Source organism: Blautia sp. HA9023 (assembly GCF_056504095.1).
This window is the reverse complement of sequence record NZ_JBWLUR010000009.1, coordinates 287,131-344,801: the sequence shown is the minus strand read 5'-3', so window position 1 is coordinate 344,801 and position 57,671 is coordinate 287,131. Positions and strand designations below refer to the sequence as shown.

63 protein-coding genes and 3 pseudogenes (2 of these 66 only partly in view) are annotated in these 57,671 nt (G+C 39.7%); all 66 read right to left on the bottom strand.

Annotated elements, in window-relative coordinates:
• Nucleotides 1-1,086, bottom strand: partial view of a SpaA isopeptide-forming pilin-related protein gene (locus tag AC04Q6_RS15420; RefSeq protein WP_119248194.1) — the 5' portion only. Its footprint begins 5,646 nt before the window's first position; only the first 1,086 of its 6,732 coding nucleotides appear in the window; the start codon lies at nt 1,084-1,086; its stop codon lies beyond the left edge, outside the window.
• A complete protein-coding gene (locus AC04Q6_RS15415; protein ID WP_118071414.1) occupies nt 1,076-3,178 on the bottom strand; it encodes a DNA topoisomerase 3 in 2,103 nt (700 codons plus the stop codon). The genes AC04Q6_RS15420 and AC04Q6_RS15415 overlap by 11 nt, the downstream gene beginning before the upstream one ends.
• Nucleotides 3,179-3,226: 48 nt before the next feature.
• The gene (locus tag AC04Q6_RS15410) at nt 3,227-4,726 is read right to left on the bottom strand and encodes a CD1107 family mobile element protein (RefSeq protein WP_118071415.1); all 1,500 of its coding nucleotides are present in this window, start codon (nt 4,724-4,726) and stop codon (nt 3,227-3,229) included.
• Entirely contained in the window at nt 4,710-4,958 is a 249-nt protein-coding gene (locus AC04Q6_RS15405; protein WP_021652602.1) for a DUF4315 family protein, read from the bottom strand. The genes AC04Q6_RS15410 and AC04Q6_RS15405 overlap by 17 nt, the downstream gene beginning before the upstream one ends.
• A 12-nt stretch (nt 4,959-4,970) precedes the next feature.
• The gene (locus tag AC04Q6_RS15400; RefSeq protein ID WP_118071416.1) at nt 4,971-7,811 is read right to left on the bottom strand and encodes a CD1108 family mobile element protein; all 2,841 of its coding nucleotides are present in this window, start codon (nt 7,809-7,811) and stop codon (nt 4,971-4,973) included.
• Nucleotides 7,812-7,838: 27 nt separating this feature from the next.
• Nucleotides 7,839-10,220: a VirB4-like conjugal transfer ATPase, CD1110 family gene (locus AC04Q6_RS15395; protein WP_119248215.1), complete on the bottom strand. Its 2,382-nt coding sequence runs from the start codon at nt 10,218-10,220 to the stop codon at nt 7,839-7,841.
• Between the two features lie 55 nt (nt 10,221-10,275).
• Entirely contained in the window at nt 10,276-10,704 is a 429-nt protein-coding gene (locus tag AC04Q6_RS15390) for a PrgI family protein (RefSeq protein ID WP_005426563.1), read from the bottom strand.
• A gap of 14 nt (nt 10,705-10,718) precedes the next feature.
• Nucleotides 10,719-11,591 (bottom strand): VirB6/TrbL-like conjugal transfer protein, CD1112 family, encoded by an 873-nt coding sequence (locus tag AC04Q6_RS15385; RefSeq protein WP_005426566.1) that lies wholly within the window; start codon nt 11,589-11,591, stop codon nt 10,719-10,721.
• Between the two features lie 4 nt (nt 11,592-11,595).
• Nucleotides 11,596-11,727, bottom strand: a complete 132-nt coding sequence (locus AC04Q6_RS15380) for a Maff2 family mobile element protein (protein ID WP_373153066.1) — start codon at nt 11,725-11,727, stop codon at nt 11,596-11,598.
• A gap of 24 nt (nt 11,728-11,751) precedes the next feature.
• Nucleotides 11,752-13,449 (bottom strand): recombinase family protein, encoded by a 1,698-nt coding sequence (locus AC04Q6_RS15375; RefSeq protein ID WP_015521926.1) that lies wholly within the window; start codon nt 13,447-13,449, stop codon nt 11,752-11,754.
• Nucleotides 13,450-13,475: 26 nt separating this feature from the next.
• A complete protein-coding gene (locus AC04Q6_RS15370) occupies nt 13,476-13,658 on the bottom strand; it encodes a hypothetical protein (protein ID WP_015521925.1) in 183 nt (60 codons plus the stop codon).
• A gap of 303 nt (nt 13,659-13,961) precedes the next feature.
• On the bottom strand, nt 13,962-14,078 hold the full coding sequence (locus AC04Q6_RS15365) for a putative holin-like toxin (RefSeq protein WP_015543458.1): 117 nt from the start codon (nt 14,076-14,078) through the stop codon (nt 13,962-13,964).
• Between the two features lie 265 nt (nt 14,079-14,343).
• Complete coding sequence (locus AC04Q6_RS15360; RefSeq protein ID WP_023843669.1) at nt 14,344-16,251, bottom strand: AAA family ATPase; 1,908 nt, start codon at nt 16,249-16,251, stop codon at nt 14,344-14,346.
• Nucleotides 16,252-16,289: 38 nt separating this feature from the next.
• Nucleotides 16,290-18,017 (bottom strand): MobQ family relaxase, encoded by a 1,728-nt coding sequence (gene mobQ, locus AC04Q6_RS15355; protein ID WP_003864580.1) that lies wholly within the window; start codon nt 18,015-18,017, stop codon nt 16,290-16,292.
• Nucleotides 18,017-18,382 (bottom strand): DUF3847 domain-containing protein, encoded by a 366-nt coding sequence (locus AC04Q6_RS15350; RefSeq protein WP_015543456.1) that lies wholly within the window; start codon nt 18,380-18,382, stop codon nt 18,017-18,019. Before AC04Q6_RS15350 ends, mobQ begins: the two co-directional genes overlap by 1 nt.
• Before the next feature lie 200 nt (nt 18,383-18,582).
• A complete protein-coding gene (locus AC04Q6_RS15345) occupies nt 18,583-18,813 on the bottom strand; it encodes a hypothetical protein (protein WP_003864582.1) in 231 nt (76 codons plus the stop codon).
• A complete protein-coding gene (locus AC04Q6_RS15340) occupies nt 18,801-19,367 on the bottom strand; it encodes a DUF3990 domain-containing protein (RefSeq protein WP_020944841.1) in 567 nt (188 codons plus the stop codon). Before AC04Q6_RS15340 ends, AC04Q6_RS15345 begins: the two co-directional genes overlap by 13 nt.
• Entirely contained in the window at nt 19,360-19,584 is a 225-nt protein-coding gene (locus AC04Q6_RS15335) for a DUF3791 domain-containing protein (protein WP_003864584.1), read from the bottom strand. The genes AC04Q6_RS15340 and AC04Q6_RS15335 overlap by 8 nt, the downstream gene beginning before the upstream one ends.
• A 322-nt stretch (nt 19,585-19,906) precedes the next feature.
• Nucleotides 19,907-21,418, bottom strand: coding sequence for a hypothetical protein (locus AC04Q6_RS15330; protein ID WP_003864585.1), 1,512 nt, complete (start codon nt 21,416-21,418; stop codon nt 19,907-19,909).
• Nucleotides 21,419-21,530: 112 nt separating this feature from the next.
• Nucleotides 21,531-21,713 (bottom strand): DUF6440 family protein, encoded by a 183-nt coding sequence (locus AC04Q6_RS15325; RefSeq protein WP_003864586.1) that lies wholly within the window; start codon nt 21,711-21,713, stop codon nt 21,531-21,533.
• 180 nt (nt 21,714-21,893) lie between these two features.
• Nucleotides 21,894-22,061, bottom strand: a complete 168-nt coding sequence (locus AC04Q6_RS15320) for a hypothetical protein (RefSeq protein ID WP_173741029.1) — start codon at nt 22,059-22,061, stop codon at nt 21,894-21,896.
• A 94-nt stretch (nt 22,062-22,155) separates the two neighbouring features.
• Nucleotides 22,156-22,581 (bottom strand): N-acetyltransferase, encoded by a 426-nt coding sequence (locus tag AC04Q6_RS15315; RefSeq protein WP_003864588.1) that lies wholly within the window; start codon nt 22,579-22,581, stop codon nt 22,156-22,158.
• Between the two features lie 57 nt (nt 22,582-22,638).
• Entirely contained in the window at nt 22,639-23,160 is a 522-nt protein-coding gene (locus AC04Q6_RS15310) for a GNAT family N-acetyltransferase (RefSeq protein WP_003864592.1), read from the bottom strand.
• A gap of 346 nt (nt 23,161-23,506) precedes the next feature.
• Entirely contained in the window at nt 23,507-23,713 is a 207-nt protein-coding gene (locus AC04Q6_RS15305; protein ID WP_003864593.1) for a helix-turn-helix domain-containing protein, read from the bottom strand.
• Nucleotides 23,714-23,859: 146 nt separating this feature from the next.
• On the bottom strand, nt 23,860-24,270 hold the full coding sequence (locus tag AC04Q6_RS15300; RefSeq protein WP_003864594.1) for a single-stranded DNA-binding protein: 411 nt from the start codon (nt 24,268-24,270) through the stop codon (nt 23,860-23,862).
• Between the two features lie 23 nt (nt 24,271-24,293).
• Nucleotides 24,294-24,593 carry a hypothetical protein gene (locus AC04Q6_RS15295; protein WP_015543455.1) on the bottom strand — a complete coding sequence of 100 codons (300 nt, stop codon included), beginning with the start codon at nt 24,591-24,593 and terminating at the stop codon, nt 24,294-24,296.
• A gap of 696 nt (nt 24,594-25,289) precedes the next feature.
• Nucleotides 25,290-26,144 carry a substrate-binding domain-containing protein gene (locus AC04Q6_RS15290; protein ID WP_015543454.1) on the bottom strand — a complete coding sequence of 285 codons (855 nt, stop codon included), beginning with the start codon at nt 26,142-26,144 and terminating at the stop codon, nt 25,290-25,292.
• 1 nt (nt 26,145) lies between these two features.
• Nucleotides 26,146-27,864, bottom strand: coding sequence for a Na/Pi cotransporter family protein (locus tag AC04Q6_RS15285; protein ID WP_020944839.1), 1,719 nt, complete (start codon nt 27,862-27,864; stop codon nt 26,146-26,148).
• A gap of 172 nt (nt 27,865-28,036) precedes the next feature.
• Nucleotides 28,037-28,819, bottom strand: coding sequence for an EAL domain-containing protein (locus AC04Q6_RS15280; RefSeq protein WP_003864600.1), 783 nt, complete (start codon nt 28,817-28,819; stop codon nt 28,037-28,039).
• A gap of 258 nt (nt 28,820-29,077) precedes the next feature.
• Nucleotides 29,078-29,359, bottom strand: a complete 282-nt coding sequence (locus AC04Q6_RS15275) for a hypothetical protein (protein ID WP_003864601.1) — start codon at nt 29,357-29,359, stop codon at nt 29,078-29,080.
• 14 nt (nt 29,360-29,373) lie between these two features.
• Entirely contained in the window at nt 29,374-29,721 is a 348-nt protein-coding gene (locus tag AC04Q6_RS15270) for a TnpV protein (RefSeq protein WP_015543451.1), read from the bottom strand.
• A 73-nt stretch (nt 29,722-29,794) separates the two neighbouring features.
• Nucleotides 29,795-29,956, bottom strand: coding sequence for a Maff2 family mobile element protein (locus tag AC04Q6_RS15265; RefSeq protein WP_055066063.1), 162 nt, complete (start codon nt 29,954-29,956; stop codon nt 29,795-29,797).
• Nucleotides 29,957-30,196: 240 nt separating this feature from the next.
• Nucleotides 30,197-30,781 (bottom strand): annotated as a pseudogene (locus AC04Q6_RS15260) (type IV secretory system conjugative DNA transfer family protein); the annotation flags it as partial.
• An 88-nt stretch (nt 30,782-30,869) separates the two neighbouring features.
• Nucleotides 30,870-31,646 carry an IS21-like element helper ATPase IstB gene (gene istB, locus AC04Q6_RS15255; RefSeq protein ID WP_118071980.1) on the bottom strand — a complete coding sequence of 259 codons (777 nt, stop codon included), beginning with the start codon at nt 31,644-31,646 and terminating at the stop codon, nt 30,870-30,872.
• Between the two features lie 6 nt (nt 31,647-31,652).
• A complete protein-coding gene (istA, locus tag AC04Q6_RS15250) occupies nt 31,653-33,191 on the bottom strand; it encodes an IS21 family transposase (protein ID WP_118071979.1) in 1,539 nt (512 codons plus the stop codon).
• A gap of 165 nt (nt 33,192-33,356) precedes the next feature.
• Nucleotides 33,357-33,575 (bottom strand): annotated as a pseudogene (locus tag AC04Q6_RS15245) (VirD4-like conjugal transfer protein, CD1115 family); the annotation flags it as partial.
• Nucleotides 33,576-33,685: 110 nt separating this feature from the next.
• Entirely contained in the window at nt 33,686-33,877 is a 192-nt protein-coding gene (locus tag AC04Q6_RS15240; RefSeq protein ID WP_117739489.1) for a transposon-encoded TnpW family protein, read from the bottom strand.
• A gap of 380 nt (nt 33,878-34,257) precedes the next feature.
• On the bottom strand, nt 34,258-35,517 hold the full coding sequence (locus AC04Q6_RS15235; protein WP_235904608.1) for a virulence-associated E family protein: 1,260 nt from the start codon (nt 35,515-35,517) through the stop codon (nt 34,258-34,260).
• Nucleotides 35,468-36,220 (bottom strand): CHC2 zinc finger domain-containing protein, encoded by a 753-nt coding sequence (locus AC04Q6_RS15230; RefSeq protein WP_117739487.1) that lies wholly within the window; start codon nt 36,218-36,220, stop codon nt 35,468-35,470. The genes AC04Q6_RS15235 and AC04Q6_RS15230 overlap by 50 nt, the downstream gene beginning before the upstream one ends.
• Nucleotides 36,221-36,322: 102 nt before the next feature.
• Nucleotides 36,323-37,567, bottom strand: a complete 1,245-nt coding sequence (locus AC04Q6_RS15225; RefSeq protein ID WP_117739498.1) for a serine/arginine repetitive matrix protein 2 — start codon at nt 37,565-37,567, stop codon at nt 36,323-36,325.
• 191 nt (nt 37,568-37,758) lie between these two features.
• On the bottom strand, nt 37,759-38,031 hold the full coding sequence (locus AC04Q6_RS15220) for a hypothetical protein (protein ID WP_117739486.1): 273 nt from the start codon (nt 38,029-38,031) through the stop codon (nt 37,759-37,761).
• 136 nt (nt 38,032-38,167) lie between these two features.
• Nucleotides 38,168-38,665 (bottom strand): nucleotidyltransferase domain-containing protein, encoded by a 498-nt coding sequence (locus tag AC04Q6_RS15215; RefSeq protein WP_009247521.1) that lies wholly within the window; start codon nt 38,663-38,665, stop codon nt 38,168-38,170.
• Between the two features lie 84 nt (nt 38,666-38,749).
• On the bottom strand, nt 38,750-40,294 hold the full coding sequence (locus AC04Q6_RS15210) for an ATP-binding cassette domain-containing protein (RefSeq protein WP_009247522.1): 1,545 nt from the start codon (nt 40,292-40,294) through the stop codon (nt 38,750-38,752).
• Nucleotides 40,295-40,785: 491 nt separating this feature from the next.
• Nucleotides 40,786-41,079 carry a hypothetical protein gene (locus tag AC04Q6_RS15205; RefSeq protein ID WP_117739485.1) on the bottom strand — a complete coding sequence of 98 codons (294 nt, stop codon included), beginning with the start codon at nt 41,077-41,079 and terminating at the stop codon, nt 40,786-40,788.
• Between the two features lie 2 nt (nt 41,080-41,081).
• Nucleotides 41,082-41,363, bottom strand: a complete 282-nt coding sequence (locus AC04Q6_RS15200; protein WP_117739484.1) for a hypothetical protein — start codon at nt 41,361-41,363, stop codon at nt 41,082-41,084.
• A gap of 25 nt (nt 41,364-41,388) precedes the next feature.
• Nucleotides 41,389-41,682, bottom strand: coding sequence for a hypothetical protein (locus tag AC04Q6_RS15195; RefSeq protein WP_117739483.1), 294 nt, complete (start codon nt 41,680-41,682; stop codon nt 41,389-41,391).
• Nucleotides 41,683-41,696: 14 nt separating this feature from the next.
• A complete protein-coding gene (locus AC04Q6_RS15190; RefSeq protein WP_117739482.1) occupies nt 41,697-41,885 on the bottom strand; it encodes a hypothetical protein in 189 nt (62 codons plus the stop codon).
• Nucleotides 41,886-41,895: 10 nt separating this feature from the next.
• Entirely contained in the window at nt 41,896-42,279 is a 384-nt protein-coding gene (locus AC04Q6_RS15185; RefSeq protein ID WP_117739481.1) for a TnpV protein, read from the bottom strand.
• On the bottom strand, nt 42,276-44,150 hold the full coding sequence (locus AC04Q6_RS15180; RefSeq protein WP_117739480.1) for a DUF4368 domain-containing protein: 1,875 nt from the start codon (nt 44,148-44,150) through the stop codon (nt 42,276-42,278). The genes AC04Q6_RS15185 and AC04Q6_RS15180 overlap by 4 nt, the downstream gene beginning before the upstream one ends.
• Before the next feature lie 451 nt (nt 44,151-44,601).
• Nucleotides 44,602-45,666 (bottom strand): annotated as a pseudogene (locus AC04Q6_RS15175) (type IV secretory system conjugative DNA transfer family protein); the annotation flags it as partial.
• 119 nt (nt 45,667-45,785) lie between these two features.
• Nucleotides 45,786-46,268, bottom strand: a complete 483-nt coding sequence (locus AC04Q6_RS15170) for a PcfB family protein (protein WP_117457903.1) — start codon at nt 46,266-46,268, stop codon at nt 45,786-45,788.
• Nucleotides 46,269-46,450: 182 nt separating this feature from the next.
• Nucleotides 46,451-47,554, bottom strand: a complete 1,104-nt coding sequence (locus AC04Q6_RS15165; RefSeq protein WP_118071608.1) for a hypothetical protein — start codon at nt 47,552-47,554, stop codon at nt 46,451-46,453.
• A gap of 13 nt (nt 47,555-47,567) precedes the next feature.
• The gene (locus tag AC04Q6_RS15160) at nt 47,568-48,560 is read right to left on the bottom strand and encodes a hypothetical protein (RefSeq protein WP_147343509.1); all 993 of its coding nucleotides are present in this window, start codon (nt 48,558-48,560) and stop codon (nt 47,568-47,570) included.
• Between the two features lie 107 nt (nt 48,561-48,667).
• On the bottom strand, nt 48,668-49,459 hold the full coding sequence (locus AC04Q6_RS15155) for a hypothetical protein (protein WP_119248303.1): 792 nt from the start codon (nt 49,457-49,459) through the stop codon (nt 48,668-48,670).
• Entirely contained in the window at nt 49,456-49,761 is a 306-nt protein-coding gene (locus AC04Q6_RS15150; protein ID WP_227094345.1) for a helix-turn-helix domain-containing protein, read from the bottom strand. Before AC04Q6_RS15150 ends, AC04Q6_RS15155 begins: the two co-directional genes overlap by 4 nt.
• Complete coding sequence (locus tag AC04Q6_RS15145) at nt 49,739-49,933, bottom strand: hypothetical protein (protein ID WP_005426607.1); 195 nt, start codon at nt 49,931-49,933, stop codon at nt 49,739-49,741. Before AC04Q6_RS15145 ends, AC04Q6_RS15150 begins: the two co-directional genes overlap by 23 nt.
• Nucleotides 49,934-49,992: 59 nt before the next feature.
• Entirely contained in the window at nt 49,993-50,280 is a 288-nt protein-coding gene (locus AC04Q6_RS15140; RefSeq protein WP_119248302.1) for a DUF6809 family protein, read from the bottom strand.
• Nucleotides 50,246-50,632 carry a DUF6050 family protein gene (locus tag AC04Q6_RS15135; RefSeq protein WP_021926220.1) on the bottom strand — a complete coding sequence of 129 codons (387 nt, stop codon included), beginning with the start codon at nt 50,630-50,632 and terminating at the stop codon, nt 50,246-50,248. The genes AC04Q6_RS15140 and AC04Q6_RS15135 overlap by 35 nt, the downstream gene beginning before the upstream one ends.
• Nucleotides 50,629-51,708: a DUF6017 domain-containing protein gene (locus tag AC04Q6_RS15130; protein WP_021926221.1), complete on the bottom strand. Its 1,080-nt coding sequence runs from the start codon at nt 51,706-51,708 to the stop codon at nt 50,629-50,631. Before AC04Q6_RS15130 ends, AC04Q6_RS15135 begins: the two co-directional genes overlap by 4 nt.
• 22 nt (nt 51,709-51,730) lie before the next feature.
• Nucleotides 51,731-52,618, bottom strand: a complete 888-nt coding sequence (locus AC04Q6_RS15125; protein ID WP_015541253.1) for a ParB/RepB/Spo0J family partition protein — start codon at nt 52,616-52,618, stop codon at nt 51,731-51,733.
• Nucleotides 52,611-53,387, bottom strand: coding sequence for a ParA family protein (locus AC04Q6_RS15120; RefSeq protein WP_015541252.1), 777 nt, complete (start codon nt 53,385-53,387; stop codon nt 52,611-52,613). The genes AC04Q6_RS15125 and AC04Q6_RS15120 overlap by 8 nt, the downstream gene beginning before the upstream one ends.
• Before the next feature lie 23 nt (nt 53,388-53,410).
• Nucleotides 53,411-53,587, bottom strand: coding sequence for a hypothetical protein (locus tag AC04Q6_RS15115; RefSeq protein WP_178087517.1), 177 nt, complete (start codon nt 53,585-53,587; stop codon nt 53,411-53,413).
• On the bottom strand, nt 53,587-54,045 hold the full coding sequence (locus AC04Q6_RS15110) for a DUF6075 family protein (RefSeq protein WP_055066383.1): 459 nt from the start codon (nt 54,043-54,045) through the stop codon (nt 53,587-53,589). The genes AC04Q6_RS15115 and AC04Q6_RS15110 overlap by 1 nt, the downstream gene beginning before the upstream one ends.
• Nucleotides 54,046-54,292: 247 nt before the next feature.
• Nucleotides 54,293-54,613 (bottom strand): nucleotide pyrophosphohydrolase, encoded by a 321-nt coding sequence (locus AC04Q6_RS15105; protein WP_021976872.1) that lies wholly within the window; start codon nt 54,611-54,613, stop codon nt 54,293-54,295.
• A 16-nt stretch (nt 54,614-54,629) separates the two neighbouring features.
• Nucleotides 54,630-56,381, bottom strand: coding sequence for a DUF2075 domain-containing protein (locus AC04Q6_RS15100; RefSeq protein WP_021976871.1), 1,752 nt, complete (start codon nt 56,379-56,381; stop codon nt 54,630-54,632).
• Between the two features lie 525 nt (nt 56,382-56,906).
• Nucleotides 56,907-57,671 carry the 3' portion of a DGQHR domain-containing protein gene (locus AC04Q6_RS15095; protein WP_178087516.1) on the bottom strand. It continues 582 nt past the right edge of the window, so the window shows 765 of its 1,347 coding nt (coding positions 583-1,347); its start codon lies off the right edge, out of view; it ends in the stop codon at nt 56,907-56,909.

Genomic DNA, 57,671 nt, shown 5'->3' with positions numbered 1-57,671 from the left:
TGCAAGTAACATGATACCGTTTTCTGCCTGATCCATGGAAACACTTAGGTCAATGTCATCTGCTGGCATTTCAAAACTGAATTTATCCGATTCTTCGTGATAAGTCACCTCTGAATACAATAAATCTTCTGTATTCTCTGTCTGGTTTGCCTGTACTTTTGTTGTTCCTACTGCAATTAAGCTGCCTTGCGGCATATCTCCGGAAAATACAACGGTTTCTCCTGGCTGATACTGTCCATCTTCATGGTTCAGCTCAATATGAAATTCCTCTCCACGAACAATATTTACCTGATAATTTCCATCTGCATCTTCTGTTTTCTCTGTTCCATCTGTAAAAGAGTCGTCTGTCGCCTCTGGCATTTCTTCCGGATCTGTATCTGTAATTTCTTCAAATGTGCTGTCTGTATCCGGATTATCATCTATGGCAGGTTCTTCTGTTGAAACTTCCTCAGACGGGTTTTCCGGGATTGGTGTATCTATTGGCTCTTCCTCAACCGGAATTTCTGTCGGAGTTACTTCTTCATAGATTTCATCCTCTGACGGAATTTCTACATTTACCTCATCCTGCACAGGTTCTTCACTCTCTGCAGTGCCTATGGCTGGTTCCTCGCCTTCTGCTTCATTCTCATCTTCCTGGTTGCTTACAGATTCCTGATTCTCAGATTCAGCAACCTGCACCACCGCTTCCTTTACAATCAGCTTACGATTGATCTGATAAATTGGGTGGCCACTTACTGGCTCTACATAATAAACAGCTTTGTATGTATCTTCGTAATCTGTTGTAAAGTCCTGCTTTTCCTCATTTTTTGCCTCATGGAAAGTGATCTTCACCTTTTTTTCATCTGGTATTTCCAGTCCGGTAAAATCTTTCTCCACTTCAAAAATACTGCCTGTTTCCAGTTCCAGATCTTTTGCTTTTACCACCTCATCTGCATCAAGTTCATTTTTTACCTTTTCGTATAACGGTGGCTCTTCTGGCACTACATCTGCCGCATAGGACAGTATTGGAGATAGAATTGTAGATAACACTGTAAGCATTGCCAAGAATCCCGACAAAAATCTTCTCATATTTTTTTTATTCTTCATTCTTTTTTCCTTTCTTCCGTTCCGGGAAAATCAACTGAAACTTTGGATTTCCGGTTTCTGAAACCTCCATCTTTATAGTTGCTTCATACTTCCTTTTTGTTTTCTCTGATACCAGATCTTTGAAATGCACCTGCTTCTCACTCAGCAGCTTCCTGACAGTTGCTTCATCAAGTATTTTTCCCTGACTCTCAAAAAATCGGTTATTTTTCCATAAAGTAAAACTGCAATCACTTCCTGAACAATAATAATTTCTCTTTCCCACATAAACCTTATTGCCACATCTTGGGCATTTTCCAATTTCTTTCCGACCATCTGAAAATAGTTTCTGGTATTCTTCCACTGGCTGTCCATTATCACTTACCAATTTGGTAACCATTTTTTCAATTTCGAAGAGAAATTCTTCTACATTTTTCTGGCCTCTGGAAATCAGTGTCAGATCATTTTCCCATTCTGCTGTAAGTTTTGGTGATTTGATCATTTCCGGAAGAATCCTGATCAGATTTCTTCCATCTGCTGTAGGTAATATCTGCTTCTTTTTACGCTCAATAAAGCCTTTCTCAATCAGTTTTTCAATAATCGCTGCCCTGGTAGCCGGAGTTCCAAGCCCTTTTCTCTCTGCGTCTTCTATCGTATCCGAACTTCCAGCGTGTTCCATGGCACTAAGGAGCGTATCCTCCGTATAATGTTTCGGCGGTGCTGCAAAATGTTCACTAAATTTTACAACAACACATTCAAATACCTGTCCTATTTTTATATCTGGAAAATCACTTTCCTCCTCTTCTGGCTTTTCTGCATTTTTCCCATATGATTTAAAGAACCGTTCTTCCACTTCTTTCCATCCATATTGGAGAACATTCTTTCCAGATGCAGTAAACAGTTCTCCATGACAGGAAATTTCAGTCTTAATACTCTCATATATGTATTCCTGTTCCGATGCACATAATAACTTTGATGCAATCAGCATAAGAATTTCTTTTTCTCCACCCGGAAGTGCTTTTAAATCCGTGTTTGCAATTTCTACCGTTGGTATAATTGCATGATGATCTGATACCTTTTTGCTGTTTAAAAGTCTTTTTATCTCTGGTTCCGAACCCTTCATTGATATTTCTGGAAATACTCTATTTACCGCATCAATAACCAAAAACGCATTTTCTTCCATATCATCTGTAAGATATTGGCTATCCGTCCTTGGATACGTCACCAGTTTCTTCTCATAAAGGCTTTGGGTATAGTCCAAGGTTTGCTGTGCCGTAAATCCAAGAAGACGATTTGCTTCCCTCTGTAATGTGGTCAGATCATATAATTTCGGCGGCTGTACCTTTTTCTTCTCTTTCTTTACTGAAAGAATCTGTGCAGTTTCATCCTTCATATCCTCCATCATCTGAACGGCAGCACTTTTCTCTTTTATCCGGTTACTTACAGCATCCAATCCATCCATCAGAAGATGAACCAGATAATACTTCTCTTTCTGGAAGTTCTCGATGCTCTTTTCCCGTTCCACCAGCATTGCAAGTGTAGGTGTCTGCACCCGACCTACAATCAACCGATGGTGATACAGCACCGTAAACAGTCTGGTGGCATTAATTCCCACCAGCCAGTCTGCTTCACTTCTCGCCACCGCAGAATAATAAAGATTATCATATTCATGTCCATCTTTCATCTGCTGAAATCCTTCCAGAATTGCTTTTTCCTCCATGGAAGAAATCCACAGTCTTTTAAAGGGAAGTTTACATTCTGCCTGGTTATATACCAGACGGAAAATCAACTCCCCTTCTCTTCCTGCATCTGTTGCACATATAATTTCTGTGACATCTGCTCTGTGAAGCAGTTCCTTTAAAACCCGAAACTGCCCTTTGGTACTTTCTTTAATCTGATATTTCCAATTCTCCGGGATCATGGGAAGTGTTTCATATTTCCATGCTTTCCAGTCATACCGGTACTGATCTGCACTGGCCAGTTCAATCAAATGCCCAATACACCAGGAAACCAGATACTCTTTTCCTTCCAGATAGCCATCTTTTACGTTTGTGGCATGAAGCACCTTCGCAATGTTTCTGGCTACGCTGGGTTTTTCCGCAATTACAAGCTGCAATTTTCTATCTCCTTTCTGCACCTGTCGCTGTAATTAAGTGAAACAAAGTTATTCCTCTGATTCTTCGTCTTCTACTTCACCTTCCATTTCATATTCTTCTAATTCTTCATCATCCTCACGAATTGTATCTTCTTCCTCCTCATCGTCGTCCTCGTCCTCTTCATAATCAAAAGAAGTATTTCTTCCTTTCATAAATTTCCAATAATAGTAAGCACCACAAACTCCTGCCAGAACCAGCAGCATTAATAAAATCGTGCCGGAATTATTGCTTTTCTTCTCAGGTTCTTCCTTTTCTTCCGGTATGATCGTAACTTCTGGTTCCGGTGTCTCTGTGATCTTCTCTGTTTCAAGTGGCAGTGCGGATTCTGCAATAGCCTGGTTCTGTGGAAGTGTGACCATGTTGGTATCCGTAAAGTTCAAAAGATCATTTTCGCCTACCTCTGTAAGAAGATAAACATTTTCATCCGTTTTATCCTTATCTACAATCAGATAAAAAACCTTATCACTTTTTGTCTTGATCGTATAAAATTCCTTTCCCCCTTTGTCCTGAACTGTTCCTGTTGTCATGCCGGAAGCAGAACTTTCTCCCTGCACCCGTCCGGTATCTGCTTCTGTATCCGTTTCATTTCCTGTGTTTTCTGGTTCTGTTGGTGCAGTAGCAGTCTCGTTCGTTGTCTGATGTTCCGTTACGGTTGCCGTAGCACTGGTGGGCTTACTTGCAGTTCCATCGGCTGGCAAAGAAGCTGCATTCTGCTCCGTTCCGGAAACCTCTGTATTCTCTTTTACTGCATCTGGATTTTCATAATAAGGGTTTCCTACTTTATAGATCTCTGACATATTTCCTGCTTTGTCTTTTGCCTGCAGGGTAAAGTATTCATAGGAAGTATCCGCTTTTTGCAAACGGACATTTAATGTATTATTCGTCAGTTCTGTGAATTCATTTCCATTGACATACAAAGCAGCAATTCCCGATTCCGCATCAACTCCCTGCACGATCAGTATCCCATTCTTCGCAGCCGCAATAATAGTTGGTTTGGTTTTATCAAAACACTCTATGTAACGATTCTGCTCATAAGTATTTCCATTCTGATCAGTAACTCTCACATAAACACTACAATTAGAAGAGATGGATACTTCCATATTTCCGGTTATGTCTGACCATCCTCCATTTTCTGAAAGTCTTGCTTCTACTTTTGCAATAGAAAAAGTTCCTGTATTCTTTGTATCTTCCACTTGAATTTTTACGGTTGCCGTATCTGTCTGCCAGCCTTCGGGTTCTGTAAAGGTAATCCCTACTTCCGGTGTTTCCGTCACATCATTTCCTGCATCTTCCTGTGCCTGTTCCACCGGATCTGCAAGAATTTCAGCTTCTGATCCATCTGAAAAATCAACATCTTCCGGGCTGCTTTCTTCTGATGATTCCACTTCTACATTATCTGCCCATACAATCAGACTTCCGGGCGAACTATAAAAGAAAGCTCCTGCCGGAAGTCCTGCTAACGTAGCTGCGGTTAAAAATACAGCTGCTCTTTTATGAAATTTCTTCATTTTCTGTCTGCTCCTTTTCTCTGGTTTCCAATATCTTTTTTTGTTCCTCCTTGCTGATATCAATCATCAACTGAAGTTCCTCTGCGGAAACTCCATTGCTTCGGATAATTTTCAGATACTCCATATCCTCTGCCTGTTTCTTCTGTTCTTCCAAATCCCTTGCTTTTTTCTGTAGCTTTTCAATCTTAACGTAGGTTCTTGCAAGTTCTTCTTTTATTCGTTCAATGTTCAAATACGCCCCTCCTTATGGCCTGCCAAAAGCATAAAAATGAGACTGCCAGTATGCAGAATTAATGGACGTATACTGAATTGGATTTCCACAATGGATCATCTGTCCATCTCCGGCATAAATTCCTACGTGGGTAACCGGCTCTCCCGCATCATACGTCCCAGTGAAAAAGATAATATCTCCTGGCCTTGCTTCTTCTGGTGATACAAGCATACAAATGTCATAAATTCCCTGTGCAGTAAGTCTTCCCATATTGCAGACCCCCGAATTGGTAAACACATAGCTTACAAAACCAGAACAGTCAAAAGAAGTCTCCGGGCTGGAACCGCCCCATACATACGGCATACCAAGATATTTGTCTGCTTCCGCAAATAATCTCCGCACAGTCTCATCATCATAACTGCCGCCTCCACCATACAGCCCGCTATCTCCGGTACTGATATAAAAAACAGGATTATAATATTCCCCATCTTTGACCAGTTCCAAATATAACTGGCTTCCGGTTGCACTTCCTGTACTTCCCGTTGTACCAATTACAGTATCTGTTGTTACTTCCTGACCATTTGCTACCGAAATGCTCTGCAGATAAGCGTATTTAATCTGCACACCTTTTTTATCCTGCGTAACTACATAATTTCCAAAAGTTCCGCTATATCCTACATCTACAACAAAACCATTCATCGCTGACTTCACTTCTGTTCCCTGTCGTACATTAACCGTCACACCTCTGTGAAGTTGTGTCTGCCCGGTTCCATTGTTTACAGAATACCCATAATAGGTACTGATATAGGCATACCAGTTTAACTCAACCGGAGTTTTATATGTCTGCAAATTTCCTCTGTTGGAATAGACCTCTTCATAAATTTCCTGCTCATCCTCTTCCATTCTGGACAGAATAACACTTCTAAGCGGTTTTGCCTGAACAGAAACATTCAGTACATCTGCAGTTACTGTACGGGTAACTTCCACAGAGTTCTGATTGCCCTCTGCCAGAAAACATTCCCAGGTCTGATGACCATGTGCCTCAGCTACTGCGTGATTATCATAATAAACATCAAACTGGACACCATATTGGGCAAAGTTTCCAGTATCTTCTACGGTGTACTCAATCCCATTCATCACTACTTTCGTCCCTATTGGAAGAAATGGGTTTGCAGCATCAACCGCAAGCGTATGATTAGCCTGTGGCATTGCCCCTGAAGCAGTTGGTCCTCCACTCCACACGCCACAGCAGATAGGACAGTTACAGTATCCACTGGTCACAACATTTCCCAATGACTGCCCTACCTGTATTGTAGATGTTTCCTGCCGGGTTTCACTTTTTTCCTCTACGGTGATTCCGTACTGTAAAGAAAAAATTGTTTCCAGTTCTCCTTTTATCTCATCAAACTTAAAATCCCCATACCTGGCAGTCAGATAACTGATCAATGTATGGGGATCATGGCCGATTTCACCAATGTTATATCTGTATTCATCTTTTCCTGGATACCGGGCTTCCATCTGGTTTATTTTCTGTTGAAGACTGGCTTCCAACTGCGTATAATACAACTCTGCTTTTTCAATTTCGTCCGGATCCGCAATGTAACTGGAAGCGATTACCGTAGAAATTCCATTAGAAAACATAGCCGAACAGGAAGCAAATCCTGTCATTACGGAAAGAAGCAAAATCAATAACAACCCCATTGAGATCAGAGTAGTTACATTTCTTACAAATACTTCCTGTGCCTTTCTTGCAATTTTAGTAGCAAGATTTACTGACCGGATTGAGGTGTCTTTTGTTTCTTTTGCAATCTTCCCAGCCCGGTATGCCATCTGATACTCTCGCTTAATCCTCTGCTTCTGTATTAATTTTCTAATCAGCTTTTTCTGCATCTCTGGATGTTCTTCCAGATATTTCTGATATTGATACCTGGATGCACTCTTCCAGGCTCTTTGCTCTAAACGGTTTTCTTTATGTATCTGACTGCGGTTCTTCCGGATATTTCTACTGCTATGTTCCTGTAATATCCACTCACCTGAACGCACCAGCTTATGTGCTGCATCTACAGCACTGTTTTCCTCTTCGTCTTCGCCTGCTTTCTGATATACTGCATTTTTTAATGCTTTCTTTGGAACAGAAGACAAGGTTTTCTTTTTACCATCCGTTTTCCCTGTTTTTTTGTCGAAATATAAATGGTACTTTACCTTTGCTTTCTGTTCCTCATTTGTTTTCTTGGTATAAACAGAATCTTTCGGAATTTTGTTCTGCCTCTCAGCTTCCTGTTTTCTTGCAGCCTTATCCACTTCCTGATAAGTTTTTATTGTTTTTCGGCTATATTTCTGCGTTCTTTTTTTTCGATTTGTAGAAACATCATTCTTCTCTGCCTGAAAATGTCCTCCATCTGTTTCAGACGAAGTTTTCTTTTCTTTCTTCAGACTTCCATCTGTCTCCATTTTTCCAAACTGCAGTCTCTGCTGTTTCTTTTTCTGTCGCTGATACTGGCTCCTGTGTTTTTCTTTGCGCTCACGTATTTCTACCGCTGAATCCACAGATACACCTGCAGGCTTGTCCCGGTATCTGTACCGTCCCTGTGTTTTTCGTTTTCCCGGAGGACTGTTTGCAGCCTCTTCTTTTTTCGCAGGATTTCCCTCCTGAACTTTTTCAGAAAATTGTTTCTTTTCAGCTTTTTTATGAGAGTTTTTCTTCTTTTCAGAAGTAATAAATGCCTGTTCTACATCCTTCTGTTTATAAGACAACTCCTGATTGCTGTTTGTAACTTTTCTAGTCTCCTTTGTTGCAAGATTTTCCTCAACCAGACCATTTCTGGTCATACGGCTGACTTTCTTCTCTTTCGCCGTATATTTTTGTTTTCCCAATGTACCTCACCTCTGCTTTTTTGTCCGTTAAGTCTGAATCTCATCCGGTTTAGTACTCATCAAAGCATAGGTTCTGGTATCCTGCGGATATCTGTCTGCAAAAGGTATGATTACATTTCCGTAAAAAAGCAGCCCTTCTCCTGCATTACTGTTATTTACAAAAGAAATCTGATGCTTGGAAATATTCAATTTCTCCGCAAGGATCTTCTGATCCCCGCTGTGCTGATTTAACATCAGGATAAAATCACTGTTTCCCACAATACTTTCTACTGCCAGAGAGCCAAGAAAATCTGTTACATTCTGACTGATTCCTGTAATGATTCCACCCCACTTACGAAATCTCTTCCACATTTCAATAGAATAATTAGCAGTCTGTGTCTGGTTCAGCAAAAGGTGAAATTCATCCACATAATAACGGGTTGATTTCCTGCGGCTGCGGTTCTGTGATACTCTTGTCCAAACCATATGCTGGACAATCAACATCCCTGCTTTTCGTAGTGTGGTTCCAAGTTCCCGGATATCAAAGCATACCACTCTGTTCTGCGTATCGACATTACTTCGATGGTTAAATACATTCTGCGATCCTGTTACATACAACTGCAGACTGTTGGCAATGTTCTGTGCTGCTGGTTTATCTGGTGCATAAAAGTTCAGACGTTCATAGAAATCCTGCAAAGTCGGCATATTTTCCGGTTTTGGATCATTGTAAAGATATTTTTTATAAATGTCTTTTACACACAGGTCAATCATGGAAACCTCATCACCATTTAATTCTGCATTTTGAGGTTTCTTCATAATGACCTCGCAGAAAGATGTGATAAACTCTGCTTTATCAGCAATAATGGTATCAATATCCTCCACATCGCCATTAATCCTGTATTTCTCCGGATGATAAATAACATCCAGGTTCACTTCCATAGGATTGATGTAATCATTACTTTTTGCACTAATTTTAATAACTTCACCATTTAAGGCATTTACCAGCGGAAAATATTCTCCCTCCGGGTCACAGATAATAATGTCATCGTCTGTAATCAAGAAAACATTGAGAATTTCTCTTTTCGTTGCAAAACTCTTACCGGAACCAGGAGTACCCAAAATCAGGCCGTTAGGTGTTTTCAATCGTTTCCGATCCACCATAATGAGATTGTTTGACAGTGCATTTAAGCCATAGTAAAGAGCTTCACCGCCTTGGAAAAGTTCCTGTGTGGTAAACGGAACAAAGATTGCTGTAGAAGTCGTAGTCATAATTCTCTGTATTCCAGTCTGGTTCATTCCCAGTGGCAGTGATGCCACAAGTCCCTGTTCCTGCTGATATTGAAGTCTCCGTATATTGCAATTATATTTCTGGGCGATTCCTGCAGTCTGATACACAATATTGTCCAGTTTTCTCTTATTGTCCGCTGTATTCATCAGCAAAAAAGTAAGTTCAAAAAGTTTCTCATTCCTGGACTGGATTTCATTGAGCAATCCCTCCACATCCTCTCCGTATGTAGAAATATCCGTTGGAATAATATCCATATCATATCCGCTTCTGACCGCTTTCTTCTGTTCTTCAATTTTCATTTTCTGAATATTTGACAGCGTACTTTTCAGGCTTTTAATAGCTGCCTTGGGATCAATTGGACGCAGGTGCATATTGATGATAAGATTCTCTTCCAGATCCAGCAGATCTGCCAGCAGTTTATCCGTAAGTTCTGGTGATGTAATCTGTAAATATGACACGCATCCAAAAGTCTGTCCCATCCTAAAATAGCTGTCATTGCGAAAATCAAATCCGGTAGGTGCAATAAAGTCTTTTGTCTGCAGACCTGTTTTTGCAACCATCCCATAATGGAAATGGAAAGATTCTTTTGTGTCCATATTCATCACATCATGCAGAATTTTCAGACGTTCTACCCCATTTAAAGGCTCTGCCATGGCTCCCATCACCTTAAAATTATTTAATACACTGGCTTCAATTCTCTCCAGCCTGGATTTTGCATTTCGCAGATTATCCGCCTTAATGGAAAATGTAATATATTTTGTTTTTACAAGCCCATTATTTCCTTTGGAAAGCTGCATTTTCAACATATCCGAATATTCTTTCCGAATATCATTGAAACAGTCATCCTGCTCTGGAATATCAATATTTTTTGCATACTCATCAAAATTCACCTGTTGATTAAGAAATGTAATTTGTACCTCAACAGAGCTGTCAAATGAATTCAGGAACTCACAATAGTTCTCAAAAATAGCCGCTTTATCATCATTCTGCGCTAACTGGTAATTTATATCGTAAAACTGCACCATTTTTGAATAATAGTTATCATTCGTCCTGCAGATACCATCCTTATATATTTCCTTATATGGAATCGTATCCTGCGCTGTAAAAGGTTTCCTCTTCTTCTGATTCTCCGCTTTTATCATCCGAAGTTCTTTCAGACGCTTTTTTTCTTCTTTCGTAAGTCCGGTTTTCTGTTTCTTATTTTTTTCGGTCTGCTTTTTTAAGGAAATGGAACGGATTTCTCGCTTCCCTGGCTTCTTTTGCCTTTTTCTCAAGCCATGCACCCTCTTTCTCTAATTTATCGTACTCTATAATCCGGTCATATAAGTTTTGGGAACGATAGACCCTGATTCCAGGTCTTAAAAATTTCTGCCGGATAATGTGAAGCAATATTTTCTCTGCTGGAAATCCATCCTTTTCATACATTGCAAAAAAGAAAAATGGCAGCATCACTATGATCATAAGCGTTGCTGCCACATCTGTTCCCAGTCCTGCTTTTGTCAGCAAATAGACCGGAACACCACAAATTCCTGCCAGAGAAAAACATATAATTTGTCTTTTAGTTAAATTCAGTGCTAATTTTGTCTTTATTTTTGAAAAATCTTTCGGCACTGGAACATATGCCATATTCTTGTTTCCTCCTAATGTGCATTAAAGATTGATTTTGCCAGGGAACTGGTCTTAAACAGGCTGAAACATAAAATAACTGTATATGCTGCAACTGACCAGATAGCTGTATGAAGATTATCCGCAACTGTAATAGCATTTACCAGAACTGCATAAATCGCAACACATACCATCATAAAAAATCCCTGGAATCCCAACGCTAATAATGCCTTCACGTAATTATTTCCAATACTTCCCCATTCCCTGTTCGTAAATGTTGAAAACGGAATAGGTGCCACAGAGACATAAAGATATATTTCTATCATTCGTCCATATAAAATGACGGTAATCAGGACTGATATGATTTTTAGACATAAACTGACCAGCATCGTTTCCAGACCAAGCCCCAGTAATTCTCCGATTCCCATATCTTCAATCTGCGTTTCAAGAAGCGTTTTCAATGCTTCTGTAACATCAATAGATGCGGAACCGGTTATCATACCGCCAGCATTGGATACCACATGATTCGCTACATCAAAAATTGCCATCGCAATATCAAAAGTATGAGTAACAAGATATACCGCTACCCACATCTTGAAAATGTATTTGAAAAACATAAACGTATCCGTATCGTGCATATTGTTTTTTTCCATAATCATGGAAATCAGCTCATAACACAGTACAAATGTAATAATCATCCCCGCAATGGGGACAATGACATTATCCGACAGATTTTTTATCATGGAAAAAATGCCACTGTTCCAATTTTGGGGTGTTTTCCCAACCTCTGTAGCAATCGTTTCTACTTTGGTATTTACATCGGTGAACATGGTATCCAGGTTTGATGTGATCCAGCCTGTTAGCAGATCCTTTATGAACTCTGTTATTTTTTCGGTTATTCCACCCATTTATTTATCCAAACAAAGTTGCAAGCTGTGGAATCAGGTTTATTCCAATCAGTACGATGCCACCGCCCGCCATCAACTGTTTTATGTCTTTTATGAGAAAATATTTGCTCGAAATGAGCCTTGAAAAGATTAAAATAGATTAAATTTTGATAGATTTTTCTTATTTATGGGAGCCGGAACCTCTTTCGATGGTTCCAAGCTCCGGTATTGGTTTTAAGTTGAAATGAATTTCCATTGTGACCGTTTCAGGAGTACGGCAGTAATTTTCTGTTCCGTCTTTCTCCTGCGGTTCTGAGATAACGATTTTACTGATCAGCCGGTTCAGAAGATTGGCATCCAGTTCTTTGATGTCCGCATACTCGCTAATATCGTCAATCCACTGCTGGGACTGTGCATCCAGTTTTTCTTCCGTATTCAGCACACTCTCATTCTGGAAAAGTTCCTTTTTGATATCTGTCTGCTCCTTCTGTGTCTTCTCCAGCATCTTATCAAAAACAGATTCTGTAATCTTGTCATTGATAAGGTCATCATACAGTTTTGCAATCAGCCGGTCTAACGTTTCCAGGCGGTCTTTCTGCTTTGATACCAGCTTCTCCAGACTTTCCCTGTGTCCCTGTGTATCTTCCTCGCATAACTCCTTTACCCGGTTTTCCAGTTCTGTTCCGTCTCCGGTAACTGCTTTTGCACATTCCTGGATTCTGGTAAGGACTGCATCATACAGGTCATCAGCGTCCACCCGGTGCTGGGTACAATGTGCTTTCCCCTTATGGATATAAGTGGAACAGGTATAAACTTCATGCTGGTCTTTGGTGTGCGTCTTCTTCAACGTCAACGCACCGCCACACTCTGCACAGCGGAGTAATCCGGCAAACATGCTGTATTCTCCCTGTTCTGTCTGGCGTTTCCTGCCTTTCATCTTTGCCTGTACCAGATCAAATACATCCTGCGGAATGATTGCTTCGTGGGTATCCCTGACTGTGATCCAGTCCTCCGGAGCTTTATCTCCCTGATTGCCAATCTTGAAACGGTAGTACCTTTTCTGGGAAGCCATGTCACCACAGTAAACGGGATTCATCAGCAGGGATTTCAGATAGGATTCATCCCATACATATTTCCCATTTTCCGGGTCTTTCTTTTCCCATTTTGTGTAATAGGTGCGGAGTCCCCGTTTCCGGTGCCACCATGACGGGCAGGGAATCTGCTGGCGTTCCAGTTCTCTGGATATAAAGTTAATCCCATGACCGTCCACCGCCCACTGGAAAATTTTCCGGACAATCGGTGCTGTCTCGTCGTCAATCAGGAGATGTCCCTTTTCCTCCGGGTCTTTCTGATATCCCAGTGGTGGAACAACACCTGTAAACTTTCCCTTGGTTGCCTGCAGGTGATAGGACGCATGGACTTTCTTGGAAATATCTCTGGAATACATCTCGTTCAGCACGTTCTTAAATGGGGCAATCTCATTGTCTCCGGCAAAGGTATCCACATTATCATATAATGCGATATACCTTACTCCATGCTTTGGGAAAAACTCCTCCATCAGAAATCCTGTCTGTACATGGTTTCGTCCCAGTCGGCTCTGGTCTTTGGTAATTACAAGATTCACCAGTCCTTTTTCACAGGCTTTGAGAAGTCTCTGCAAATCAGGTCGGTCTGTGTTCAATCCTGTATAACCATCGTCCTGAAACACATCCACCACCTGCCAGCCCTGTGACTGACAGTAATTCACCAGTATGTCTCTCTGGTTGGAGATGCTGGCACTCTCTCCGGTCAATTCGTCATCTTTGGAAAGTCGGCAGTATACACCAACTCTCCAGGTTGCATTTCTTTCTATATTGTTACTCATATATCTGTTGTTCATCTGATACCTCCGTTACTTTGCACATCCTACGCAGATTTCAGATTACTGAACTCATAATCATTATACTGCTTATCTTTCATTATTGCAAGTTTATCTTTTGTTTTCGTGTCACGTATTTTCTGTGCGATCACCTCTGCAAACACTTCTTTTGCGTCCTGATCACCGTCAAAATATACTCTGATGTTGATAATTTTCTTCTTCACTGCCATTGTAAAACCTCCATTTTTTGCAAAAAAAGAGCAGCTAATCCATTTTTACAGATTAACTGCCCAGACTGTTGGTTACATATATTAAAATTTTTGTATTAACATTTCAGAAATTGGGGATATAATAAAGACAGGGATAAATCCCTGTCAGATGAACTGCATATTTTAATTTTCCCATTGAAAACAAGAGGAATGTGTGGTACATTTGTTATAGGAAAAGCACCCACTCCAAAGTGGATGCCGCCTGAGTTGACTAAATGGTCTTACGACCACCGCCTATCCTGTTGGCAGACAGGATAGGCATTTTTATTTCCTCTTGTTCTTCCGATCAAGAAAGGCAATAATCGCAATTAACAGGCTACCAAAAGCGATCAGTAAACTGAGTACGCCTAAGAATATTGAGATAATCTCATAAGCTGTCATATCACGCACCTCCTTTTCTTTCATCTCAGAACCCCGAAAGGCTCCGGTCTGTAAATATCAGGAGGCAGCCACACCCTGTCACAGGTGCTTCCCCGTAACATTGCTGTTACCGGATAATCATACCATTATATTCGCCATATTACAATTCATTTTTGTTCCAGATTCACAGCAATCCTTATTCTGTATGGATACCTGCTATTTCCGTTTGATTGCCTTGCACCGGCAGACGGCAGACGGCAGATAGGGTATCTATAAAGCCTGCCGTTCACTCCAAAATTCTGCCGTCACCCATTCTCCCTTGTTTTTTTAATCGAATGGTATTTTCCTGCTTTTCATTCATCCGATAATCCAGTTCTTCTTTCATCCGGCTTCTGGCTTCTCGCATGGTTCTCTGGGAGATTCCCTGTGCTTTTGCCTTTTCATCCAGTTCCCGGATTGTGACTGCATTTCCGTCTGCAAGCAGTTCATAGATCAGTTTCGTTCCCCGTTGCAGTTTTGTTTCTGTCGGCTTTCCTTCCTTTCCGTCCAGAAGATCATCTGCGGAAATCTCATAAGCTCCCACCCAGCGGAATCCTTCTTCATCTCCAAGTTTAAATGCCATCGTCTCACCTGGAGGTGCAAGAGAACTTTTCTCATGGATCAGTACTCTTGTTGTCGGGTCTTTCTTTACTTTCCCGATAAAAAGCAGGCTTCTCACCGCCGCCATGATATCAATAGAACCAAGTCCCCGGTAAGTACTCTGTGTCCCTGAAGATTTATTCAGATGTCCGATCAGCACAATCGCACAACCGGTCTTTTCAGCGATCATTCCCAGTTTCCGGAATACCGGACGGACTTCATTTGCCCGGTTCATATCCACATCGGCACCGATAAAAGCCTGTACCGGATCAATGATTAAAAGTCTGACCTGATTCTGACGGATTGCTTTTTCAATACGGTCATCGGATAACGTCAATGCTTCCTCTGTATCATCAATGACCATCACCCGACTCAGGTCTGCTCCTGCTTCCACCAGCCTCGGCTTAATCGTATCTCCCATACCGTCTTCTGCAGTCTGATAGATCACATTAAAAGGTTCAATCTCTTCCATGTTCGGGAAAGTCTTACGGTTCGTGCAGGCTGCGGTCAGCATCATGGCAAAATAAGTTTTTCCCTCTCCTGGATTGCCCTGAATAATCGTCAGTTTTCCAAATGGCAGATAGGGAAACCACAGCCATTCTACACTGGTCTGTTCAATGTCTTCATAACACAACATCGGCACCAGTTCTTCCTTCTCCGGTACTTTCATTGTAACTGTTTCAATGATTGATTTCTTCCTGTCTGCATTTTTATCACAGAGGATTTCATTCCAGTCCTTTCGGGACGGTTTCAGACGGATGACACTGTATCCGTCCGGGATTTCTATTGCCAATTTCTCACTGGCTTCATTCCCTGCATGGTCATTATCCAGGCACAGGAAAACCGAAGTAATCTGAGGGCGTTCAGAAAGAAAAGCCATCAGTGCCGCACTGGAAATGCCACCCAGACTCAGGTAGCTCCGCTTTTTCCAGTCTTTGGGAAATAATTGGATAAAAGAAAGCAGATCAATGGCTGCTTCAAACACAAACAACTGATTATCCGTCCCTCTGTGACAGAATCCGTAAGATTTATCAGATTCAGCCACATCTCCCCGGTATTTTGTTTCACCAGTTCCCCTGCAATGGGCATATCTTGGAATACCGTCTGCATCTCTGCCAACAAACACCACATTATGGTGCTTCTTTTCTTCATAAATATCCCCACTGCCGATCCATTCCTCCACCATATTCTTTTCAATCCCTCTGTTTTCTGTCAGATATCTGATGATTCTATCATTATTTTCCTCTTTCTCTGGTAATCGGAAGTCAGGGGACGGGGCGGGGCAGGTACTGTTCCTGCCTTCGCCTTCCTCCCCGGTTAGCATCTTGACAGCTTCCGGAAATGTGGCATTGTAAAATTCCATCACAAAATCCACCGGATAGCCACCCCTCCCCTGACTGTGCCTGTACCACCGGTTTCCGGATACCGTTACACTGTCATGCTTTTTCCAACGGTATTCCTTTCCGCTTTTCCCTAGTTGTTCTCCCTGTGCGCTCAGAAAAGAAACAAGATCTGTCTGATTTGCTCTTATAATTTGTTCTTCTGTATACTGCATTTTGCTCATCCTTTCCCGTCTGTCCTGCTGACAGACTGTTATAAACTCATGTCATAGTTTCGCTTTTTCTTCACTGCCTGTTGTTTTGCATCACGCTCTGCACACTCTTTCTTTTTTTCATCCAGTTTTCTCAGAAGAGAGGTCTTCTTTTCTGGATTCTGCTCCGACTGGTTCAACGGCTGTTGCTCTGCTTTCCCGTTTTCTTCAAGAATCTCTTTCGCCTGAACTGTGTAAAATGTCGGGAACTTCACCTGCTTCTCCCTTTTTTCTTCTGAACGCCCGGAAGTATCTGCTTCTGCCATTTCCCGGTCACGTCTGGCAATATCCGCACAGCTCTGTACCTTTTTCACAAAAGTTAGTTCCTCCTGGTACGGCTGATTATCTGCTTTCAGCTCTTCGATCCCCGCCTGAAGTTCTTCTTTCTCCCGTTTCCATCTGGCAGTTGGCACTTTTCCATTTTTATCCAGATGTTGTTTCAGTTCCCGTTCACATTTGCGGTAATAATTGATTTCTTTTTTATGCTGCTGATAATATCTCTCCCGTCTTTTCTGAAAATAGAAATGGTTATACTCATCAATCAATGGCTGATTTGTTTTTATTACCTCTGCCATCTTTTCCAGATTCTCAAGTTCCTTTAACTGTTTCCGCTTTTCAGAAATTTCTTTTTTACTGACAGAAACAACACCGTTCAGTTCCTCAATCCGTTCCTGCAAGTCATCCATCGTTTCTATCTGATGTGTCTGAAGATAACTGATGGATTTTGCAAACTCCTGTAAATTGGAGAGATTCTTACCTCTCTGTTTCATCTCCGCATAAAAATTGGGAAGTGGTGGTCTGCCCTGTGTCTTTTTATCATAATAATCCTGCAGGCTTTCCAGCAGTGTCGGGTTCTGCCTGCGATCCAGCTCTGCTTTCATTTCCTCATAAGCTGTCTTCATCCACTGAATGGATTCTTTCAGAGAAATAAACATCTGGTTAAACTGCCGGATTGCCCGGTTCAATTCTCCGATCACCGTTTTGATTCCCTTTTTCTCCATTGCCCGGACTTCATATCCCTCATGGATGGTCGGGATCAGGTCAATCCCCTGTTCTTTGTAGGAACGGTGGTCGATTCTGGATGCCATGTGGCACTCCCTGAATTTCCCATTTACTTTCTCTGTCCATGCCCGCCGCCATTCTTTTAAAAGCTCCGGATCATTCCATCCGGTAGTAGAAACAGCATTGAACATATCTTTTCCTTTGGCATCCTTCACCCGGTTTCCATCCTCATCAAGAATATATTCCCTTCTCTGCTTATTGCCCCAGATTCCTTCCTCTGTAAAAGGACGGATTGGGACAAGCACATGGAAATGGGGATTATCCGGTTCTTCTTCATTTTCCGCTTTTCCCTCATGGACTGCCAGATCCACGATCATGCCACGTGCCACAAACTGCTCCTGGCAGAACTCTTTTGCCAGTCTGATATTTTCCTCAAGTGTCAATTCATTCTGCAGTGCAATGTCAAACGAATAGGCAAGCTGTGCCTTGTTGTTCCGTTCCACATGCTCCACCTCGTTCCAGAGTGTTTCCCTGTCAGTCAGACGCTCTGGCACATACTCCGGTGTCAGGATTTCTGTAAATATCACACCTGACTTGCTCGTATAATCGTGTATCTTGTTGTAATAACTGTCAAAAATCCTCTGCCCGGAAATATAGGCTGCGGAAGCGACCACCATCTGCCCTTTCCCTCTGGATACATTCCTTACTGAAAAATGATACAGTGCCATTAACTGTCATCTCCCTTCTCTGTCTTTTTTACTGCTTCTGCAATCTGCTGTTGATCTTTGTGTAAGGCGGCTATATGAGCCTGCCGCACAATACTCTTGTTGTAACTGCTGTTCTGCAGTTGATTCATCATGTCCTGGACGTCTTCCTGTTCCAGATCTCTGGACAGCGGAAATACTTTCTCAAACTCTGCCCCTTTGACAATCAGCCGGTGGGAACGTTCCCTGCGTTCTACCAGCTTCTTCCGCTGCTCCAGAATGTTTTTGTGGTGAATTGCTGCCTCCAGTTCCTGTCTGCTCTTTTCCATGTTGGCCTTCAGTTCCTCCAATGACATGGATTCATACTTTGGATTTTTTGCTCTGCTCATTTTCTTGTACTCCTTCTTTTTTCTGTAAACAAAAAGAACCGGCTTATTCATGAATGCCGATTCCTGGGTATAAAAAACTGAGGTCGTTGTCCTGTGATTAGGAAATGCTGACCTCAGCGTTTTTGAAATATTTAATTGTTGCTCCTTGGAATGAAAGTCTTTGTCACCATTGTCGTATAAATTTAAACTCACATCCCATATCAGGATTTCTTTAATTCTTCCATATACAGTTCAGCTATATATGCCGGACCAGTGCACCACAGCTTTGTCTTCTCATCATACAGTGCTTTTCCTGTCTTTGAACACAAAAAATCTGTCAATACCTCGTTTCTGTCCTTGCCTGTCTCTTCTGCGATTTCATCTGTCACCATAGTGATCAGAAGGTCGATTGTATAATTCATTTTTTCCTTTGGAATTGTTACTTCAGCCATATCTTCTCACCTTTCACAAATTTCAGACACTCAATAGCTGCCTCAGTTTTAAAGCAGTATTGATCTTTCAATTTATTCGGCAGCAACTGTCTGATACAGAAATCGTCTGCTACTTTATCACCTGCAGTCCCAAAAGCACCCGCAAGATAAGCGGTAAGAGTAGCGTTTGTTGCATCATCCGCAATCTTTCCTGCAATGATATCATATTTTGCCATTTCACGTTCAACCTCAATAAACATTTTTTTCTTTCGGTGAGCGGCGATACAATGTAACCAGTCCACATCTGCATTTTCAAAAATATGCGTTTCAAGATTTTCTGAAAGTTTGAATTCAAAAGTTGAAATATATCCAAACTTCTGCCCCTCTTCAATTGTTCCGGTTGCGATGGCTTTGGCTATTGAGGTTCTCAGAAAACTTTCTGCCTGTTCCTTTGATGTGGTTAAATAAAATCCCTGTCCAAAATCTTTTCTCTTTGCACATTTGGCAAGATCTGGCTCTTTTACTTCACAATAACTTCCATGATAGAGAACAAATCCATCTTTTAACTCAAGCACTAATCTCTATCCCCTTTCTTTGCAAAAATTCAGTAATATCTTCAAGCACAGCTTCATCGCCTTCACAATGAAAAATCCCATAGCATTTTTCTATATATCCAAGAACATCGGCTTCTTTAAACAAGTGGATAATCTGTTCAACAGGTAAATGCCACTCTTCTGAAGCAAGCCGGATTAGTCTTGTTTGCATAAAAGTAATCTCTGTTTTCTCACTCATTATGAATCCTCCTCATTTTCTTAGTCAGTAAAACCGGAATTGTTGATTACCAAGGCATATTTCCAAATCGACTAATAAAAGTTACTGTTAGTCCGGTTTTATCAATCATTGCAAGTTTTACGATTGCGCCTGTACTGTTTGCTTTCCTCCGTCGACATTCAAATCTGTTGCCGTGGCACCTGGATCAGCGCAGTTCACCTCTTATGTCTTGGAGTCCTTTTGCATACTTCCAAAAGAACCCAGTCCGCTTGAAACATTTACGATAATAGTTTTATTTTTTCTCTCATTGTCATACAATGCACCTACTTCCCCAGAATTTATTTTACCACGTATTCTTCTGTTCGTCTGTCACCTGCATCGTATCTGCATTTACCAGATAAAAATCTACCAATTCGGTCTCGTAATTGCCATCCGGATATACTTTTTCTAACACCAGTTCTTCGCAGGAATTACCATCTGCATCTGTCTTGGAACCATTATCGTACAGACAGTATCTCACATTTACCGTATTACCGTTCTTTGTTTCCTGCGTTTCGCTGACGACAGCATAGACTTCTCCCTTTGCATTCGCCGTGTAACTGAACGCCATATTTTGAAGTGTATTCTGCTCCTGAAGGTAATTATAAACTGCCAGCATTGCATTTTGAATTGTCAGACCATCATGCTGCCCTTCTGTCTCGTAATCTTCTATGGTATTTCCACTCTGAATATCCTCTGAATCTGTTGAATTCTCTGTATCCAAATCCGGTAATTCTGTAGTATCCTCTTCTTGATTATCTTCTTCATCTATTGTATCCGAAGACCACCACAGACCATCCATACTCTGCATAACAAATGGATTATTGGTTCTGTATCTCCGTTCACCACCATAATCTTCCTGCACAGTTATATACGTATATTTGCTGTCACAACCAGTCACCGTTTCTGTTCCATCCATTCCGAACACTACACTCAGACCACTCATTCCAATAATCAAAAGTGCAAATATCGCAGCAGCTCCATAGACAATTATCAATGCCACTTTGTTTTTACCGAATTGTATGGATAATGCCTGGCAATTGTGTCTGTATAAACTCACGATCCCCCAGATCAAAAGAACCGCCAGACTGATTGTAATAACAGTAATCGATATTTCTGCGAAACGATATCTCACTTCATATCCCATATCACGTTTTATACCATACCACAATCCATAGAAGAAGGTACTATACGCAAGAACCAAAGTAATGATACTGATCCGTATCGGATGCTCTTTTTTATCCGGCACTGCCTTCTTCAGTGCCTCTGCCATCTGCGCTGCCGCTCTCTGCTCTATCCACATAGCAAGCTCTGCTTTTGACGGATATGTGCATTTAGTATCCGGAATCCCTGCGTAACACATCTGGCTCTCTTGAATCCCTGTCGCATCTCCTGCTGCCATTGCTGTAACCACTTTCAGGTAATAATACAACTTCAACTGTGCTGGATTGAATTTATCTATACGAATATCTGCCAGCTCCTGTGCAGCCCGTTCATAATTGTTAAGGAGTACACTCATCCGTGCCATAACCAAAAGCATCTGATTCGCTACAGCAGGGTAACGGTGATATTGCTTCTCATATAAATACCGTGCATACTCATGTCGTTCTTCCGGTGTTAACCGATAGGACTTCTTTCTATTCTGTGCCAGCATCGCAATTCGCAGACCATAAGCCAATTCCAAAATTGCAATCAGCTGGCAGATAAATGCACCAAATCCCCAGATATCCGTTGTATACCGCACATAGGTCACCAACACAATGCCTAGCATTGCCGGAATCACGATCAACCATTTTGTCCAACCTGATCTTCTCATAAAAATCTCCTGAATTGTTTTTCTGAATATAGTATATTACCGCACACACCAATCGACCATATACATATTGTGACGATGCTGTTACTTACCATAACAGTTGCTGTTTCTAAGGTCATCTATTTATAGCCTGAGAAATAACTGGTTTCCCATCTCTGTCCAACAATGGAGTCAGTCCACCTGAATACCCACATGCATGATATAAATAATTCACACCAGTTTCCTTATCCACCCATATCTCAGTAGTAGTTAATGCTCCCTGAGAATATATTTTTTCAAATCTCTCTTCTTTCGCCATTTTCAATTTCCTCCCATAATCAATTTTTCGGTTTTATAAAAAATGTTTCTCTGTTACTTTCTCGATTGTATCATGACATACAGTTCCATCTTCGGCAATCGTCGATTTTCTGATAAATCTCGAATGATGCTTTAATACTCCATAAGCATACCAGTCATGGTTGCAAAATACTTTGCAGAACTATGCATAGCCATGTTCCTTACAGGTATCGAAATACAGACACCTGCTGATTTCATAAGTAAATCCACTATCATCATCCTGCAAAATTTCTGTCTCCCAACATACCTTTTTTTCGCCCTCCAGATCATCTACCAGAGACTGTCTCACAATCTTATAGCCATTCGGCAATAAATCGACATGCTTTTTTCTCTTTTTCCGTTACCATATTTTCTCCCAACTTGCACACTAAGTCATAATTTTCCAAACACTAAAACTTGAATTTCTATTTCTGCTGCCATGCCATTACATAGTCTTTTTCTCCAGTAGCTTCATCCAAACCGCTATACTGAATCTCAAATCCTTCTCTTTGATAAAAGGATATTGCCCGTGTATTTTTTTGATATACATTTAAGATTAATTTGTTTCTTTTTCCCTTTACATAGTTTAGCAAAATTTTACCTATACCTTGAGATTGCATTTCGGCAGAAACAAAAATACCTTCAATGTATTCGTTACTTAACCCTATAAAACCCTGTATTTCCTGTTTATCCTCGTAAACATAGACAGTTGCCTGTAATAGAAGTTCTTTTACTAACTCAAAATTACTTTTCCAATATTGAGCAGAGATAAAATAATGTGTCTTTATATTTGTATCTAACCATATTTCTGCAACTTTATTTATATCCACTTTCCGTAATTCTCTAATCATAACGGTGATGCTCCTCAAACTCCGATTTTCTCAATTTTTCAAACTGGAATTTACGAACTACAATATCTTTTCGAGAAAAAGATGGTTTTTGTGTGCAATTACATCTCCAACTTTTTTAGAAGCACTAGCAATTATTTCAAATCCATTTTTTTGATACAAAGATAGCGCAGGAATATTTTGACTTCCTGTATCCAAACGTAGTGCCCTGCAACTATTTTTTTGTGCTAATTCTGTAGCGAATTTTATTAGTGATGATGCAATTCCTTTACCAGACATACTCGGACGTACCATTAAAAGGTGAATTACCATTACCTCATCTTCAGATAATTTTTCTTTCCAAGGAATAGTTGCATATTCTATTGGTTGAACTTTATCAATAATGATACTTCCAACAATTGTTCCGTTTTCTTCATATACAAACAAAGCACCAGCATAAATAGCCCGTTCTGCATCATCTTTCGTTGGATAAACCCCTTTCTTAAATACAGTAAAGGCTGTATGATTCAGTTCATACTGGAAATGCTCATTGTAAGTATCTTCAATCGAATTAACATCTTTTAGTATTGCTTTTCTAATCATAAAATCTCTCCACAAATTTTGATTTCACACTTTCTTTCCCCTTATATGTCTATATCTGAAATATTCAGTCACAAACTTTATCAGGGATAGGCATCTGTGCCGCAAGGGGATCTTCCCCTTGTACGAAATCTCTGATTTCGCTGTATTTCCCGGTTTGAGATTTCTTGAAATCGGGAACAGCACCGCAGGTCGCACGATACAGGCAGATGGAATTGCCTGTATAGAAGTGCGCTCTTAGCGTTGCTAAGAGATTTATGCCGTATCCGGCGTGTTATCTTTTTTCAATTTCTTTTTTCGACTTCTGAAGCATTCTTCCAGTTTTAATAATTTGACATGTCTGCTCTTGTTACTCATCATCTGTAAATTCCAGCATCTCATCAACGGTGCAGTCCAGCTTCTTGCAGATCTTCTCAATCGTCTCCATTGATACATACTGGTTTTTTCCCATCCTGGCAAGAATATTTCCACTGATCCCGGTGAGGTACTGCATCTCTATCCGCTTCATATTTTTATCTATGAGCATTTTCCATAATCTGTTATAACTTACGCCCATAAGCAACCTCCATATTTTTCATCTGAACATATTTTGATTATATCACGATTTCGTTAGGTTGAATACCTGTAATTTTTGATGTCTTCTGTAAAATGGAAAAGAGGATGCCCCGACAAAGGGCAACCTCTCCAACCATTTACTTCGGTTTAGTCGAATGGAACCTCACCTTCCGGTGCTTCCATAAATCCGTCCTTATCTGTTTTCGGTGTTTCCGATGAATCAGCTCCAACACCATTATCCTTGTTCTGGGCAAATTCATGTTCTTCCACGATCACATCTGTAGTATAAATTGTTTTCCCGTCCTTGTCCTTATAATTGCCAGTGCTGATACGACCGCCAATCACAATCCTCATTCCCTTGTGAAGATATTTCTGTGCAAACTCTGCACTCTTTCCGAATGTGACACAGGAAATAAAATCCGCTTCCTGTTCACCGTCACGTTTATATCTTCTGTTTACCGCCAGTGTATATCTTGCTACTGCCATATCATTATCTTTTCCGGCATATTTGATCTCCGGATTCTTTGTCAGTCTTCCCATTAAAACCACTTTATTCATAATCGTTACTGTCCTTTCCGCAGCTACGCTGCCATTGCATATTCTTCATCATCTGTTTCATCGTCCGGCATAAACATTGCACATGCTTCCGGTGGATTGGTATCATCCGGTGAAAATATTTTCCGGATCATTTCATACATGATCGGATACCGATATGCGATTTCTTCTCTTGCAAGGAATCTGCATACCCTGTAAAGATTCTTTTTCATTTCTTCATCTGTTGTAAGCATGGCAACCAGATGGATTCTCTCCCTTGTATAAATCAGATTCGGGCATCCAAACCAGTTAATCAACTGCATTTCTTTCATTTTCAGTTCTGTCATAAACTGCTCCTTTCCGGGCATTTTGCCCTGTAAACATTGTCATCAGTTTCATTCGTCCGGCGGTCTGGCGTGCGTTTCCCTGTCACCTGCAGCCGTCTCAGACTGCCTCTGCCTGCATCAGCAGGTCACTGACCATAAGGCTTCGGTCAGCCGCCCATCATCGGGAGTGTCATTATAATTTCGCTCGCTCTCAGAAAAAGAAAGGTCATGGCATAACTCCTGTTAGGCTTCCAGGGTGCACTTATCGGTTGTCAAGGTTCATCGAAGGAACATTCCAAAACGTCCTCTGATTACTAGAGTCAAATGACTTCGCAAGATGCAAAAGATTCGTGATATTTTTTTGCATTTTTATCATTTTTTCTTTTACTTTTGTTAGTCCCTTCACATACTCTGTACTGAGACAGGCAAAAGCGGACATCTTTGGGGTAAAATTTTTAAAATAATTGTTCCTCTACCTATAAAGCCTGGGAAGCGGTATTTACCAACCCCCTTTTGCAAGTTTTTTTCGCATAAATGAAATATTCCCTCACTAATAGCAAGTTTCAGAGGGCATTTGGACGGTACTTTTGCAGAAAAAATTATTTTTCCACTAATCACACGTGGGAATTTGAAGAATGTCAGATAATTTTGAAAAAATCCAAAAAAGAAGCACCGACCGTTATAGTCAGTGCTTGTAAGATATTATATTCGTTTTTCTCAGGAAAGATCATCCCAGTTTTTATATGTTCCATTGTACAGACCTGTAAGTTGTTTTATTGTAAGATTTTCCAGTGGATTTTCTTCATTTATCACAATAGCTATAGCATCTTTTCCAATGACTTTTGTTTCCAGAAGCTCTGCTTCATAATCCTTTAATTCTCTGGATGACATTGCGAAATCACACTCTCCACTTATCACCGCCGTAATCCCTCTTGAAGAATCTGTTGCTTTTACTTCTATTTCAGCATTTGGATTTTGTTTCTGATAGTCATCTGCCAGTGCTTTTACCATTGGTTCCATTGAAGTGGATCCTTCAATCAGAATCTTTCCTTCTGACTTGTCAGAAAGGAATGTTGTTGTACTGTCAGCCTGAATACAATATTGTTTCACAATATCCTGTCCTTTACTCTTTACATAAGTCAGGAAATCCTGTTCCACATCTGTCAGTTCTCCATTATAAGCCAGATAATAATCCCTGCAAAGAGGATAACTGTTATTGTCTATTGTTTTCTCAGAAGGAAGAACTCCGTTGATTTGAAGTATTTTTCCATTCGTATCTGTTGCGGAACTATATGCGACATAACCAACTGCGTTTTTATCTTCTTCCACCTTTTTCAGAACTTTCTCTGTAGAATCAACAACTATTCCTGTATCACTCTCAGGCAGTTTCAAAAGATTCTCAAATTCTGCTCTGGTTCCTGACCCTTCTTCTCGTGATACAGCTGTGACAGCTCCCATAGCAGACAGATCCGGCAATGGCTCTTCCTCGGTTCCACATGCTGTTATTCCCGTTGCCAGCATTATCATTATCAGCAGAAGTGCAGATTTTCGGATGTTTTTTTTCTTTACCATTTTATACTGCACCTCTTTCCATCATTGATTTTCCCGTCTCTTCATCAAGGTTTATAAAAGCCACATTATCACAGGCTTCTTCTGCAATGCTGACACAATTATCTGCCATACGGTCAAAATTATACATGATCCCAGAAAAATATCTTGTCATAGACGCATCACAAACCTCATTTTTTACACGGTTTAAATGTGCCTTACTGTATTTTTTCTCTGCTTTATGCATTTTTTTCTTATTTTTAAAAACTGTTTCAGCCACTACAGCATCACCCTTACGGATTGCCTCCATTGCTTTCTTTAAAAGCTGCTGGATAATATCAATGCAGTCTTCCATTTCTGAGGAGGCTTCACTGGTCAGTCTTTTTCCATTGTTATTTACTTTTTCACATATCTGGTCAATATCTTCACATCTGTCTGCAATCCTCTGAATACTATTGTTTACATACAGTAACCCTGCCGTCTGCTCAGACTGTTGTTCTGTAAGGTTTCCGCTTGCGAATAATCTGGTAATATATTCTGTCACACTGTCCTGTAACTGATGTACAATCTCCAGATTTTCTATAAACGAACCATGAGTTTTTGAGTCTCCATCTGCTACAATCGCCGTTTTTAAATCACTTAACAGAGATTCTGCCAGTTCTCCAAGTCGGTTCAGTTCCTTAGATACCAGAACCATAGCAGCCGCCGGCTGTTCAATCACTTTCATATCCAGATATTTGGGTTCAAAAGCTGCTTTCTCTGTTTTGTCATTTCCACGGATGATTGTTGTAACAATTTTTACCATCAGCGGAATCAGTGGCAGCCAGACCAGTGTACAGACGATATTAAACGTTGTATGTGCATTTGCAATCTGTCTTGAAATCACATCAATCTCATTTCCCTTTGGTGAAATAAACTGGACAAATTTTGCAAACCACGGAACCAGGAAAATAAAAACGCAGCTTCCACTGATATTAAAAATACTATGCGCAATTGCTGTACGTTTTGCATTTTTAGATTGTCCAATTGATGCAAGAAGTGCTGTGATCGTTGTACCTATATTATCTCCAAGAAGAATCGGAATCGCACCGGTAAGCCCTATTACACTGCTTACTCCGTCCGGTCCTGCCTGTGATGCAAAATTCTGCAGAACTGCAATCGTAGCTGAACTACTCTGCACAACCAATGTCATGACCGCTCCCAGTACAACACCAAGAACCGGAATGGATGAAACTTTTCCCATCAGATCAACAAAGACCGGACTTCCCGCCAAAGGTTTCATGACTTCACCCATGATTTCAATTCCTTCAAATAAAAGTCCGAATGAAAAAATTACCATACCGATATTTTTAACCTTTTCTTTTTTGCTAACAAAGTTCAGAATAAATCCAACAAAGATAATTGGATAAATATAATTGCTGATTTTAAATGCCATCAGCTGTGCCGTCATAGTGGTTCCTATGTTGGCACCAAAGATAACAGAAATTGCCTGCGGAAGACTCATAAGTCCCGCACTGACAAAACCGATAACCATAACTGTCGTCGCTGAACTGCTCTGCAATACAGCTGTTACAAGTGCTCCGGCAAGTGCTCCCATAATTGGATTTCTTGTAAGAAATCCAAGGATTTTTTTCATTCGTTCTCCTGCGGCTTTCTGAAGTGCATCACTCATGCTGTTCATTCCATAAAGGAACAAGGCAAGGCCACCGATCAGACCAAAAACCACTTTCACATTCTCGTTCATTTCTCTTTCCTCTCCTGTTATTATATAAGATCTACATTTTCCTATACAATTATAGAAGACAGAAATCAAATCTATGTGAGTGCTTGTGTAAAATAGGTGTAAAAATCAATGGAAATCTTTATAATGTTATAATTGACTTATTCATTTTTCACCTGCTGACATATAGTTTTCATTACGATTTATTATTCAGTCTACGTAATACCAACATCGCCTCATTCCTTACATTTTTGAACGTTCTGTCCGGTCTTCCAAGAAAATATCCTTGTCCGTAATGAACACCTAATCTACACAGACACTCCAACTCTGCTTCTGTTTCTATCCCTTCTGCAATCAGAATTGCTCCTGTCTCATTACAGTAATGCAACAGAAATTCCATCATAATTTCCTTTTTCTTATGTTTTTGAATATCTCTGACCAGTTCTATATCAACTTTTAAGTAGTTTGGCGATGTATTTACTACACGGTTCAGACCAGAATATCCAGCTCCAACATCATCCAAAGCTATTTCATATCCCTGATCTGCATAATGCTTCATAATCTGTTGCAGAATCTGATAGTTTTCTATATCCGACCGTTCCGTTATTTCAAATACAATGTCACAGGACGGTACTCCGGCTTTCGCAGCCTTACGGTTTGTAAATCCCTGTATGAACGATTTATCCTGAATGATATTACCATCTACATTAAGAAATAATTTTGCATGTTCTGGTTTATTCGCCGCTGCCTTCAATGCTTTATTTCTGCACAATTTTTCCAATTTCCAAACACAGCCTACCTGTTCAGCAATCACAAACAAATCTGAAATCATAAGAGTCGTATCATGCCTGTCGATACGACTAAGAGCTTCATATCCTGCCACATCTCCAGTCTGTAAATTTACAATCGGCTGAAATACCGGATATATAGCCTTTCTTTCTAATATTTTATAAAATTCATCTGCATTTTTTACTTTCATTATTTCTTCTCTGCCTCTGTGAATACATTTTCTGTAACCCTATCAACCCACTATATGATATCATCACTTTTTCATCCTTCAATCAGATTTAAGTAAAATCATAGTAAATTTTCACCATTGTTCAGCCAGACCAATTCTTATATAACACAAAGCAAATACGTACTACCACCTGTTTTTTATTATGAAAACTATATTAAATGAGGCTCTTACTGTCTATACAATAAAAGCCTCGTTATATATAGTCTATGTTCTGATTATTCAGATCTTACTGTCTTTTTCACACACCAGTCTTTCATAATCCAGAAATCCCCGGATATACATTTCTTTTGCCACAATTCCCTCCATTGCATTTTTCGCTGAAATAATCCTGTCCAGTGTCTGCCACATCTCCTGTCCGCCATCTCTGAGGACCGGTTCCAGTATTTCTATGTAATGATGAATTTCTGCTTCCAGAGTGAACATCTCCGGGTCAGATTCAAGAAATCTTTCCAGCTCCCGCTGGTATTCTTCATAATAACTTTCAATCAGTTCTCTTCTCATATCTAGAATCCCCCTTATACATAAATCAGTTCCTGCTTGATGATCTCAGCAGCCCGGTTGCGGATATTGTTACAGTGGCATAGCCATTCCATAGGATTCTGTCTCTTCAGTTCCTCGGAAACTCCCTCCGCACTTCGCATCTGAGTTTCGATCAATTCAAAGCGTTCCTGTGCCTGTTCATTCAGATCTGCCAAATAACTGTCCAGCCTGGCGGTCAGAAGAAGATATGTATAAGTTCCAGATTTATGTTCTTTCAGATATTCCTTCCGAAGCATTCCCCATAAGCCAATCGGTCTGGTTTCCTCCGGGTAGTAAAGATTCGGTAAATAATAGTCTCCCACTTTTGTGTATTCGATTTTCATGGTGTCTCCTTTCGCTTTGCATGAAATTGTCATGTTATCTGCGTAGGATGTGCATTTTCTCTTTAAAATCTTTTCACATAGAAGACATTAAGTGTTTTATTCCTTGTGACTTTGCACCCGGATTGTCCGTTCCATATCCTTCCAGCAGATTGATCACTCCCCAGGCTGCAAGTCCGGCTCCGATCGCACAAACCAATGTTTTTAAGGTCGTAATTGCCGTTGTAAAAAATGCCATAAGTGTACCTTTGGAAAACTTACATTTTCCAGTCCTTTCTTAGATTTTTTCCAGAAAGGGAAGAAAACACTATATAAACCCTGCCTTTTGTGCTACACTAAGCATAGGATTTTCTACTTGGAAAATTCCTCACACGTACAGTCGGTATATTCATTTTCGTCGATGGATACCGACTGTTCCTTTTTCCAAATTATTCATGATTTCCTCCCATGATCCACTTCCCGACAATTTGTCGAGAAGTTACATCTGATACAGTTCCACTTCATCCTCTGGTTTCAGTATCAGATTAGTACTCAGATATTTTTCAATATCAAAGGTATTCTTTTTGTCATAATCGGACAGATATTTGTAATTTTTATGTTTGCAAATATCGTATTTATTTGAGAAAAATGGTCTGACACCTCTCACCTGCAGAATACATTTTCCTCCGTCCATGACTGCTATTTCATCCTGGCTCATCAACTCCTTTCCTGTTTTCTGGTAGTTCATTCCATAAGACCGCTGACTGCCTCTCGTATCCGATGTGTTATAAAGATCTATGGTTTCTTTTCCCAGGATCTCCGCTATTTCCTTTAATGTCGTTTTTTCCTTTCCACCCAGGAATAAGGTCGTATCACAGTTTCCTTCGATGGTATCGGCATTATCCTTATAAATTGCCTTAAGCTGAGACTTTGACTGCAAAATAATAGAAGCTGAGATTTCCCGGCTTCTAATCGTAGCAATCAGTTTTTCAAATTTTGGAATTTGTCCGATGTTCGCAAACTCGTCCAGGAGACACCTCACATGAATTGGAAGTCTACCTCCATATACATCATCAGCTCTGTCTGAATATTCTCGTGCGATGAAATCGCACTTCCGGAAATTTGGGAATCAGATGTCCGGAAGTGGAAATCACCTGTGTAATTATGCGAGTTTACTCGCGTAGTGCTTTATCCAAGCCATATACCTCACGCATTGATCTATCATGTTCAGCATCAATGCTCGTGATATTTATTCGATAGCTGTCGTGGGCAATACGATCAATGATCGCATCTGCCAGAGGACTGTCACCACCGCCGAGCTGCTCATACCATTCCTCAAATGCATACTGGGAGCAGAAAATCGTTGAAGATTTCTTACGTCTCCTATGAAGCAGTTCGAAGATATCCCTTTGTTCTGCATTCGTCGGTTTCAAGAGAAGCCACTCATCCAGAATCAGGACAACTGGATTTGCATACTTCGCCATGACTTTTTTGTAGTTACCATCTGTCCGTGCTGTCTCCAGATCAATAAGCAGATCAGGAAGACGGACATACTTGGTATTGAAATACTGCTTACAAGCCTCCATACCAAAGGCGCAGGCCATGTAAGTTTTACCACAGCCTGTAGCGCCGGTGATAAAAAGATTCCGGTGTTCAGATATATATTCGCAAGTTGCAAGTCGGTTAATAAGACCCTTGTTAAGCTTGCGTCCGGAAGTGTAATTGATATCCATGATACTTGCTTCCGGTTGGTCGAATCCAGCATTACGGATCAATCGTTTCTGACGATTATTCTTACGATTACTGTATTCGATGTCCACCAGCATACCAAAACGGTCCTCGAATGGTACGTCTTTAAATTTCGTATCATCCAGCTGGTTGCGGAACGCATCTGCCATAGTAGTAAGGCGCATTTCAATTAATTTATCTATTGTACTCTGATTCGTCATATATGTTTACCTCCGATAGTAATCGGCACCTCTTGTGATGCCGTGTGCTTTATGTGTAGTCTTGGATTCAGTAGTTTCTGATTCCGGTTTTACAGAACCTGTTACAAGGATGTTTTTAATACTCTTATAACTGGGTGAAGCTGTATAAGATAGTGCCTTTTTACAGGCTGCTTCAAACAATGCATCTGAGTATTTCTCTGCAAGCTTCAGAAGCCCCATACAACTTCGGTAGGTCTGTTGTTCCACACGTTTGGAGGTCAGTATCGCATTGACCACAGTGTACGTATTTATGCCAATCCGTTCAGCCCATTTGCGGAACCTGTCGCCGTTCCATTCCAGATATTTCTGGTGGTCTTCCGGCATATGTTCCGTGACAGTGCTGTACTTCCCAGGACGCCCCTTCAGACGGCGGTGGGAAGCAATGCGGTTATGATTGTAAAAAATTTCAATAGTGGTATCTGTTATCTTGACATCAACTTTCTTTTTGATGTATTCATAGGGAACTGAGTATAGCATTCCGTCCACAGATATGTGATAATTGAACTGGACGGTGGCTGTTTTCCAGTCGCTCAGTTCAAAACGGGTAGCAGGTAATGGTGCCAGCAATGGTTTTTCTTCCTCAAGAAATAAGCTTCGCCGACTACCCTCTTTCTTCTGAAAGAGCCTTTGGTTGAACAGTTCTAGCTTATCTTTTATTGCACGGTTTAATTCTGCAAGGGAAAAGAACTGTTCATCCCGAAGTGCTGCTGTTATCCAGGTAGAGATATTTCCTACCGTTCCTTCAGCATTCGGCTTATCCTTGGGAGCTCTGACACGAGCCGGAATAATAGCGGTGCAATAATGTTCAGCTAGTTCCTGATAAGTTTCATTGATCTGCTGGTCTTTCCATCCCCCATTGTGAATAACTGCGGTTTTGCAGTTATCCGGTACGAGGATTCTGGCAACACCGCCAAAGTACTCATACATATGGACATGAGCATTGATCCATGATCTCTGCTTCATATCCAGAAATGCTTCCACATATGCATACTGACTGTAAGTCATTACACCTACAAAGATGTAAGATTTTAAGATTTCACCAGTGTCAGGATCAATAATTGTTGCCGGATCACCAGCCCAGTCAACCTCAACCTGTTCGCCGGGTTTACGGTTGATATGCATGGTAGCACGATGTTTCTGCTCATCCTGTTGGATGTGATAGCAGAATTGTGAATACATGAGTGGTTCTTCACCGTTGGCACGGCAATCCTCTATGTACTCAGTCCATAAGAGCTTTTTGGTGACTCCATTACGGAGCAGTTCCTTACGGATGTAAGCGTAGTCGGGCATCTTCTTACTGGCAGATACCTTGCTCTCTTTCGAGAACATGAGCTTTTGAAGCTCTGTGTCGGTCATTGATTCATCAAGAGGCCAAGAGATATTTAGTTCTCTGGCACGTTTTTGAACTTTGACGACAGTTTTTTGTGAAACACCACAGCTTGCCATGATGTTACGTTGTGAGAATCCCAATCCGGTAAGCCGGATGATTTCTCGATATTTGGTCATAATCGTGACCTCCTCATAATGAATTTACACTAAAAGTGCATAACATCATTATAAGGGTTTAGGAAAAATGTGATTCCATTTTTGCCGGAATCGTGATTCCCTAAAAAACGGAACATTGATTTCCATACGCCGGACAGGTGATGGATTTCACCCCGGATTATTCATGTCACAGAGCAGATTAAAAAGCTGTGTGTACATAATAGAAACAATAAAATTAAAGGTATCATCGGTATCTGAAATAATAACAAACAATGCTGTTTTCCTGTCACCGACCAAATCCAGTTCCAGTTCGTCATAACTCATAAGCTCCCGCAGTTCCGCAATATCAAAGGGTGCGAGTCTTGCACCACAACTGATCAGAATAGATTTTGCTGTCTTACCTGAAACAAAATGTCAATAGTTTTTTCATCAAAAAAGGCACTTTTTCGTGTCAAATCAGGGGTAAAACAGCTAAAATACTGATGAAAACGTTCTTTGTTGTTACAACCATTAAGTTACTCAGCCATTTTTTCCTCTGTTTCCATGAAGTCCGAACGGTTAACTTCATTCACCAGCATCCGGTTGATTTTCTCCTGCATCGTCTCTCTTGCGTTCTCACTGTAATGGAATCGGACAACATAAGTTGTCTGCCCAATCCTTTTTGTAAATGTATTGTTTTCCGTTTTCGGATTCAGAACCTGTCCCATAAGCTTCTCCTTTCTGTGATTTACCGGCGGGCAGGGTGGCAGACTGATCTTCCAAATTGCCTGCCAGTATTCTATTCATTTGCCCGACAGAGAGAGGACAGTTATTATCCCAGCCGGGACGGTATCCCGATCTGGAATTCTGTCTCTCCGTCAATGTCAACAAGGCACTTGAAACTTTTAATAAAATAATCTCTTTATCCAAGTCATCCCTACTCTAAATAATATTTTCTTTTTTAAATATCTTTGTTGACAGTTAAGAAATATGCTGAAAAAGCTGATATTTAAAGGCTTTTCCCAGTCAACAAAAATGTCAACAACCAGTACACAAACAGTCAAAAAAATGGAAATTCAGCTGTTTTGACCATCCCCTCCCTGTCAGGCTAATCAAAAGGTATCTTCATCTGCTCACCTTCCGTAAGTTTTATAAAGCCATCTTTGTCCGGTTGGTTGACAGTCTCTGTTTCATCCTTTCCCTCTCTGATCCAGCACCGCTGTGTACCAAATCCTTCTTTTGAGAAACGATGATAACCGCCTCTTTTCCAGCCAATGATCTGTGTGTCCATGATCTGGCATATCTCATTGGTCTCATATTTCTTTGGTTCGCCATCATAATGGTTAAACGCCTCTTTCCAGATCTGTCTGGAGCAGACATAAGTCCCGGCATATCCATCCAGCCATCCCTGAACCTGCCCTGCCATCGTATCTTCCTGCATGAACTGTTTCCGGTATTCAATGATCTGCTCCTCCATTTCTTTTGGAAGTTTCAGAAGGCTGCTTTTGTTCTTGCAGGAATTGAAGATGACCATTGCTTCCGCCCAAAGCTGGTCGAAGTATGCCCTCGATTCTTCTTCATTATCAAGAAGATGTTTTTCCGCCTTTGAGGAATCGACCTCGATTACAAGGAAACGTCTTGCTCCTGTACGGTCAAAGGGAAGAAACTGCTTTGTATTGGTTGTCCCGGCAAACAGACATTGTCTCGGTCTGTCCTCTTCAAATTTCCCATAGGAATTCCGAAATGTGTCTTTCTGCCGGCTCAAAAAGGACTTGATCTCTTCATTGCTCTTTGCACTGATCGCAGCAATCATCTCTGACATTTCCATGATCCAGTGACCCCGGAGCTTTTCATAAATCTTTTTATCTCCCAAATCCCTCAAGTCATCTGAAAACCACTCATCCTTAATAGCCAGAAAGCGGAAAAATGTAGATTTTCCTGCCCCCTGTGTTCCTACAAGGCAGAGCATCTCATCCGCCTTACACCCCGGCTTAAAAATACGGAGCAGTGCTTCCATGATAAAATGCTTCAGGCATTCATAGACCAAATCCGAATCATCTGCCCCCATATACCGCTTCAATACATAACGGATACGTTCTGTGCCATCCCACTCTAAGCGGTTCAGATATTCGCAGATCGGATGATACTGTTTGCTGTTTGCTTCCGCCCTCAGGGCTTTATCCATGTTTTTCTCATTTCCCAGACTATAAAACTGTTCAAAATACAGATAAAAGAAATCTCTGGCAGCATCTGTCATAGAGGTGATACCATCATTCCACCAGAGTTTCCTGACGATATCGATCCTCTGGTTCAAAAGATTAAATCTCAGGCTCCCTTTCAGTAGCGGATCTTCCCGAAGCACGATCATATAATTCTGCATCGTCCCTTTGACGGTTCCCTGATTTGTCACCGCCAGATGGGAGCGGATCTCCCTTATGGCATCCACATCCGCCATCTGCTCCATGATCTGCAAAGCGTCCTGCTCCTTTACATTCTCGCTCAATCTTTTCCACCTCCTTTCCTTTTTCCTTGACAAGCATTTTCTTATCCTCTTCATCACCGAACAGAAGAATATCCAGATAATATTCAACGATACTCAACTCCCTCAGTGCGGTGCCAAAATGCCCATCCCACTCTTCCTCTGGTGTTTTTGGTGCATAACATTCTTTCCATTCCAGAAGCAGGGTGCGGTAATCCAGATATGCTTTTGTAAGTCTGGCACATTCTGTTTTCCAGTCTGTTTCTGATACCTTCCCTCTTTCTTTCACCAGAGACTTTTTCCCACTTTTGGGAGAATCCCTTGCCCTGTTCCCATAGGAGATTCCAAAATCATCTGCCAGCTTCAAAGCAGCCTCTCTGGATTTTAGTCCGAAGAGCTGGGCGGTAAAATCGATCACATCCCCGGTACACCCACATCCAAAACAGTAATATCTGCGGTCAACTTTCATGCTCGGTGTACCGTCATTATGAAAGATGCACCGGATCAATCCGCTCCTGTTGGGCTTAAATCCATAAAGTTCCGCAGCCTGCCTGACCGTCACATTCTGCTTTACTTCTTCAAACACATTCATTTTTTATCCACTTCCTTTCCAACCCGTTCAGATATGACCGGGTTCAAAATAAAAAAAGAGCATCCTGACTTTTATCCAAAACTGAATAAATCAAAATGCTCTTTACAGGGAATCCCTGTCATGATATTTCGTTTTTGTTTTTCTTCTGGCAGCGTTTTCTTCTGCGACCCGCTTTTTATTGGCAGCCAGTTTTTCAAGAACACTCGTCCTTGCCTTCTTCTTGATCTGTTCCGTATTCGCTTTACTGACCTCTGGCTCCTGAAGAGTTTTCTGTACTTTTTCAATAACTGCATTTGCTGCATTCCGTAATTTCTCTTTCGCCAGCTTAATCACATTTTTGGTAATTGTTTTTGCCTTATCAGAATTATTTGGATTCTGGACAATGTTATTGCAAAGCTGATCCAGAAGCCTGATATCCTCTTCCTGTGTCTGTGCCCTTACTTTTTCCGTAACGACTTCCACCGCCTTGTCATAAGCGATCTCTGACACTTCATCGATCAGGGTTTCATTATCCATGATTTTTTCTTCCTGTTCCTTTATCATCTGTTCCTGCCGGGCAATCTTTTCTTTCTGTGCCTGTATGATAAACTCCTGCTTTTCCAGATACTTCTTTCCGCCATATTCCGGCGCTTCCTCAATCTCCAGCCCATACTGCCTGCAAACATCAAACAGAAGATTCCTGCAGATCAGATCAAAAGTCATCTTCCGGTTATTGTTTCTTCCTCTGGGCTTATCTGGATCGGGAAGAGGAATTCCAAGTGCTTCCAATGCCTTTTCCTGTTGCGGACACAGTTCCCCATATTTATTTTCGCAGTCAAACACGTGACGTTCATGGATATGGGGAGTGGTCTCATCCATGTGGAGTGCAAAATCCAAAATATGCACATGGTCTCCAAACATCCCCTCGAACCTTTTCATAAAAAAATCCGCAATATGAAAAAGCTGTTCTCCCGATATATGCTCCCCTTCCTTTCCGATCTGGAATATCGTTTCTTCCGGACAGGTCATTTTATTTTTCAGCAGATCTTCCGTTGTCCGGTTTCTTTCCGGGTGGCGGTTTTTCTCATTTCTGGCATTCTGCCCTTTTATAAAATCGCTGTAATGGTCTTCATAATACATCTTTTCAATATCATGAAAACTTGCTTCCGGCTCGACCGGTCCCCAATTTCTAAGTGTCTCATCCGAAGGGTTCTGGACATATCCCCGGTAACAGTCCCAATAGATATTCTGCTTTTCCCTCTCCGCATCAATATGCTCGCTGTTGGCAATATCGAATTTTCTGTCATTGTGCTTTGGATTATAAACACCATGTTTCCCCGATCTGCCATTATGCCTTGTAGCTCTCATTTTTCTGATTCCCCCTTTCATCTATTCTGCATTTTTTTCATTTTTCTTTTTCCCATTCTGCCCTCCTCTGTGGTCTTTCCATTATCTGCCTCTTGCATTCCACAAGCTTTTTTCATGTGGCGGTCATTCCCGAAAACGATTTTGGGTAACACAATTCGCCAGATAATACCCAGTACGACTTGACGCAGGCATCAAATCACTGGGCAAGGCGTTTCACCCTTGACCCGATAATGGGCTTTGCCCCTTAACCCCAGCATGGAGCTGCCTCCCCTTTGCATTCCCTGCACAAAGGGCTCCGCCCTCTGTACACCCGCCGGACAAAATGAAATTTCCGCCACTGTCCCATCTGTCAGAATTTTCGTTTCGCCCGGTTTTTCAAAAATCCTCAAATCGGATTTACTCAAAAATAAGAGCCGACACTTTGTCACTTTTTTGAAAAAAGTCCAAATTGCATCGGCTCTCATATTTGACCTCACCGGTCATATTCAGTTTTTTCTTTGCATCCTCTCTGAGCATTAATGAGCAAAACAAAAGGCACCAACTTTTTTCGGTTGATGCCCTTTGGATTACTCACTATTCTCTTTTCACAAAACTGAAATTTTACTTTTCCTTATATTCATCTGGTATTGCTATTTGAAATGTTTCACACAACAGCATCACATCATGCACATCATTTTTATCGTGTTCATATCCCAAATGAAGCATTACCTGACTCAATGGTTCAATACAAGAAACAGTTATATCTCCAACTTTTCCAATACCGGAAAAAGTTTTTGATGGAAATATATCTCCCTCATAAACAATTCCGTCATCTGTAAATTCAAAACAATGTAAATCAATGATTCTTTGTTTATCATCTTTCCAGACAGTATGACCATCCGTTGTATAATCAGTATTTACTTCCTCAAATCCATGCTGCTTAATCACATAAATATAATCATGATAATGTTTCAGTTCAACAAACAAATCAATATCATTGTGTATTCTTGATTCTCTTTTAAGAAGTGCATCAACACCCCATCCGCCATCTAAATATACTTTAATTTCGTTTTGCAAAGCATATTTTATAATTTCACATGCATCTTCTGTACGTACCATAATCTATCCTCCAAATTCAAATCTTTGTATGCTTTCCAACTCACTAAAAGCCTGAAATTTGTCAGTCTTTCATCCTTTTTGTTATCAATCACCAATTAGCTGTAATCCATTAGGATTTAGCTGATATATTTTATCGCACACCTCTTCAATATACTTTCTATCGTGAGAAATGCTAATGACAGCCCCCGGAAATTCTCGGAGCATTTTTCTTATTACCGGACCGGACAATGGTGAAAAATTTCTTGTCGGTTCATCCAGAATAAGAACATTTGCACCACTTAAGCTCATCCTCAAGAGAAGCACTTTCGCCTTTTGTCCGCCTGATAACTCCCGAATCGGATGCTCCATTTCATCTGGTGTGTATTTAAGTGAACCAAGGTATGTTCTAATTCTTGTACGCTCTTCTTTATCTCCTGTTTTATCAAGGTAATCAACCGGTGTAACATCCAAATCCAGCAGGTCTTCATAAGTTTGAGGCATATATTCTGCTTTAATGTCATTCCGATTTAGGAGTTCTTCCGCTATCTTTTTTAGAAGAGTCGTTTTTCCTGCCCCGTTGGCTCCTATCATACAGATTTTTTCTGAACCTTTTATTTTTAAATGAATTCCTTCTGCTAAAATTCTTTTGCCATCCGGAGTCACAAGCTTTGAAAGTTCATATTCTATGACCGTTTTTCCTGCGGGAATGTGTGAGTTTTCATCCCCTAATTTGACAAAGATTGCTTCTTCCTGTTCCGGCATCTGAGTCATATTTTCATCTTCTTTTTCAAATCTTCGTTCCATTGCCTTAACCGTATGCATTTTGTCCTTTAAGTTTTTGGCAACAGACGGTGCTTGTCTGGTACAACTTCTTAATGCACCTTGTACACTCTGCATAACTCTTTGATATTTTTCATCGCGAATCTTTTTCTCCCTACGGTCACTCAGTGCCCGCTGTTTTTGGATTTCAAATTTATGAAGCCGTTCTTCCACATAGCGTCTATAGGGAAGCTTTGCCACGGTATATCTCGCCTTTGTTTTTCGTATAATCTGCTCGATATGTATCACCATGTTGGCAGTACGCTCTATCAGCGTTTCATCGTGTGAAATAAAAAGCACAATGTGCTTCCAGTCATTTATGATTTTTTCCAGTAATGTAAGCGTCGCAATGTCGATGTCATTGGAAGGTTCGTCCAACAACAGCACAGAAACATCGCGAATGAAAAGCCTCATAAGTTGTGTCTTGACTTTTTCGCCTCCTGAAAGACTACCCATTGTCTGGTTACTGTAGAAAAAATCATTTTTCATTCCAAATTTTCCCGCAATAACAGACAATTCTTTAGGCGTTTTCTCCCAGAATATTTCCTCTTCAGAAAAATATTCGTATATTGTTTTTTCCTTATCTTCATCGAGCATCTCCTGCGGAAGATAACCAAGACGTTCGTGTCCCATTATCCTTTCCCCATCTGCTTCTATATAGTTTTCTACAAGCGACGGATTGTATATCCACTTCATTAATGTCGATTTCCCATTTCCCTCTTCTCCAATAATAACTGCCTTATCTCCATCATTTAGCACAAGGTTGAAATCATTAAGAATTATTCTCAGGTCTTTTTTATGTGTTAAATTTAATTTTTTTATCTGCAACATTAAAGTTTCTCCTTTTCGAAGTCTGAGCCAATTATTATTTTGAACACACAAAAACGAGTCTTTTTTGCATACGCAAAAATAGACTCGCTAAATAGACCCTTATTTCTTTTCCAAAAGGAAAACAAAGGAAATGCCTCTTGCGATAATCCAACTTAAGCGTACACAAAACAAACCTATTCTCTACAGGCTCAATAACTATATGTGTCTTACTTAAATCAAATTATCTATTAATCATTTCCTCACCTTACACAAAATGTGCCTTTCTTTCTTCTAATGGCAATACTATCATACTGTATTTTTTGTGTCAATACATTTCACCTTATGGAAGTGCAAATTCAAAGTTTCTGTTCCCTATAAAATAATCTATCGGGATTCACCAAATCGCCAGACAACGATTTTTAGAACAGTATATCACAAAAAAATTCCTTATTCCATATGTTTTCCGAGTTATGGTAAGACATGTAAATTTTAAATAACATTTTCCAATCCATTTAAGATATTCCCTTGATGATACTTTTTACTGTCTTATACAACCGAATCCCATCCTTCAGTCCCAACCGATAAAAGAACTGCTCAGCATACGCACCGCTGTCAAAAATAGCATCGCAGTATGCCTGGACTGCCTGTTGTTTATCCTTTGGAAGCAATGCCACCGCTTCCTCATACTTTTGTTCCACATCATCCTTGTCATCCGGTTCTTTCCCGGCTTTCATCTGGCTGAATGCACTCTGCATCCGTTCCTGAATGATAAAATCCACAAATCCCTTTAATGCTTCCTCTTTCATCCTCATACATCCCTTTCTATCTCACATACCAGACGTTCATAATCCAGAAATCCCCGGATATACATTTCCCGGCTGATATAGGCTTCTACTGCATGTCTTGCCGATATGATCCGGTCAATAATCGTCCAGAACTCATGACCGTATTTCTCTATGTATGGCTTCAATTCATCCATCGTTTTCTCGCATTCCCCTTCCAGTTCAATCAGTTGAGGATCAATCCGTAAATATGCCTCAAGCCTGATCTCATTCCAGTCGAAGTAGCTCTCCACTAATTCTCTTTTCATAATCGTGTCCCTTTCTGCCCTCTTCCTATGTAAAAGAGCGAATCCATTCTGCTAAAAAGACGATTCCCGCAATCACAATTTCAACCGTACATGGCAGGAGATAAAACAGAAAGCCAGCCAATACGATTTTCAGGCATTCCCCGGAACTTTCCAGACCAAAGCCATAGCTTAGCAGGGCGGTCAGAAGAAAAATTCCTGCAATTACCCGGAAGATAACTGCTGATATTCCTGCAAGGAACTCCACAAACAGTCTTATTACTACCAGAACAGCCATCACAGGCAACAATATTATTCTTAAAATAAATCGGATGGCTTTCATCCTGTTTCTCCTTCCTATCCGGCATTTTTATCCAGATAATTCTGATACTTTTCAAGTACGGAATCCGTCACACCGTTTTTGTAGATTTTCCGAATATCTGTGATCTCTTCATCCTTTAAAAGTTTCAGCCATTCCAGAAGGTCTTTCCGGCTGTTGGCGAAATTACAGCAACGACCATCTGCGTATTCAATTCGGTATCTCATAAGCATCCCCCTATACATAGACCAGTTGTGTCAGGATTACTTCATCCACTCTGTTGCGGATGTTATTTACCCTGCGAAGCCATTCCATCTGGTCTTTTCCCTTTAATTCCTCTGTGACACCCTCTGCTTCCATCATCTGATCCATCATGCTGTCCCTGCGTTCCACGCAGATTTCATTCAGGTCAGCCAGATACGTCCAAAGCTTTCCTGTCAGCATAAGCTGGGAATACAAAGCCTGCCGGTAGTCTTTCAGAAAATTCCTGCGTAGGCTTCCATAGAAACCAATATCTCTGGTTTCTTCCGCCACACGAATCAACGGGATATAATAATCTCCCACAAGGATATAATCCAGTCCGTTCTTTTCATCATGTATCATCGGTTTCAATTCTTTCATGTATTTACCACCCCTTTCTTTGGTTCTGCAGCCGGAAGCATCGACACTGGAACAAACACACCTTTCGTAATATCTTCCTGCCGGATTGCTTCCTTCTTCGCCTCGATCTCGGCTTTTCTTTTTTCTTTTACTTTGTCTTCGTATTCTTTCTGTTTTCCATTTGCCTTCCGCCTCAGATAATTCTGGTGCAGCCTGTCCTTCCTGGCTTCCCGCTTTCGTAATTCTTCTTCCTCTTCCGGTGTCAGCTGGACTTCTCCAAAATGCGGTGGAAGATACCTTCCCACAAAATTAAAATAAATCTCAATCTCCTGTGTGGTCTGCTGGCTTCCTTTCCTGTCCCTCTCATGCACCAGAATCTTTTCCACGAACTCATTCAGCATATATGTGGTCAGTTCATCAAAATTCTGATATTTGTCCACCAGTGCAATAAATCTTTCCGCAGACCGTCTGCCATTTTCATATCCGGCTACCTCTGCTTCCAATTCTGAAATTTCCGCTGTCAGTTCTTTCTGTTCTTTGGAATACTGCCCATCAAGGACTGCGTAACGTTCGTCCGGCAGCTTACCGAGGATATTATCCTCATATATTCGGCAGATCAGTTTTTCCAGTTCCTGCAGACGCTTTTTCGCTTCTGCTATCCTGTTTTTCAGCCTCACGATTTCACTGGACTGCTGGGAATTCTGTGTTGTCTTCACTGTCTCAATGAACTCTTCCCGGTTCAGATGGGAATATTCTGCGATAGCTTTCAGCAGGTCTTTTATCAGCTCCATCACAATATCCGCATTAATCCTGTGCTGTGTCGGGCAGAGTGTTCCAACCGGAACCTTGCTATATGCAGAACAGGTATATTGTGGGATTCTTTTCCCATTATTTACCCGGTGCACATACATTTTTGCCCCGCAATCGGCACAATACATCAGCCCTGTCAGTGGATGTGCTTCTCCCCATCCGTCCGGGTATCTGCGGACATTCTTCCGGATTCTCTGGACATTATCAAAGGTTTCCTGATCAATGATCGCTTCCTGCGTGTCCTCAAATACTGTCCAGTTATCTTCTGACACATAATGGCTCTTTTTGTCCTTAAAATGCTTTCTGGTCTTGAAATTAACAGTGTGACCAAGATATTCCCTCTTTCTCAGGATCCCTGCCACCGTCGACGAACCCCACGCATAGGGGTCTTTGATCTCGTCCACTCTTCCCTGCCATAATCCTGCCCCATGCCTTGCCATGTGTACTGCCGGGATCTCCACCTGATCTTCTTTCAGCTTCTTTGCGATCTGGTAAGGACCATATCCGTCCATTGTCATCTGAAAAATCCTGCGAACAACCTGTGCAGCCTCTTCATCCACGATCCAGTGTTCCTTATTTTCCGGGTCTTTCAGATATCCGTATGGTGTGGTGCTTGCAACGTGCTTCCCGGAATTGCCTTTTGCCTTAAAGGTAGACCGGATCTTTTTGCTCGTGTCTTTCGCATACCACTCATTCATAATGTTTCGGAAAGGAAGAAAATCATCATCCCCATTCAGACTGTCATGACCATCATTGATAGCGATCAGCCTAACCTGCTTCTGGCGCAGCATTTCCTGAATCTGACCGACCATCAGATAATCACGTCCCAACCGGCTCATATCCTTTATGATCACCGTCCCGATCTGCCCGGCTTTGATGGCATCCATCATGCTGACAAATCCCGGGCGGTCAAATCTTGTGCCGGATATGCCATCATCCGTAAAATGGATATATGGGGTAAGTCCATGGGATTCGGCATATTCTGAAAGCATCTGCTTCTGGTTCGATATACTGTTGCTCTCGCCCATAAGGTCATCATCATGGCTGAGACGTTCATACAATGCGGTAAGTTTCTCCTGCATCCGTTTTCCTCCTTCCTTTCATTTTTCATTGCCTGTTTTCATTCCATATCCGTTCCTGTACCGGGTTCCGATGTTTCCGGGACGTATTTGCCAGAAACGACACGCTGAATGCACATTCAAATCTGGTATCACTATGGGCAGGCTGCTCCGTTGTCAAGGTTCGTGTAAGGATCTTCAAAAAAGTTCCTCTCACTTAACCCATCTTTCGGACGCTGTTTTACAAGGTAGTAACGTAACTTTTTTAAATTTCTCTGGATTTTGTGTCGGTTTGAAAAACTCCTTACACTATATCCAGACTGGCGAGGCAAAATGTTGCCATCCTTTGAGAATGTTTTTAAAAAAGTACAATTTTGTATTTTGGCAAAAAATAAGCCTCAAGAGACTTTTTAATCATTTTGGAGCTCCAATTTCTTAAAAAATGATGATTAAGAAGTCTCTTCAAGCTTATAACACCGGCAGCCAGCTTGTATTTTTTGTACTGCCTTACCGCAAAATGGTTCGGGTCTTTCTGCTCCAGTTCATCAAACATCAGATCTACTGGATTCTTGAAATTCTCATCATCTTCCCTGGCTTCTGACGCATTAATCATTGCAAGCAACGTATTGAAATTCTTTTCCTCTTCCCTACCTTCATACCAGATATAACCGATCAGGGCACAATAATAAAGTTTTTCCGCCTTTACCCAAAAATCCTCACCCGATTGCTGCCCTTCACCTTTGGTGTTAGCAATAATGGTTGTTACCAGTTTTAGAATATCTTTTTCACTGCGGATATATACAAATGGATTATAGTGCATGGATTTTTTGAAGTTAATTGTATTCAAAACTTTGATTTTATACGGTTCGTATATAACTTTTCCCTCTTTGTCCCGCACGATTTTTCCATTCTCATCCGTCATTGGACTGCCTTTTGCCAGCATACTGCCAACTTCCAGAAGCACAGTTCCCTTCGGATCAGTAATCACATAAGAGCTATGCATCTGCATAATGTTAGGCTTTACAAAAAATCTGGTTTTTCCAGAACCGGAACCGCCAATTACCAGAATGTTTTTATTCCTGGCGTATTTCGGATTCTTTGGTCTGCTTGACATAGTAAGACTCTCTGTTTCTGTGAGAATAATATTATTTTCAAATTCAGGATCAGCATATGGTCGTATATCTTTTTCTGTTCCCCATCTGGCAGAACCATACTCCACACCCAGCCGATATTTCCTGGCATTTTTCGTGCGGTAAATAATAATAAGCTTTACAGCCACGCCGCCTGCGATTCCACACAACAAATCTATATGATTCAAACTTGGCCAGAGATTCTGAAATGCCAGTTCAAAATAAGTAATGGTATTCATAAATTTATCCCAGGAAGTTGCTCCGGTGTTTACCCGATACAACCAGGCAATCTTATTGAAAAAATAGGCAAACATCAGATAGGGGAAATTAGCTAAAAACAGCTTTTTCTGATCTGCCCTCTTCAATTCACTTGCCTTATCCGTGATCAGATTTTTCACATCCGCAAGCATTTTTCCTGGGATACTCTCTGAAGAAAAAACAGCTTTTCCAGATATTTTTCTCTTTTTCGGAGAACCTCTGATATGCTGAATTTTTCCTCTTTTTTTCTTATGCTGCTGTTTTTTCTCCGTCATAAACTCTGCCCTCTGTCTTTCTGCTGTTCTCTTGCTCGTTCTCTGTTCTTTCCTTTAGACACAGCATCCTTAAAGTGCATGAGTTTTTTCATAATAGATGGTTTATCCTTTTTGTTCATCTGGACACCTAAATATTTCTTAAATGCCAGATTCATCATTTCTGTATCCTGCCCTTTAAAAAACACATAGTAGGTCGGTGGCTTGGTTGAACTGTCTTTTTTCAAGGCAAAATCTAAGCGGTATTTCTTCGCCACACGCTCAAAAGACTTGATATTTCCATCTGTGATTTCAATATTGGATAAACCAGAACCCTGGCTTTTCAGTTCTTTGTATGACTGTTTTCCAACCTTGTAAGGATTCTTTCCCTTTTGCTTCTGTCCTGACAGATACTTCCGCAGCATATTTTTTAACACGTCGGCAGTCACTCTTGCAGTTTTAACCGACAATGCGATTGTTTTCTGTGTAACTTCTTCCTGCAATTTGCACGCCTCCTTTCGATTCCGATCAGCAAATTACGGTGGCACTAACAGATGGGGGAGATATATTTTCATCGGAATTTGGCTCCTTTCCACTTCCCGACAAATTGTCGAGAAGTTATTTACAAAAAAATCAGCATATCCTGTAAAACACTAGAATTTGCCGATTTTAACAATTATTTTATTCAATTTTCAACCGTTATTGCATACTCTTTTGATAATAAATTGGGAACTATATTTCGTTCACTAAAATTATAAACTTTCTTTATTGCCTCAAGTTGTTCATCAATTGTCGTAGGAACACCAGACAACATACTGGATGTTTTTCCCATAAGTCTCTTTAATTTTTCTAATATGTCCTTTTCCACTTTTGGCGATATAAAATAGTCCTCACAATAAGAAAACAAAATATAATTAATTATTGCCAATTCTTCCTCTGTATTCTTACGTCTTTGTAATTGTTTGAAAAACTTACTATATCGTCTATTATATTTGTCAACAAACAACATAATAATACTATTTTTTTCAAACGGAAAAATGCAAAGCGAAATATTTCTTATGACATATTTAGGATCTTTATTATAGATATTATTTATAATATTCCCTTCTAAATCTGCAATCATTGCAATAAAGTCTTGGAAAGCAACAGGAACACGATACTCTAATTTTTTATAAAAGCCAATATAATATTCTCCCGTAAAAGGTTTTAATGCACATTTTTTTGCATGTCTAAAAGAATCTTCGTACTCTTTTAGGTCTAGATCACTGATATTTTGTTTTTGAAAAACATAGTCTGTACTTGCCCCCATTCTTTCATACATTAGATCATACAATTCTTTCTCCATTAATCGTTTGCTTATGAATTTTAAATTATTTTTCATATCAATTTGAGCAAGCATTTTTATTGTAGGCATATCCTCATAATTCAAAGGTTCTTCATAATCTTGGAATATTTTTCCATCACATTCTCTACAAATTAAATGAAAAGTCCCCGCTTCATTGACACCCTTATCAGCTTTTAATATCGGTAAATCTATTATAGTATTAGCATAATATACCTTTCCTTTATCTGCTATATTTTTCAAACAAAATGCAGGAACAGTATGAGAATTGCAAAATCCATCACATGGTTTTCCACAATAATAACACGTTTTTTTCTTCGCCTGGTTTCTGCTGTCTTTTAATATTTTTTTTACTTTTTTTTGAGCTTCTATAATCTCTTCTTTTCTCTCTTTTTTATCAATTTGGGGAAACTCAGTTAAATCAAAATGTGTAAATAAATTTTCCATAAATGCTCCTCAATCACAAATCATCTTCTTCTGTCCAAATTGCATCTTTAATTTGTTTGACTAATTCGCAAACATCACCATAAAATTCTCTTACATTTTCAATATTATATTTTTTACCTGAATCATGGGATAATTCATTTGCTGTATTAATCAAACTTTGAGGTATATTGATATTAGGAATATCTTTTATCTTTTTTCTTAATTCTCCAAGTTCTATATGTCCATATTTTTGCTCTATATCTATTTCTATTCCTCTAATAACACAGAAATGTTTCAACGTATATTCTAAAATATTTCTTATAGTATTCCCTTTTGAAAATATTTCATCTCTATCCTCAATATCTTCCTTTAATGCTACACCAACCTTTTTCAGTCTTTTATCAATTTCTTCCAACGTATATGTTAATAAAATTTGTTTAGATTCAAATGTACTTTTTACGCCTTCTTTAGGTTGAATAAGACACACATAATATGGTAAATTATTCGCTATACATTCTACTTTGATTAAATTTTCTTTATCCCCCTCCCAAAATACATAACGTGCATATAATTCCTCTGTACAATTATCAACACGTATAATTTCATTTTTACCAATTACCTTCGATCTCATTTCTTTTTCACTTGTCACATTTGCTTGCATAAGAACATATAAATGATTCTTTCTCTTCACAAAACGAAGCTTATTTATATCTAATGCAATATATTCGTACGTACAATAGCCACTTGTTTGCCATATAAGCATTTCAAATTCTTCTATTTCATGACGTAAATTTTTTTCCCTAAAAGAATTATTGTCTAACCAAAACAATTTGAAAATTCCCGTCTTTTCATCATATTCCACTTTTTTCACTTCATCAAAATTTATATGTGAATAATGATCCAATACTATCCAATGTTTACTTTTAACAATTATGTCATTCAAAATATTATAAATTGTCAAAGGAACACTTACTTCTTCTGGACATCCATATTTTTCCCAAATGTCCATAAATAATTTCTCACTCATTTCATACTCATACATTTCACTGACCCAACTTTCTCAATATTATTTTTAATAATACCATAGTTCAAAAATTTTGTCCGCAAATCAGCATAGTAAATTCTTATTCTTTGTTATTTTATTATATATATCGTGCTGAACTGCACATATAACTTTTCTTCTTCCCAATCCATCTGATCCATCAACAAGCACTGGAATAATACATCTACGTCCTGTAATTTATAAATTCGATTGCACGTTTCTGACAAACCTTTTAATTCCGGAATCTCTTGCATCGCATTTCGTCTGTGCATAAGACATTGCAAGTATAATGCTTCAAGATGTTTCTGGCTGAAAATAAGTGCTGTCGTATCCTGTTCATTGACTGTACATTTACGTTTTTCTAACTCTTCTTGGGAAATGTCCAGAAAACACCGGATATTTTCGACATATACATCACCATCAAATGTTGGATGCTTTTTCTTAATCCATCGTTTTGCCGCTACCTCCATATTCTTTCTGTCTCGATCAGATCTGGCACTACGGAAATTCAGCCTTTTGCCCATTTCTGCATAGATATTACTTTTCACCTGCCGCTCTGCCAAAGCTGCGTATTCTTCATTGCGAAAAAAATAATCTAAAAGTTGGTTCATCTTAGCCTGACTATCTACCAAATGATAACATTCCTCGGAAAACCCCAAACCTGCAAATGCAACTGGCGCACTTCCTTTTTTGATTTCTTTTTCAATTACTCTTAAAATGTCTCTCTGTGATTCCATTTCTCGGTTTCCTCTCTCTTCTTCATTTTTCTGATTCTTTTCACAAATCATCAATAAATTTTCATCTGCTCTTTTCGCTGTCAGTGTCAGTGAATAACAAACAAAGATCAGCAACAGTGATACCAATGCACTTCCAACACCAATCATAAAAACTTTTCCCCCACCAATACATGAAGCAATCCGTCCCATTTAAAAAACGGACTGATTTTTTTCAGCATAGCAATCAAGTCCGCTTCATTTTCTATTTCAATATCCAAAAATTCTATTACACTAATTTCAAGTCCATCCGCAATTTTCTTTAATTGTTCTACTTTCGGCTTTCGTATGCCTATTTCATACTTCCGAATTGTATTCACATTAATTCCTGTTCGTTCTGCAAGCAGCTCCTGCGATAGCCCTCTCTGTTTCCGAAAATAACGAATCTTTTCATTTATCTCCATGTCTTTCATCTGTTGAACTTCTCGACAATTTGTCGGGAAGTTGTTCCCTTTCCCAGTTTTCTTTTCCTTCATATCCATACATAGATATTTCCTCATCCAACAGCCTTGCAACCATAAAGCAACAAGACAGTAAAAACAAAAGCACTATTCCTGCCATAATAATAATTATCAAATCAATCACATCTCATTCTCCTATGTAAGCGGTACAGAAAAAGCAGCCTTGACAGACTGCTTTTTCAATCACCATATTCTATTTTTGTTCTCATGTAAAAAGGCTTCCGAAATTGTGCGAATCCCAAACGCTAATCCATCTATGTAAGCGTCTCTCTGTTCTGTTTGTTTAAGATTTAAAATATATTCCTTGTAATCCTCAAACATTGCCTGCAGATCCGGACTCATTAGACTTATCATTTCCTTTTCTAATGTTTCACACAGTTCCTTTGTCTCTTCATAACTTTTACTTTGTGTTTCACATTGATTCATTGGATAAATGCTATAATACAATTTTTCCAGTTGCTTTTCGCTCATTTTTGATCACCATTTCTTTCAGTCTTTTTATGATCCATATAATTCCAGAAATGCCGTTTTTTAGCAAAATTCCTGCTACAGCTAATAATCGCCAGGCAAGAACCCCTATTCCAATCAAACTTCCTACCATCAGTTTAAGTACCAACAAACCAAGCATTTCCCCTGTCCCCACATTTCTTGGAACAACCAGCAAAAACATTTTCTGGATTCCGAAAGGTATTCCCACAAAAAGCAATAATTTTCTCCAGTCTAATATTTCACCATTCATGCACATAGGGTGAACAATTAAGCAGATAATCATAGCTATTGCACCAGGAATTATCAATTTTGTTATAATTTCTTTTCCTCTCATATGTCACCTCCGTACATATCATGATTTACTTTTGCCTGGTAATAATTGCCTATTGTCGTTATTGAATTCATAAGACAGGTAAGCAAGTACGCTTTTATGTTCTTTACTTCCCTGGTATTCTCATGCAGACAGTCAAGTACATACTCTATGTGGCTTTCTTCCAGCAACAATAATCTGCTTTTTACGAACTGATATGGGTATTTCACTCCACTGATCGTAATATTCTCCCGTTCTATGCTGATTGTTTCCACAATTAGTGCCACAATTTCATCCAACTGTTGCTGTTCCCCCAGTCTGCATCGTTGTACAAGACAGTCATATTCAATATTTCTTTTTACAAGTGCAGTATTCATCTGGAATAACTCCATCTCTTCCATCAAATCCATTGACTGCTGTTCGGAAGAATCTGAAAGATTGATAAGATCAGTATTACTTCTGTCAGTATTACTAATATCAGTATAATTATAATTAGTATTATTAGGGTCGGTTTTTCCGACTTCTGTAGTTCTGATTTTTCGACCACGATAAGTCGTATTTTCCGACCTCTTGAAGTCGGTTTTTCCGACCCCTTGAAGTCGATTTTTCCGACCACGATAAGTCGATTTTTCCGACTCCGATAAGTCGACTTCTTCGACCTCTCGATTTTGTTGAATACTCTCTTCGGATTCATCATTGTTTTTAACATCTTTTGATGTCCTTAAAATAAAGTTCTTTACATAAATAATATCCGGTTTACCAAATCCTTGTTTGACTCTTTCAATTAATCCGATTCCCTTTTTGGTATCCAGTTCTGCAAGCGTTTTCATTGCTTTATCTCTTCCACAATTCATATACTGAATAACCTGTTCAACAGTAAAAATAATATAAACCTTCCCCTCTTCATCAAACCACTGATGTCTGATAGATAAAGCCATTCTGTCCAGCATCAGCCCATAAAGAACCTTTGCATCGCTGGACAGATTACGGAAATATTCATCTGTGAATAATACTTTGGGAATACGGTAAAAAGCAAACTGTTCCGATTCATAATCGTGAAAATAACCAAACTCTATTTTTGTGCTTTCGGATTTTGCCATTTTGCTTTTCCTCCTTCCCTCGTTATTGGCTTTTCTTCCAGTTATCAAGCAGTTCATAGATAACCTGTTCAATCTGCTCTCTGTTATATTCCTTTGGAAAATACTTTCGTATTTTCTTTTCAGTTAAAGTAACTTTTCCTGTCTCTGTTTTCTTTTCATTCAGAATAAGCTGTACCGCTAATTCTGTCAGATTACCTTCATCGCTGTATTGCTTCAGTTTTGTTGCCATTGAACCTGTAACAGAGCTTGCTCCAGACACTATGCAGTCTTTCACCCAAATCTGCTCCATTTCTGATAAATAGGTTAATGAAACACCTACTGTAAAATTAATCTTTCCTTCATCCAACAATTTCAGCAATTCCGGAATAAGACAGGTCAAGCGTATGTAACGCTGAACGGTTCTTCCACTGTCACCTGCAGCCTGTCCAACCAGATCTGCACTGTCAACAGAAACTGCGTTTTCCTCTTTTATGCCTTGATGTTTTACTGCATCCATCTTCATCTTATAAGCATATGCCTTTTCGCTTGGAAGCAAATTTTCTCTCTGTATATTAGAATCCACCATAACGATTACGGCTTCATCATCGGTATAGTTCCGTATGAGTACTGGCATTTTACTTTTTCCAGCCAGTTCGCAACCACGTTTTCTCCTGTGACCAGCAATCAGTTCATATCCTCCCTCTGCGCGAGGACGTACCAATGCAGGATTTAAGATGCCATAATTCTTGATACTTTCTACTGTTTCAGCCATTTTTTCATCATCATTTACATGAAATGGATGATTTCTAAAAGGATGTAACTCATTTAATGGCACTTCAACAATCTGATTAAGAGTATTCTGTTCGGCTTCATTGATTCCAAGCAATTCATCATAAGAAGTAAGCTGAATTTCTTTCTTAGGTTTACGCATGATTCAGCACCTCCTGGACAAGTGCCTGATAACTGTACGCACCTTTTCCTTTTGCATAATAAGAAAAAATACTGACACCTTCTGATGCAGTTTCGGCAAGAGCCTCTGTTCTTGGAATCGTCTGATCAAAAATTCTAATCTCTGCTCCATAAGCATCTCGTACTGCCTGCTTATTTCTCTTTGAATTATTATAATGACTGCTGTCCATTGTAAACAGAATCCCTTCAATCTGTAAATCAGGATTAAATCTCTGATGAATGCCTTTCACAACTTTCAGTAATTCCATGAGGCCATCTGCCGCATAGTATTGAGGCTGCACCGGAATCAAAACGCTATCAGCCGCACTTAACGCATTAATTGTCATCATTCCCAACGAGGGCATACAATCAATCAGGATATAGTCATAATCATTTTCCAAAAGTTCCAGATATTCTTTTAAGACTTTTTCTCTGTCCTCTACCGTAAATAATGACATGTCCATTCCCGAAAGAAGTTTATTAGATGGAATTACATCTATTCCTTCCTCATGGTGTAAAATTGCTTCCCTGGGATCAAATTCTAATCCCATAATGATATTTTCCATCATTGTTTTCAATGTTACCCTTAAGTTCTTTGGAAAACCAAGTCCCATTGTCAAATGTCCCTGTGGATCAGCATCTATCAGCATTACACGTTTTCCAACCTTAGACAGTCCTACTCCAAGATTAATAGTAGTTGTAGTCTTTGCTACTCCACCTTTTTGATTTGCGATTGCGATTATTTTGCACATGATATAATTCTCCTGTTTTTCTACTATTTTTTATTTACATTACTTTTTTCAATTTCAGCATAAGCTCTATAATATTTGCTCGTCCCTTTATTGGAATAAAGTTCCGATAATTCCATAACTTCAATTTTAGGATGACGCTGCAGGATTTTCTGAAACCATGCAATATCATTTTTTGTTTCCATCAGTCTCACTTTCAGCATTAATCTATTCCTCCAAGCATGGCATGTAACTTTTGATTGTACACTACATATTCCGGATAACGGATCTGTATTGCCTGCCAAAAATATGGTGCATATGCACAGCAGAAGATATCCTCTACTGTATACTGTCTGCACTCGTTTACCTGTTCCTCTGCATCTTCATAATCCCAAACGCTTGGCGTGCTGTTACAGTACAGATTAAATGCCATCCTTACCACTTTTAAGCTACCGCTTGTCTGCCATCCTTCATGTAAACATTTCGTTTTAACAGACCCCGTTTTAAAATTATAAATTCTGTCAGCATTTTTTCTGGTATCTCCATTAATACCCAGACAATAACACAATGCCTTATGGTACACATCCTGATACCGTACTTCTTGTAATTTTTCATAGTAGAATTTTTCATGTGCATCACTGATAAAAATAATGTTTTCTGCTCCTAACGCTGTACTTTTCATTTTGAACCTCCTTGAAATAAAAAAGGACCTTACCAATTGTTCTACCAATTAATAAGGTCATACTATATGTTACTTTTCTAAATTCGTGCTAGGGATTCCTCTCTTTAGTAAAAACTTAGTAAAACATCCCTACTGGTTCAAAAATATACTGTAAAATCAAGGTTTTTCAGAATTTTGCTAAGGTAGTGCCGTGGCACACGAATAAAACTTTTATCATGTTCTTATAACTCCTCTTCCTTCTCTACTGTTACAGCTGATCGTACTTGACCGCACTCCCTTTTGCCTTTTCTACCGGATACTTTGCTTCATTCTGCGACATCTTCATATTTATAATCTCATCCACATCCAGTTCCAGCTTATCTAACAGATTCTGACTATAAACCAAAACATCCGCCAACTCCTCCTTGACATGCTGCAGATCATATTCTTCATCAGACCACTGGAAGCACTCCAATAACTCTGCCGCCTCAATTACGATAGATTTTGCAAGGTTTGCTGGCGAATGAAACTGCTCCCAGTCTCTGTCCTCTGTAAATTTTCTGATTCTATCTATTGTTTCCTGCTTCATAATTAAACTTACTCCTTTATTTTGCTGCTTCTAATAACGCTTTCTGAAGTTCTGGATCACAGGCATAAATATACATTCCATTAACTCCTCGTGTCATTAAGACTCTCACTTCATGCTGAATTAGTATTTCACCAAATTTCTGTTTTGTTCCATCAGATAATGTTCTATTTCGAATTGCCTTCTCATTACAACTTTCCAAAGGATCAAATATTACCTTTCCATTACGATATTTCACAGATGGTCCAAGAATAACTCCGGCATAATTAAGATCAAATCCTTGAATTGTAAATGTTGAACCAACTTCATTTATCGTTTGCGGTTGTTCAGCCCACGCTAATCCTTTAATAGCTCTTTTTTCTTTTCTTGTAAGTTCAGACTCCAACTCCCTATTCCAAGGCTTATGCCATTTTCCAATCAGTACTTCCCAATACCTCATAAGCCTGTCCTCTGGTCTATGATTTGAGCTATATTCCCAATCATAAGTTGCAATCACCCTTGACAACATCGAATCACTTTCTTTTGCTTTTTTCTGAATCTCCACATCAAGCAATTCAGGCTTATCAAATACCTTGATGTCATATCCTCCAAATGTATCTGGAATTTTCTTTAAGCATCTCTCTTTTGTAAAGGAATCTATCCAATCCATTGTTGCAAAATCTACCTGCATACGAAGTTGCTTATATAATGCGATATGATTATTTTCCGCTTTTGCTTGGTTTCTGTACTTCTCAAGAATCTGAGATTCCCAAAACTGCTCTGTTGTGAGAATCTGATTTTCATCAAACATTACTACCGTCACACGAGCTCTATCTATAATGTCTCTCAACTGATTTTCACCTCGATATGACTGTTTGCCTTGTGTAAGAAGCAAATGCGCTTCATCAACAAATGCCACATCGATAGGATCATTTTCTGAATGATTATTGATAAAAGTCGTGGGTTTACTAACAACCTTCCCGTATTTTTCTGTCAGCCCAAGCTTCTCTGCTATTTGCTCATATACTATAATCTGTTCATCATGATTAACCAACAACTGGCATTTTAATTCTTTATTACTCTCCTCTGCCTGACAATATAATTCATAAAATGTACTACTAGTTAAAACAGTCTTTCCCGTTCCAGCTTCACCATCAATAAAAATCAGTTGCTTCGTTTCTTCTTTTTCAAGTGCCTCAGAAACTTTTTGGATAATAAGTTCCCTTGCCTCTTCCTGTTCTTTAGTTAGTTTATGAAGTGGTGACGCTTTATATATTGCTGAATCTTTTATTGCGCTTTCTGTCGGAAATAAATCTTTATTTTCTTTTCTGAGTCCTCTCCAAATTTTGCTGAATATTTCATCAAATTCTTCCATAGGGTAATAACTCGTTTGCGGATTATCTCTTAAATTATATACATGTTTCACACGCTCTACACTCATCATATAATGCATTAAGCGATTCTCTATGTCGAGCGTTAACGATTTATTGAAATGTTCATGACCTATAATAAAAAGACTTGCATTTTTTTTCAACAATTTGCTCTGCCATCCTGGCTGATTTAAAGCAGCATCATAATGCTGTCGTGTTCTCTTAAAAATATTATTTGTCTCCCCAACATATACCTCAAATGCTCCAGAATCCTGCCAATTATGAATATAAACTGTAGGAAAATCCATTATAATAGCCTGCGTTTTCTCATCCTCTGCAGGCAATGATACTGTCTCAAAAAAGTCCAATGCCTCTCGACTATCTCTAATTTGTTTAATAATTGGTTTTGCCACACTACACATTCTCGTTAGCCTCTCTTGGGTTATATATCTTTAAGTATATTCCATATTTCTTCATATTACAAATAAAATATTTCATCATATCCTTATACAGATGTATTCCATCTTTGATGTCCGCTGATACAGCCTTGACTATACTGTAGCGTTTACCATCACTCTGTATTATGAATATTCTTCATCAAAATAAAAATGGCGAAGTGCTTGTCTTAACACTCCGCCGAATGCCTAACCAATTTGAGCAAAAATGCTTGGTTGGGACTGTTTTATTATTTTATGCCAACCTACTGCATTTATACACTTAAATATCCTTTCCGATCCGCCGGAAGATTCATTGCTTTGAGACTGACTACAGCACTATTATTTTGAATCAGCGTATCATTTTCCGGTGTCGTATGTATTGTGCAATTATAAGTTCTGGAATTATGAGCACAAATATTGCGCAATACTGAAACGCCCTGTATCCGAAAAGCAAGTCTGTATATAATTTTTTACCAATACGAAAAAATACCTCTCACAACCTGCGCCCAATCAGTGATCCACTCTGCTTATGATCAGCTGCTCCACTATTTTTTTCAGGATATTGATTCCCTTTCCACTGGAATGTGAACCGTAGATGCTGCTTTCCCAGTTAAATGGAACTGCATTTTCGCCATCAAGCTCAACCTCGACTGGTACCATATTTCCACTGTCATCTTTTGTAAAAAATACTTTTTGAAGGATAGATACAAATGCATCTTTATCCGGCAGTCGGTTTACTCCGGAAATGTCCACAGCGTTCAAAGTAAGCTGATTGCAGATTGAAAAAATGATATCAAAGCCCATAGTTTTTGTCAGTACATAGTTCTTGTTATCCCATGCTTCCGGGAAAACTTCTTTATAAGCTGTAAGATAATCATTCAAAAATGTATAAATGTTGTTGTCCGTGCCCTTACATTTCCAGGAAGATGGATTCTTCATGGCAACCTTCCACCAGTCTGTGATCAGCTTTACCATTTTTGCATTGTTCAGGAATGTAGCCGGAGCTCCCTTTGGTAATCTTCCGTCACATACCTTGATCCGATCTTTCAGTACACTGTCATTTTCACTGTTCATCTTTTCCATGACACGTGCTGCCAGATCTTCTTCTTCATCCAGATCCAGGCTCATCTGACGGATCGCCATCACGTGGATAGCCGAAGGTTTCTGCTGTTTATTGTTGATACCTCCAAAAATTCCAGCCATGTCTTTTCGGCTTCTCCCAATATAAATACTGGTTGGAAATTCATACTGATATTTCTGATAAACCTCATCATT

What these genes read in the sequence shown, in the direction of transcription:
- AC04Q6_RS15280 (WP_003864600.1), bottom strand. Translation starts at nt 28,819, where the DNA reads ATGAAAGTAAAAAATGCAGATGAATTTTATAAAATATTAGAAAGAAAG.
- AC04Q6_RS15135 (WP_021926220.1), bottom strand. Translation starts at nt 50,632, where the DNA reads ATGAGAGGAAAAGAAATTATAACAAAATTGATAATTCCTGGTGCAATA.
- AC04Q6_RS15195 (WP_117739483.1), bottom strand. Translation starts at nt 41,682, where the DNA reads ATGAAAGCCATCCGATTTATTTTAAGAATAATATTGTTGCCTGTGATG.
- AC04Q6_RS15215 (WP_009247521.1), bottom strand. Translation starts at nt 38,665, where the DNA reads ATGGTACGTACAGAAGATGCATGTGAAATTATAAAATATGCTTTGCAA.
- AC04Q6_RS15305 (WP_003864593.1), bottom strand. Translation starts at nt 23,713, where the DNA reads ATGGGCGTAAGTTATAACAGATTATGGAAAATGCTCATAGATAAAAAT.
- AC04Q6_RS15190 (WP_117739482.1), bottom strand. Translation starts at nt 41,885, where the DNA reads ATGAGATACCGAATTGAATACGCAGATGGTCGTTGCTGTAATTTCGCC.
- AC04Q6_RS15330 (WP_003864585.1), bottom strand. Translation starts at nt 21,418, where the DNA reads ATGAGAAGATCAGGTTGGACAAAATGGTTGATCGTGATTCCGGCAATG.
- AC04Q6_RS15210 (WP_009247522.1), bottom strand. Translation starts at nt 40,294, where the DNA reads ATGTTGCAGATAAAAAAATTAAATTTAACACATAAAAAAGACCTGAGA.
- AC04Q6_RS15220 (WP_117739486.1), bottom strand. Translation starts at nt 38,031, where the DNA reads ATGAGAGCCGATGCAATTTGGACTTTTTTCAAAAAAGTGACAAAGTGT.
- AC04Q6_RS15290 (WP_015543454.1), bottom strand. Translation starts at nt 26,144, where the DNA reads ATGGTAAAGAAAAAAAACATCCGAAAATCTGCACTTCTGCTGATAATG.
- AC04Q6_RS15285 (WP_020944839.1), bottom strand. Translation starts at nt 27,864, where the DNA reads ATGAACGAGAATGTGAAAGTGGTTTTTGGTCTGATCGGTGGCCTTGCC.
- AC04Q6_RS15200 (WP_117739484.1), bottom strand. Translation starts at nt 41,363, where the DNA reads ATGAAAAGAGAATTAGTGGAGAGCTACTTCGACTGGAATGAGATCAGG.
- AC04Q6_RS15345 (WP_003864582.1), bottom strand. Translation starts at nt 18,813, where the DNA reads ATGGCTGAAGTAACAATTCCAAAGGAAAAAATGAATTATACAATCGAC.
- AC04Q6_RS15385 (WP_005426566.1), bottom strand. Translation starts at nt 11,591, where the DNA reads ATGGGTGGAATAACCGAAAAAATAACAGAGTTCATAAAGGATCTGCTA.
- AC04Q6_RS15105 (WP_021976872.1), bottom strand. Translation starts at nt 54,613, where the DNA reads ATGAAGCAGGAAACAATAGATAGAATCAGAAAATTTACAGAGGACAGA.
- AC04Q6_RS15160 (WP_147343509.1), bottom strand. Translation starts at nt 48,560, where the DNA reads ATGAGTGAGAAATTATTTATGGACATTTGGGAAAAATATGGATGTCCA.
- AC04Q6_RS15390 (WP_005426563.1), bottom strand. Translation starts at nt 10,704, where the DNA reads ATGGCATATGTTCCAGTGCCGAAAGATTTTTCAAAAATAAAGACAAAA.
- AC04Q6_RS15375 (WP_015521926.1), bottom strand. Translation starts at nt 13,449, where the DNA reads ATGAACAACAGATATATGAGTAACAATATAGAAAGAAATGCAACCTGG.
- AC04Q6_RS15270 (WP_015543451.1), bottom strand. Translation starts at nt 29,721, where the DNA reads ATGAAAATCGAATACACAAAAGTGGGAGACTATTATTTACCGAATCTT.
- AC04Q6_RS15325 (WP_003864586.1), bottom strand. Translation starts at nt 21,713, where the DNA reads ATGGCGAAAGAAGAGAGATTTGAAAAAATATATTCTCAGGGAGCATTA.
- AC04Q6_RS15155 (WP_119248303.1), bottom strand. Translation starts at nt 49,459, where the DNA reads ATGATTGGTGTTGGAAGTGCATTGGTATCACTGTTGCTGATCTTTGTT.
- AC04Q6_RS15350 (WP_015543456.1), bottom strand. Translation starts at nt 18,382, where the DNA reads ATGAGCAGAGCAAAAAATCCAAAGTATGAATCCATGTCATTGGAGGAA.
- istB (WP_118071980.1), bottom strand. Translation starts at nt 31,646, where the DNA reads ATGACGAATCAGAGTACAATAGATAAATTAATTGAAATGCGCCTTACT.
- AC04Q6_RS15185 (WP_117739481.1), bottom strand. Translation starts at nt 42,279, where the DNA reads ATGAAAGAATTGAAACCGATGATACATGATGAAAAGAACGGACTGGAT.
- AC04Q6_RS15275 (WP_003864601.1), bottom strand. Translation starts at nt 29,359, where the DNA reads ATGAGAAGAGAACTGATTGAAAGTTATTATGAAGAATACCAGCGGGAG.
- AC04Q6_RS15130 (WP_021926221.1), bottom strand. Translation starts at nt 51,708, where the DNA reads ATGGCAAAATCCGAAAGCACAAAAATAGAGTTTGGTTATTTTCACGAT.
- AC04Q6_RS15235 (WP_235904608.1), bottom strand. Translation starts at nt 35,517, where the DNA reads ATGATCGTGCTTCGGGAAGATCCGCTACTGAAAGGGAGCCTGAGATTT.
- AC04Q6_RS15125 (WP_015541253.1), bottom strand. Translation starts at nt 52,618, where the DNA reads ATGCGTAAACCTAAGAAAGAAATTCAGCTTACTTCTTATGATGAATTG.
- AC04Q6_RS15240 (WP_117739489.1), bottom strand. Translation starts at nt 33,877, where the DNA reads ATGGGACAGGTTCTGAATCCGAAAACGGAAAACAATACATTTACAAAA.
- AC04Q6_RS15100 (WP_021976871.1), bottom strand. Translation starts at nt 56,381, where the DNA reads ATGTGTAGTGTGGCAAAACCAATTATTAAACAAATTAGAGATAGTCGA.
- mobQ (WP_003864580.1), bottom strand. Translation starts at nt 18,017, where the DNA reads ATGGCACTGTATCATTTTTCAGTAAGGAATGTATCCAGAGGGAAAGGG.
- AC04Q6_RS15300 (WP_003864594.1), bottom strand. Translation starts at nt 24,270, where the DNA reads ATGAATAAAGTGGTTTTAATGGGAAGACTGACAAAGAATCCGGAGATC.
- AC04Q6_RS15370 (WP_015521925.1), bottom strand. Translation starts at nt 13,658, where the DNA reads ATGGCAGTGAAGAAGAAAATTATCAACATCAGAGTATATTTTGACGGT.
- AC04Q6_RS15410 (WP_118071415.1), bottom strand. Translation starts at nt 4,726, where the DNA reads ATGAAGAAATTTCATAAAAGAGCAGCTGTATTTTTAACCGCAGCTACG.
- AC04Q6_RS15205 (WP_117739485.1), bottom strand. Translation starts at nt 41,079, where the DNA reads ATGAAAGAGGAAGCATTAAAGGGATTTGTGGATTTTATCATTCAGGAA.
- AC04Q6_RS15310 (WP_003864592.1), bottom strand. Translation starts at nt 23,160, where the DNA reads ATGATTAGAAAAGCAATACTAAAAGATGTTAATTCGATTGAAGATACT.
- AC04Q6_RS15365 (WP_015543458.1), bottom strand. Translation starts at nt 14,078, where the DNA reads ATGACAGCTTATGAGATTATCTCAATATTCTTAGGCGTACTCAGTTTA.
- AC04Q6_RS15180 (WP_117739480.1), bottom strand. Translation starts at nt 44,150, where the DNA reads ATGCAGGAGAAACTTACCGCATTGTATGAACGTCTCAGCCATGATGAT.
- AC04Q6_RS15225 (WP_117739498.1), bottom strand. Translation starts at nt 37,567, where the DNA reads ATGAGAGCTACAAGGCATAATGGCAGATCGGGGAAACATGGTGTTTAT.
- AC04Q6_RS15110 (WP_055066383.1), bottom strand. Translation starts at nt 54,045, where the DNA reads ATGAAAAGTACAGCGTTAGGAGCAGAAAACATTATTTTTATCAGTGAT.
- AC04Q6_RS15315 (WP_003864588.1), bottom strand. Translation starts at nt 22,581, where the DNA reads ATGATTAGAGAATTACGGAAAGTGGATATAAATAAAGTTGCAGAAATA.
- AC04Q6_RS15165 (WP_118071608.1), bottom strand. Translation starts at nt 47,554, where the DNA reads ATGGAAAATTTATTTACACATTTTGATTTAACTGAGTTTCCCCAAATT.
- istA (WP_118071979.1), bottom strand. Translation starts at nt 33,191, where the DNA reads ATGACCAAATATCGAGAAATCATCCGGCTTACCGGATTGGGATTCTCA.
- AC04Q6_RS15230 (WP_117739487.1), bottom strand. Translation starts at nt 36,220, where the DNA reads ATGAATGTGTTTGAAGAAGTAAAGCAGAATGTGACGGTCAGGCAGGCT.
- AC04Q6_RS15265 (WP_055066063.1), bottom strand. Translation starts at nt 29,956, where the DNA reads ATGGCATTTTTTACAACGGCAATTACGACCTTAAAAACATTGGTTTGT.
- AC04Q6_RS15120 (WP_015541252.1), bottom strand. Translation starts at nt 53,387, where the DNA reads ATGTGCAAAATAATCGCAATCGCAAATCAAAAAGGTGGAGTAGCAAAG.
- AC04Q6_RS15360 (WP_023843669.1), bottom strand. Translation starts at nt 16,251, where the DNA reads ATGCAGTATACAGAAGAACAAATTATAAGAGCAAATCAGACAGATCTT.
- AC04Q6_RS15140 (WP_119248302.1), bottom strand. Translation starts at nt 50,280, where the DNA reads ATGAGCGAAAAGCAACTGGAAAAATTGTATTATAGCATTTATCCAATG.
- AC04Q6_RS15395 (WP_119248215.1), bottom strand. Translation starts at nt 10,220, where the DNA reads ATGATAAAAGCGGAGAATCAGAAGAAGAGGAAACCTTTTACAGCGCAG.
- AC04Q6_RS15335 (WP_003864584.1), bottom strand. Translation starts at nt 19,584, where the DNA reads ATGAGTGAGAAAACAGAGATTACTTTTATGCAAACAAGACTAATCCGG.
- AC04Q6_RS15115 (WP_178087517.1), bottom strand. Translation starts at nt 53,587, where the DNA reads ATGCTGAAAGTGAGACTGATGGAAACAAAAAATGATATTGCATGGTTT.
- AC04Q6_RS15150 (WP_227094345.1), bottom strand. Translation starts at nt 49,761, where the DNA reads ATGAAAGACATGGAGATAAATGAAAAGATTCGTTATTTTCGGAAACAG.
- AC04Q6_RS15295 (WP_015543455.1), bottom strand. Translation starts at nt 24,593, where the DNA reads ATGACAGAACTGAAAATGAAAGAAATGCAGTTGATTAACTGGTTTGGA.